A 56,122-nucleotide genomic window follows, 5' to 3' on the forward strand; every position below is an offset into this window, starting at 1 on the left:
ATGTCCTCGGGCAGGGAGGTGGTGGGGGCGGCGACGATGCCGCCGGTGGGGGCGTAGGTGAGGCCCTTGAGGGTGATCAGGGAGCGGATCACGGCTTCGCGGTAGGGGCCCTGGTAGGTGCACTGGTCGGCCCAGTCGTGCCAGAAGTCGGCGGTGGCGTCGAGCATGCCCTCGGCGTCCGGGGGTTTGGGCGCGTCGAGGTGGGAGGCCTGCCAGGTGAGGGCGAAGGCGATCCGCTCCCCGGCGGTGACGGTGAAGTCGGCGTAGGTGGTGAGGTCGCGGCCGTAGGTCTCGGCCTCGCCGTCCAGCCACACGGAGTCGGGGCCGGCCACGGCCACCGTGCGCGACTGCCCGCCCTCCTCGACGCGGCGGACCCAGGGCACCACCCGGCCGTAGGAGAAGCGCATCCGCAGTGCGGAGCGCATCCGCACGGTGCCGGAGACACCCTCGACGATCCGGATCAGCTGTGGGGCGGCGGTACCGCGCGGGGGCATGAAGTCCACCACCCGCACGGTGCCGCCGTCGGTGTCCCACTCCTGCTCCAGGATCAGCGAGTCACCCCGGTAGCGGCGGCGGTCGGCGGGCACGGCCGGGGCGGCGGTGTCGCCGCCCGGGCCGAGCCGCCAGAAGCCGTGCTCGTCGGTCCCCAGCAGGCCGGCGAAGACCGCCGGGGAGTCGAAGCGGGGCAGGCAGAGCCAGTCGACGGAGCCGTCCCGGCCGACCAGGGCGGCGGTCTGCATGTCGCCGATCAGCGCGTAGTCCTCGATGCGGGCGGGCACGGGCGTTCTCCAGAGTGGTGCGGAAGGGATGGGAGAGGGGAAGAAGCGGGGGCTAGCCCTTGGACGAGCCCGAGTTGGCGTCGCGCACGAAGTGCCGCTGGAAGCAGAAGAACAGCAGCGCCACCGGGAGGGTGGAGACGAGCGCGGCCGCCAGTTTGAGCGGGTACTGGGTGCCGGAGCCGAGGCCGCCGGCGACGAAGTGGGCGAGTCCGGTGGTCAGGGTGTCGTGGTCGCTGGACTGGGTGGAGACCAGGAAGTGGGTGAACTCGTTCCAGGAGCCCTGGAAGGAGAGCACGGTGAGGGTGATCAGGGAGGGCCGGGACATCGGCAGTACGACCGACCAGAAGATCCGGAAGGTCCCGGCGCCGTCGATCCGCGCCGCCTCCTCGATCTCGCGCGGCACCGACTCGAAGAACTGCTTCATGATGAAGATCCCGGCGGCGTCGACCAGCAGGGGCAGGACCATCCCGCTGTAGGTGTCGAACATGCCGAAGCTCTTCAGCACCAGGAACTTGGGGATCAGCAGCACCACGCCCGGCACCGCCATCACGGCGAGCACGAAGCCGAAGAGCAGCCGCCGGCCGGGGAACCTGATCCGGGCCAGCGCGTAGCCCGCCATCGAGTCGAACAGCACCCGGCCGGCCGTGACCAGGACGGTCACCACCACGCTGTTGCCCAGCCAGCGCAGGAACGGGACGTTCTCCACGCCGTCCGCCAGCCCGAGCAGCCGCCGGTAGGAGGCGAGGGTGCCGCCGTCCGGGAGCAGCGACATCGGGTGGGCGGCCGCGTCCGGGTCGGTCTTGAAGCTGTTCACCAGCTGCAGTAGGAACGGCAGCAGGTAGATCAACGCGAAGCCGGCCAGGGCCGCGTAGCCGAGGAGGCGCAGCGGTCGGGGGAAGCGGCCGAGGACCGGCCGGTCCTCGGCCCGCGGGGCGTCAGTGCGCGGCACGTCGGGCTCCCTTCCGCCCCGGCTTGCCGTCCCGTTCCCGCAGCACCCACCGCTGGACGGCGGTGAGCAGCAGGATCAGGCCGAGCAGGACGAAGGCGATGGCGGCGCCCTGCCCGTAGTCGGCGTTGTCGAAGCCGGAGGAGTAGGACAGGTAGGCGGGGGTGAGGGTGGTGTTGCCGGGGGCGCCCTTGCCCATCACGTAGACCTGGTCGAAGACCTGCCAGGTGGAGATCAGGCCGAGGGTCAGGACGAGGAACAGGACGGGCCGCAGCGCGGGCAGGGTGACGTGGCGCAGCAGTTGGCGGCGGTTGACGCCGTCCAGGGCGGCGGCCTCCTCCAGTTCGCGCGGGATGTCCTGGAGGGCGGCGAGGAAGATCAGCATGAACGTGCCGGAGGTGGTCCAGACCGCCATCAGGACCAGGGTGGACATCGCGACCGAGGGCCCGGCGAACCACTCGGACCAGGAGAGTCCGAGCGGCCCGCCGGCGGTCGGCGCGGGCTGGTCGACGCCGAACCAGCCGAGGACCAGCCAGACCAGTCCGCGCGGGTCGGCGAACCAGTTCGGCCCCTGGACGCCGAGCCAGCCGAGCATCCGGTTGACGGCGCCGCTGCCCTGGAAGAGGAAGAGGAAGACCGTCGAGACGGCGATCGAGCTGGTGACGGACGGGAAGTAGAACACCGTGCGCAGGGCGCCCCGGCCGCGCAGCATCCGCTGGTTGACGGCGATGGCGAGGAAGAGCGCCAGCCCCGTCTGGAGCGGCACGGTCAGCACCACGTAGTACAGGGTGTTGCGCAGCGAGGTGGCGAACAGGGTGCGGTCCAGGCCGTCCTGGGTGAACAGCCGCCGGTAGTTGTCCAGGCCGACGAAGTCCGCGCTGCCGCTGAAGGGGTTGGACTGGCCGTCCCAGTGCAGCAGGCTGACCCACAGGGCCATCGCGATGGGCAGGACCATGAAGAGCCCGAGGACGAGGACCATGGGGCCGGTGAACAGCCAGCCCCACGCTCCCTCGCGCAGGCCGCGCCCGGCCTTCGTCCCGGCGGTGCGGGCCGTACGGGCGGTGCGGTCGGTACGGGCGGCGCTCTTACTTGGCATTCTTGAGCGCCTGCTCGCCGTTGCGCTGGAGGCTGCCCAGGACGGCCGCCGGGTCTCCGGTCTTCAGCGACTGGAGGTCGGTGTTGAACTGGGTGAGCACCTGGTTGAACCCGGCGATGGTGACCGGCGCCTGGGAGGTGGCGACGCCGTCGACCCAGGCCTTGGACTCCGGGTACTGCTGGGCGTAGGTGGCCAGCGCGCTGGTGCGCGAGGGCATCACGCCGAAGGCCTTGGAGAACTCCAGCTGCTGGTCGGCGCTGGTCAGGTGCTTGACCAGGTCGACGCCGGCGGCCTGGTGGGTGCTCTTGGCGGCGATGCCCCAGCAGTTGCTGAAGGCGAGGGTGCCGGGGCCGGCCGGGCCGGCGGGCAGGGGGAGCACCTTGTACGGGACGTTCGGGAAGTCCTTGGCCATCGCCCCCTTCAGCCAGTTGCCCTCGATGGTCATCGCGGCCTTGCCCTTGCCGAGCGCCTCGCCGCCCCAGCCGGCGTCCACCTCGGCGACGTACTTGGCGGAGCCGGCCTTCATCATGGACTGGAGGTACTCCAGCGCCTGCTTGTTGGCCGGGCTGTCGGCGGTCATCGTCTTCTGCTCGGGGTCGGTGATCCAGCCGCCGGCCTCCTTCAGCAGGGCGCCGACCCGCTGGTAGTCGGGGGCGGTGACGAGGCCGGTGACGCCGTTCTTGGTGAGCTTGGCGGCGTCGTCGGACAGCTGCTGCCAGGTGGTGGGGTAGTCGGCCTCGGTCAGGCCGGCCTGCTTCCAGAGGTCGGTGTTGATCGCCAGGCCCAGGGTGGAGCTGTCCTTGGGCAGGCAGGTGAGCTTGCCGTCGTTGCTGAAGGCCTTGCGCAGCTGCTCGGAGAAGTCCGCGGCGTCGGGTATCTGGTCGCCGTAGGCGTAGAGCGAGCCGCCCTTGGCGTAGTTCGCGAACTGGTCGGAGTTGACGTAGAAGAGGTCCGGCGGGGTGCCGCCGGCGAGGGCCTGGCCGAGCTGCTGGTTGATGTTGCTGGCGATCTGCACCGTGACGCTGTTGCCGGTCTGCTGTGCCCAGGCGGCGGTGGCCGCCTTGACCGCGGCGGTCTCGGCCTCGCCGGAGGTGGCGATCAGCACCGTCAGGTCCTGCTTGCCGCCGGAGGACTGCTTGGCCGTCGAGTCGCCGAAGCCGCCGGAGGAGGAGCAGCCGGTGACGGCGCCGAGGGCGACGGCCGCGCAGACGGCGGCCGCGGCGAGGGTGCGGGAGGTGGCCATGCGTGATCTCCTTGCGAGGGTGGGGGGATGGGTCGGAGACGGCTCGGGGGAGCGGTGTCACACGCTTTCGCGGAGCACCAGTTCCGGTTCCAGCAGGACGTGTTCGGTCGGCCGTTGCCGGTCGCCGAGCCGGTCGAGCAGGAGTCGCATGCACTCGCGGCCGACCGCGTCGAGCGGCTGGGCGAGGCTGGACAGCGAGGGGAAGAGCAGGGGGGCGATCGGCGAGTCGTCGAAGCCGATGACGGCCGCCTCCGGGCCGGGGGTGCGGCCGTCGTGCCGCAGCGCCTGGTACCAGCCGAGGGCCAGGGTGTCGCTGGCGGCCACGACCGCGGTCGCGCCGGCCGCGAGCAGCCGCTCGGCGGCCTCGGTGGCGCGCTCCGGGTCGTCCGGGCTCTCGGCCCGGCGGCCCCGGGTGGGCAGGCCCAGTTCGCGCATCGTGCTCTGCCAGCCGCGGGCGCGGTCGTCGCCGACGCCGGAGCCCTTGGGCCAGCCGAGGAAGCCGATCCTGCGGTGGCCGAGCCCGGCCAGGTGCCGGACGGCGGCCGAGGTCCCGGCGGCGCCGTCCACGTCGACCCAGTCGCCGACGTCCCGGCCGCTCCAGGTGCGGCCGAAGGCGACGTACGGGACGCCCTGTTCGTGCAGCCAGCCCTGGCGGCGGTCGCCGCGGTCGGTGCCGCTGAGCACGAAGCCGTCCGCGCCGTGCTCGTCCAGCAGCTGCCGGTAGCTGGTGAGCTCGTCGTCCCCGGGGGCGACGGCGAACAGCACCACCCGGTAGCCGGCCCGGTCGGCGGCCTCGGAGAGCGAGTGCAGGAACCGGTCCAGGACGGGGGTCGCGACGCCGGTGCTGCTGGAGCGGATGCCGTAGCCGATCAGCCGGCTGGCCCTGGTCTTCAGGGCCTGCGCGGCCCGGTGCGGCCGGTAGCCGAGCTCGTCGATGGCGCGCCGGACCCGCTCCAGCGTCTGCGGGCGCAGCAGCTCGGGCGAGTTGATCGCGTTGGAGACCGTCTGGCGGCCCACGCCGGCCCGGGCGGCGACCATTTCGAGGGTCACGGCGGACCCTGTCCTGGGCCGGGGCGATGAGTGTGCATGCATGACGGCGATCCTAGGTTCTGTCTCCATCGACATGAATGTTGGAGCGTTCCAATCCGGGGTTCCATCATCCCCACCAGGGGGTTTAATGTCTTGGAACGCTCCAACGGCAGAAAGGTTGCGCCCGGGTGGAAGCAACTGTCAAGCCCCCAGCAGAGGATGAAGAGACCATGTCAGCGATGGAAGCGATTGACCTGCAGCCGTTCCTGCACGACGCCCGGCTCTCCGTGGCCGCCCCGAGCTTCTGCGCCTCCCGCCCCGACGGCCGGTTCGCCGGGGGAGCGGACGGCTTCTTCCACGGGGACCGCCGGATCCTCTCCCGCCTGGAGGCCAGCGTCCCCGGCGTCCCCAACGCACCCGTCGCCACCGCCGAGGGCCCGGACGGCAGCACCACCTTCGTCACCGTGCTGCGCGGCCTCGCCGAGCGGACCGCCGACCCCGCCACCACCCTGGAACGCCGCCGCGCACTCGCCCCCGGACGCCTCACCGAGCGCTACACCGTCCACAACGGCGGCGACCTCACCGCCCGGCTGCGCCTGGACCTGCGCGCCGAGAGCGACTTCGCCGCGATGGACACCGTCAAGGCCGGCCGCGCCGACACCCCGCTGACCCCCGGCGCCGACGGCGACGACGCACTGCGCTGGAGCCGGGGCCCGCTCACCGCCGTCCTCGCCCTCACCCCGGCCCCCGACCACCTCGACCCCGCCACCGGCACCGCCGGCTACGACATCGAACTCGCCCCCGGCCAGTCCTGGCACGCCGTCCTGGAGTGCACCGCCGAACACGCCGAGGGCGACCTCTTCCCCGCCCCGCCCGCCGACGCCGCCCCCTGGCGCGCCCCCGAGGTCACCGGCCGCGAACACGACCTCGGCCACTGGCTCGCCCGCTCCCACCAGGACCTGCGCGGCCTGCTGCTCACCGACCCGCTGAGCCCCGCCGACACCTTCCTCGGCGCCGGCGCGCCCTGGTTCCTCACCCTGTTCGGCCGCGACTCGCTCTGGGCGGCCCGGATGCTCCTCCCGCTCGGCACCGAACTCGCCGCCGGCACCCTGCGCACCCTGGCCCGGCGCCAGGGCCGCGCCGTCGACCCGGCCACCGAGGAGCAGCCCGGCAAGATCCTGCACGAGGTCCGCCGCGCCGAGCAGCACCTCGACACCGGCGCCCACCTGCCGCCCTGCTACTTCGGCACCGCCGACGCCACCCCGCTCTGGCTCGTCCTGCTGCACGACGCCTGGCGCTGGGGCCTGCCCGCCGACCAGGTCGAGGACCTCCTCCCGCACGCCGAGGCCGCCCTCGAGTGGCTGGAGCGGTACGCCGACGCGGACGGCGACGGCTTCCTGGAGTACGTGGACAGCACCGGCAGCGGCCTGTCCAACCAGGGCTGGAAGGACTCCTCCGACAGCATCCGCTTCCGCGACGGCCGGATCGCCGACGCCCCGATCGCGCTCAGCGAGGTCCAGGCCTACGCCCACGAGGCGGCGGTCAAGGCGGCCGACCTGCTGGAGGCCTTCGGCCGCCCCGGCGCCGAGCACTGGCGGCATTGGGCCGAGCGGCTGCGGGAACGCTTCCGCGACGCCTTCTGGACCGAGGACGGAAACGGCCGCTACCCGGTGGTCGCCCTCGACGGCGACAAGCGCCGGGTCGACTCGATCGCCTCCAACATGGGCCACCTGCTCGGCACCGGCCTGCTCGACGCCGAGGAGAGCGCCCTGGTCGCCGCCCGGCTCACCGCCCCGGGTATGGACAGCGGCTACGGGCTGCGCACCCTGGACGCCGCCGCGGCCGGCTTCAACCCGCTCGGCTACCACACCGGTTCGGTCTGGCCGCACGACAGCGCCATCGCCGTCCACGGCCTCGCCAAGGCCGGACTGCACGAGGCCGCCGAGCCGCTGGCCGCCGGACTGGTGCGCGCCGCCGCGGGCTTCGACCACCGGCTGCCCGAACTCTTCGGCGGCCACCCGCGCGAGCACTACGCCCGTCCCGTCCCGTACCCGGCGTCCTGCCGCCCGCAGGCCTGGGCCGCCGCCTCCGCCGTGACGGTCCTCCAGTCGCTGCTCGGCCTGGAGGCCGACGCACCGGGCCGCCGGCTGACGGTCCGGGCGCGGGTGCCCGCCGGGTACGAGTCGCTGCGGATCGACGGGCTGACGGTGGCCGGACTGCCGATCGAGGTGACCACCGACCACACCGGCGCGGTCCGGCTGCGGGCGCCCGAGGGCTTCACGGTCACCGTGGTCGACTGACCGGCGGCACCGCGGTGCGCCGACGGCGCTTCGGTCGCGCGGAACACAGGTCGGCTCCGGCTCCCGGGTGGGAACCGGAGCCGAACCGGGAGTTCCGGTGGTTACCGCAGGACGTCGACGAGGATGACGGCACCGAGGACGACGGAGGCCAGGAGCCCGACCTTCACCGGCGTCAGCCGGTCCCGCACCTGGGCGCCCGGCCGGACGCGCTCGCCCGGCTCGGTGCTGAGCTCCCACCAGTTGACGACCCGGCGGAAGTCCGTGTCGAAGTCGGCCGACGGGTAGAAGGTGCTGCTCTGGAGGGCCGGAAGCGAGCGGCGCCGGCCGTCGACGGTGTGGATCCGGGCCGCGCGCGTGCCCTCGCTCATGCCGAAGCCCTTGGTCTCCCGCACGTCGATCCAGGCGATCTGCTGCCAGGAGTAGGTGCGGCCACGGCCGAGCCCCCAGCAGAGGGTGATCCCGTCGGCACCGACCCGGCTCCAGCACCGCATGGTGGCGAAGCGGCTCGGGACGGCGATCACCAGGGTCCCGGCGACGATCAGGAGCGTCGGGACGAGGCCGAGCCTCTTGTAGCCGATGACGAGTTGGGCCGAGAGGATGACCGCGAGCAGGCCGAAATCGGACCAGGACGGGCGGAACTTGTCTTTCCCCCGGAAGATCAGTTCGTTCACAGGGCGCACCCTACGCCCCGGCCGCCGGGCCCCGACAGGGCGGGGTCCCCGTGACGGGGCCCGGCGGACGGGACGTCACGGCAGGTAGTACGTCAGCAGATCGGACGTCAGCGGCGGGAACAGCGCCCGGTGCAGCTCCTCGTCCCCACGCCCGTACACGTCCGGCCGGATGCGGCTCAACCCCTCCAGCCCGTACGGCCCGAAGAGCAGCGCCGCCAGCGCGTCCGGCGCCACGCCCACGCCGCCGCCCGGGCCCGTGCCCTGCATCGTGCCGCCGGTGACCACCTCGCCCGGATCCTGCTCGCCGAGCGGGATCCGGTAGTGCGCGCGGTAGGTGGAGAGCAGCAGTTCGCCGTCGGCGCGGTCCAGGCCGGCGGCGGCGAGGCGTTGGCGGAACAGGGGGCGCAGCCGGTCGAGCAGCACGGCCGGATCGGGGATGCGGACGTAGTACTGCTCCGCCTCGGGGCGCGGGGTGTCGTCCAGCAGCCCGTGCCAGACGGTGGCCGGCAGGGTGCCGGGCCGGTGCACCACCTGGAGCCGCGCCTCGGGCGCCAACGCCGCCACGCCGGCGAGCAGTTCGCGCGCCGCCCGCTCGTCCGCGGCGGCCGCCTCGACCAGGTGGAACTCGCCGTCGTCCACCGGGGTGGTGCGGCCCACCGCCACCACCTCGCCCGCGCGCTCGACCACCCGCAGGGTGCTCGCCTCGTGCGCCAGCAGCCAGCGCCAGCGGGCGGGGGCGTGGCCCATCGCGAGGTCGAAGCCGCGCTGCGCCTGCTCCTGGAGCGCGGCCAGCGCGGGCAGGTCCGCCGCACGGGCGGTGCGCAGTGCGGGGGCGTCCCCGGCGCCGATGCTGGGCGGGGCGGTGAGCAGCGGCCGCGAGACCGGGATGTCGATCGCGTACTCGTAGCCGAACAGCCGGTAGAAGTACGGGATTCCGATCATCACCTGGACCACGTGCCCGCGCGCGGCGGAGCGTGCGTGCGCCCACCGCAGCAGGGCCCGGACCAGGCCGCGGCCCTCGTACTCCCCGTCGGTGGCGACCATGTCGACCTGCCCGGCGGGCAGTCGGACACCGCCGAGGCGCAGCTCCTCGTCGAGCAGGGTGGCGGTGGAGACGACCCGGTCGCCGTCGACCACCACGGCGCTGGCCGACCGGCCGGCGTCCGGGTCCTCGACCACCAGGCGGTGGTCGAGCGCGTCCCCCGGGTCGCCCCGCTCCGTGAGCAGCGCGCCGATCCGCTCCTCGTCCTCCGGCCGGGACTCGCGCAGGAGCAGGCCGCCGGGCAGGGCCGTCGGCAGGGCAGAGGGTTCGTCAACGGTCATTCCCGGACCCTCGCACCGGTGGCCGCCCACGGCCAAGGGGTTTTTGCCGAACCGGCAAGGAAGAGCGGGAACACGCCCGATGTGGAGGGGAGTTGGCGAGATCGTACCCGTCTCGGGGGTGGCCGGGTTGACCGTGGCCACGACCGGAGGGTTGGCTTCCCCCTGGGGGGACGGGGGAGTGCGGGGGAATCCACGAGGAATCCAAGGGGAGGGGAGCCCATGAAGACGACGACGCTCCGGGTGGTCTGTGTCCTGGCGGCCGCGCTGCTGGCGGGCACCGCGGCACCGGCGGCCCACGCGGGGCCCGAGCCCGCGGCCACGCTCACGCTCACGTCCGGATCCGCGTCCGCGAGCGGTGACCCGGTCCGGGTGAACGTGAGCCCCGACGGCGCGCCCGCCGACGACTGGTCCGAGCCGCTCGGGCTGAGCGCCGACGGCCGGTACGCCCTGTTCGCCTCGCTGGCCTCGAACCTGGTGCCCGGGGATACCAACCGCCTCTACGACGTCTTCGTCCGCGACCTGTGGACGCGGCACACCGAGCGGGTCAGCCTCGCCGACGACGGCGCCCAGCTGGACGGCTCCACCAGCCAGGCGGCGATCAGTGCCGACGGCCGCTACGTCGCCTTCAGCAGCGACGCCGCCAACGCCGTCCCCGGGAACGGCAGCGGCCGCACCGACGTCTACGTCCGCGACCGCCTGACCGGCCGCACCGAGCTGGTCACCGCCGGCACCGGCGCCGGAAACTCCGTCAGCCCCGCGATCAGCGCCGACGGCCGCTTCGTCGCCTACTCCTCGGACCGCGCCGACCTCGCCCCCGGGGCAGGGGCCGGCACCGCCAACGTCTACCTGACGGACCGCCGGACCGGCGGCACCCGGCTGGTCAGCACCGGGCAGGGCGGCGCCCCCGCCGACGGCGGCTCGGTGGAGCCCTCGCTCAGCGCGGACGGCCGGACCGTCGCGTTCCGGTCGAAGGCGGCCAACCTGCTGCCGGCCGCCGCGACCGGCCCGACCTCCCGGCCCGCCCAGCCCGCCCTGAAGCCGCCGCCCGCCCGCCAGCTCTTCCCGCTCTACGTCTACGACACCCGCACCGGCCGGATCGAGGGCGCGAGCGTCGACGCGAGCGGCACCCTGCGCGACGCCGTGCGGCAGAGCCGGTTGAGCCCCGACGGCCGGTTCGCGCTGTTCCGGGTGTTCGAGCCCGGCCAGGGCGCCACCCGCGTCGCGCTCCTCGCCCGCGACCTGCGCACCGGGGCGGTCACCGAGGTGGCCCCCGCCGGCACCCAGCCGGGCGTCATGACGGCGGACGACCGCTGGGTCCACTTCGTCTCGGACGACGCCGGCCTGGTGCCCGGCGACACCAACGGCGCCCCGGACCTCTTCCGGCGGGACCTGTGGACCGGCCTGGTCGAGCGGGTCGCCGAGGGCGTCGGCCCGTCCTTCGCGCCCGCGGTGGACGCGTTCGGCACCACCCTGCTGTTCGGCGCCCTGAACGGCACCGGCTCCGACGTCCTGGTGCGCTACCTGCCGCCCCGCTGACCAGCCGCGGCGCCCGGATCCCGCAGGGTGCGGCGCGCCGCGACCAGGGTGAGCAGGCCCCACAGGACGGCCAGCGCCGCGGTGACGTAGACGCCGCCGCGGCGGAACGGGAGGTCCTCGTCCAGGGAGACCGGCGGGGCCCAGCCCGCCGGGTCGACCAGGACGTTCTCGGTGTCGCCGACGGCGTACGCCGAGCAGCCGAAGCCGCCGACCCGGGCGTGCGGCAGCGGCCGGCCGTCGGCGCGGCGGAGGTCGCAGGTCCAGCTGACGGTGCCGTTCTTGTCCTTGGCGCTGTGGGCCGCGGTGACCACCACGGCGGTCTCCACCCCGCGGTCGGTGAGGATCTGCGCCCGGATGCTCCCCGCCGGCAGCGCCAGCAGCAGCACGCCGAACAGGACGGCCGGCCAGATGACCAGGCCGCGGGGCCGGACGAAGCCGAGCCCGATGACGCCCGCCGAGAGCACCACGAACGCCAGGATGCCGCAGGGGAGTTCGTAGTCCGGGTTGCTGCCGAGCACGGCCAGGCCGACCATCAGCACCGGGGTGAGCACCCCGACCAGCCAGGCCGTCCGGCGGACCGCCTTCGGCGACAGCTGCGGCTCCGGGCGCCTGCGGACCCGCTTCGGCGGCCGGACCACCCCCTCCGCGAGCGGCCTCTTCTGCTTCTTCCTGCGGGCCATGCCTTCCCCCGTCCGTTCTTCCGTGGTGCTGGGGACAGTCTGACCGCCGCTCCCGGCACGCGGTACGGAGGGGCGGGGCGGTGACCGCCCGTCAGGCCCTCGACGCGGGTGTTACCGACGAGTTCATCACATGCTCGCCCGCTGTCTTGCGGGCCGTGCGGGGAGCCGAGTTGGATACACAACATCCCTTGACCCGACGGGTCCACGACAACACCCGCGATGCCCTCCTGGAGGCCCGATGCCCCTGTCGTCCGTCCGCCGCACCCTCGCCGCCGGTGCCGCCGCCACCGTCCTCGCCGTGCTCGGCGCCGCCCCGGCCTCGGCCGAGACCGCCCCGACGACCGCGCCCCCGCTCGACGTGCTGACCTACAACACCTTCCTGATGAGCACCTCGCTCTACCCCAACTGGGGCCAGCAGTACCGGGCGCAGGCCATCGCCTCGGCGGACTTCTTCCAGGGCCACGACGTGGTCGTGCTGGAGGAGGCCTTCGACAACGCGGCCTCCGACGCGCTCACCGCCAAGGCCTCGGCCGCCTACCCGTACCACACACCGGTGGTCGGCCGCTCCACCAGCGGCTGGGACGCCACCTCCGGCAGCTACAGCTCCACCACCCCCGAGGACGGCGGCGTCACCCTGCTCAGCAAGTGGCCGATCCTGCGCAAGGAGCAGTACGTCTTCAAGGACGCCTGCGGCTCGGACTGGTTCTCCAACAAGGGCTTCGCGTACGCGGTGCTGGACGTCAACGGCCGCCGCACCCACGTGGTCGGCACCCACCTCCAGTCCACCGACTCCGGCTGCGCGGGCGGCCAGGCCGCGGACATCCGGGCCAAGCAGCTCACCGCGATGCGCGCCTTCCTGGACGCCAAGCGGATCCCGGCCGACGAGCCGGTCCTGGTCGCGGGCGACCTCAACATCGACTCGCACGGCTCCGAGTACCAGGCGCTGCTGAGCAACGGCAACCTCGCCCCGGCCTCCGCCCGCACCGGCTGGCCGAACTCCTTCGACACCGTCGACAACTCCATCGCCGCCTACCGCTACCCGGGCGAGCCCAAGGAGGACCTCGACTACGTCCTCTACCGGGCCGACCACGCCCGCCCGCAGCAGTACGTCAACGAGGTGGTCCGGGTGCACAGCGCGCCCTGGACGGTCAGCAGTTGGGGCAAGAGCTACACCTACACCGACCTCTCCGACCACTACCCGCTCGCCGCGCACTGACCGGCCGGATCCCCCGGGGGTGTGGGATGCGTCACCCGTGACGCCGCGCGGGCGGTTCGGCCCCTTACGATCCTGAACGCCGAGGTCGGGCGCCGTCGTACCCCGGCGGCGCCCGCCCGGCAGCCAGCGATCCGGCCCGAGGAGAAGCGCACGTGACCACCCCCAACGCCGCGCCCGACAGCTACTACCAGCGCACCGGCGACCACACCTACAAGCCCACCGTGCAGGCGCAGGGCGCCTGGCACCCCGACGAGCAGCACTTCAGCCCGCTCGGCGGCCTGATCGTGCACGCCATCGACCGGTACCGGGCCGACCAGCGAAGGGCCGACCAGCAGGGGACCGGCCGCCCCGCCGACGGCCTGGCGCTGGCCCGGATCAGCTACGACATACTCGGCCTGATCGCCCTCGACGAGTGCGAGATCACGGTGGAGACCGTCCGCCCCGGCCGCACCATCGAGCTGGTCGAGGCCACCGTGACGATCGGCGGGCGCGCCGTGGTCCGGGCCCGCGCCTGGTTCCTCGCCGAGCTGGACACCACCGCCGTCGCCGGCACCCACGACGAGCCGCTGCCCGCGCCCGAGGAGTTCGAGCCCTGGACGATGCGCGGGGTCTGGGGCGGCGGCTACATCGCCTCGATCGACGTCCGCCGCCGGGAGAGCGCCCCGGGCCGCGCCGCCGCCTGGCTCTCCACCCCGGTCGAGCTGGTCGCCGGGGAGCCCAGCGGCCCGCACGCCTCCTTCGTCATGCTGGTGGACACCGCCAACGGCATCGCCGTGCGGCAGAGCCCCACCGAGTGGATGTTCCCCAACACCGACCTGACGATCCACTTCCACCGCCGCCCCGAGGGCGGCTGGACCGGCCTGGACACCAGCGTCAGCTTCGGCCCGGCCGGGCACGGCGTCACCAGCACCGTGCTGCACGACGTCCGCGGGCCGCTGGGCCGGGCCGAGCAGATCCTCACCGTCCGCCCGCAGCACGCGGGCTGACGGCGGCCGGTGGTGCGGGCGTCGCGGCCCGCACCACCGGGGCGGGTCCTCAGCCGGTCAGCGAGTCCATGAAGGAGCTCACCGAGAACACGGCCTTGCCGGGGCCCGCCGGGCCGTACCCGGGCGGCGAGGAGAGGCCGAACTCCTCCAGGGTGCCCCGGTAGGTCTGCAGCAGTCGGATGTGGTACTCCAGCGGCGCGCCCTGCGGGTTGGCCTTGCCGAGCGGGGTGGTGGGCTCGGGGCACCAGGTGGTGAAGCGCGGCACCACGCCGCGGGACATGAAGAAGCGCAGGCCCTCCTCGGTGGAGGCGATCGCCTCGTCCACCGTGGTGAAGCCGAAGGGCTCGGCCATCTCCACGCCCGCGACGAAGTTGGGGATCACGTTCTCCGGGCCGAACACCTCGGTGGAGTCGAGGATCCGGCGGTGCCACTCGTCCCGGCCGACGTAGCGCTCCTTGCCCGGGCAGTAGAGCTCGAACAGCCGCTTGTCCCACACCTCGAAGTTGGGGTGATAGATCCGCACGCCGTAGTCGTGGAAGCGCTGGACGTCCTCGCGCGGCAGTGCCTGGGCCACCACCTTGCCGATCCAGCGGCCGGGGAAGCGCTCCTCGATGGCCTTGGCGTACTGCCCGTAGAAGTCGGCCTCGTCCCGGCCGCCGACGTGCGAGGTGATCGCGCCGCCGGTGAGGGTGTACGCCTGGGAAGCCCGGGCGGTGTCGTGCCGGTCGATGATCGCCAGCGCCTCCAGCACCTCCTCGACCGGCTTGACCCCGGTGTACGGGCGGCCGGCCGCCTTGTGCTGGCGCCAGTTGTGGTTGATGTCGCAGTACTGGCACTCCTCCTTGGCGCCGAAGTACTGGCAGACCCGGAACACCGTGAGGTAGATCAGGTAGCCCCACTGGATGGTCGGGGCGACCTCCATCACCGACTTCCCGTTGGCCAGCGTGTGCCGGTAGTAGTCCGGCATCGGCGGCAGGCCGACGTCGGCGATCCGCGCACCGTCCAGGTAGAGGCCGAGCGTGCCGTCGTCCCCGGCGCCGACCCGGTACGGCGAGTCCGGGTTCACCCGCACCGACACCACCGTGCGGCGCAGCCCGTACGGCCCGCCGGTCAGCACGACCTCCTCCGGTGGCCGGTTGAGCGCGGCCGCGCCCAGCTCGGGCAGCGTGCGGTGGTCGAAGGAGAAGATGAAGTACGACTTCGGCTTGACCTCGCCGCCCCCGTCGGCGCCCGCGCTGCCGCTCAGCGCGGACTCGTCGAAGGCCATGCCGCCGCGCAGCAGGTCCTCCTTGATCACCGCCTCCCGGGGCACGTCGGGATAGCGCTCCATGAGCTGCTCCACGAGTGCGGTGCGGCTGCGGGCCTGGCTCTCCATGCGCTGGTCTTCCTTCCTGGCCCCGCCTCCTCGACGGCGCCGTGCCCATTCTGTCCCGCCTTACGCGCCCGGCCGCGCACCGGGCCCGGCCCGGGACGATCGACCGGCCCCCGGCGGGCGGCCGTGGGTGATTTCGTTTCGCGTTCGAACAGCCCGCGCCACGAGCGGGACGACGCGGCCGGCGGGAGCGGGACACGCGCGAGTGGCGGCAAGTTGACGCGCGGACGGGCGGCTCGGCGGGCGGGTTCGCGGCGGGAGTGCGCAGGTGCGGGGCGGGGTGATGCACGACGGGGGCGTGCCCAAACACCCGCATGGGGAACGTTCACCCTATCGGGTGATGAAGATCGTCTGGTGCGATGCGGAACGCGCCTTCGCGCCTACGGTGGTGAACCGAGCGAGACGGGGCCGGAGACCGGAGATCCCGTTCGAGGCGGGTGGGATGACGACCCGTCATATTGTGCGACCCCCTTCAGAGGAGGCTCCATGCCCCTGTGCGCCAGGCCGGACACACCATCCGGGCCCGTCACCGCCCCGGCGGTGGGCCCATGAGCTCCCCCGCGATCGAACGGATCCTGCGCGGGCCCAGCGGACTGGGCACCTCCGGGCTGCAGTTCAGGCCGCAGGCCCCGGCGGACGAGGTCTCGGCGCCCCAGGCTCCGACGCCCGAGGTCCCGGTCGAGGTGGTCCCGGCGCCCGAGGCGACCGCGACCGAGGCCACGACGGTGAGCGAGACCGCGGCGGCGACGCCCGGGTTCCGGGTGCCGTCCGCCCACGTCCTGCCCGTCCCGACCGCCGCGACCCCGACCCCGGCCGCCGCCGGGTCGGCCGCCGGGGCGCCGAGCGGCGGCAAGCCCCGGAGCGGCGACCCGATCCCCGGCCTCTACCACCACCCGATCGCCGAGCCCGACCCGGTGCGGGTGGAGGCGCTGAGCGCGAAGCTCAAGGCCTGGGCGATGGAGGAGATCGAGCTCTACCCGCCGGAGTGGGAGAAGGACTTCAACGGCTTCTCCACCGGGCGCTACATGGTGGCCTGCCACCCGGACGCGCCGAGCGTCGACCACCTGATGCTCGCGGCCCGCCTGATGGTGGCCGAGAACGCGGTGGACGACTGCTACTGCGAGGACCTCGGCGGTTCGCCGATCGGCCTGGGCAGCCGCCTGCTGCTCGCGCACACCGCGCTGGACCCGCTGCACACCACGACGGAGTACCACCCGGGCTGGGAGGCCTCGCTGAGCTCGGACGCGCCCCGGCGCGCCTACCACTCGGCGATGGAGTACTTCACCCGGGCCGCCACGCCCTCCCAGTCGGACCGGTTCCGGCACGACATGGCGCGGCTGCACCTGGGGTACCTGGCCGAGGCCTCCTGGGACCAGGCGGACCACGTCCCGGAGGTGTGGGAGTACCTGGCCATGCGCCAGTTCAACAACTTCCGCCCCTGCCCGACGATCACGGACACCGTCGGCGGCTACGAGCTGCCCGCCGAGCTGCACGCGCTGCCCGCCATGCAGCGGGTGATCGCACTGGCCGGCAACGCCACCACCATCGTCAACGACCTGTACTCGTACATGAAGGAGCTGGCCAGCCCCGGACTGCACCTGAACCTGCCGGTGGTGATCTCCGAGCGCGAGGGCGTCTCCCGCAAGGAGGGCTACCTGAAGGCGGTCGAGGTCCACAACGAGCTGATGCTGGCCTTCGAGGCCGAGGCGGCCGCCCTGGCCGTGTCCTGCCCGGTGCCGACACTCGTACGGTTCCTGCGCGGTGTGTCCGCGTGGGTCGACGGCAACCACTACTGGCACCAGACCAACACCTACCGCTACACCCTGCCCGACTTCTGGTGACACCGGCCCCTCCGGGGGCACCACCTCCCGCCGGCAGCGCATTTCCCTTGATGACCGACCCCTTGACCATCCGCTAGGAGCTGACCCATGTCCGTGACCGACGACATCACCACCCCCGGCAACACCATCCCCGGCCCGGCGACTCCGTACCAGGGCGACATCGCGCGCTACTGGGACCACGAGGCCCGTCCGGTCAACCTCCGCCTGGGTGACGTCGACGGCCTCTACCACCACCACTACGGCATCGGCGCGATCGACCAGGCCGCGATCGGGGACCCGGCCGACGCCGAGCGCGAGAAGAAGGTGATCGCCGAGCTGCACCGGCTGGAGTCCGCCCAGGCCGACGTGCTGCTCGGCCACCTCGGCGACATCCGCGCCGACCACACCCTGGTCGACGCCGGCTGCGGCCGCGGCGGTTCGATGGTGATGGCCCACCAGCGCTTCGGCTGCCGGGTCGAGGGCCTGACCCTCTCCACCCAGCAGGCCGACTTCGGCAACAAGCGCGCCGCCGAGCTGGGCATCGGCGGGTTCGTCCGCTCCCAGGTCGCCAACATGCTGAACATGCCCATCGAGACCGGCTCGGTCGCGGGCTCCTGGAACAACGAGTCCAGCATGTACGTCGACCTGCACGACCTGTTCGCCGAGCACTCCCGGGTGCTGAGCGTCGGCGGCCGGTACGTGACCATCACCGGCTGCTGGAACCCGCGCTACGGCCAGCCCTCGAAGTGGGTCTCGCAGATCAACGCCCACTTCGAGTGCAACATCCACTCCCGCCGCGAGTACCTGCGGGCGATGGCCGACAACCGCCTGGTGCCGCAGGCCGTCATCGACCTGACGCCGGACACCCTGCCCTACTGGGAGCTGCGGAACACCACCTCGCTGGTGACCGGCATCGAGGAGGCGTTCATCGAGTCCTACAAGGACGGCTCCTTCCAGTACGTGCTGATCGCGGCCGACCGGGTCTGATCCGGTAGCACCGCACGACGGCGGCCTCCCCGTACCCGCGGGGAGGCCGCCGTCGATCGCACGAGGGCCGGCTACGGCCGGGTGAAGGTGAGGTGGGTGACGCCGCTCGGGCTGCTCACCGCCTCGGTGCGGAAGCGCTGCTCCAGCCCTTCGAGCCCGTCCCAGAGCCGCTCGCCCCGGCCGAGCAGCACCGGCACCACGACCACGTGCAGGTGGTCGACCAGATCGGCGGCCAGGAAGGCGCGGACGCTGCTCGGGCCGCCGCCGATCCGCACGTCCAGGCCGCCGGCCGCCTCCCTGGCCCGGCGCAGCGCCTCCTCGGGGGAGGCGTCCAGGAAGTGGAAGACCGTCCCGCCGTCCATCTCCACCGAGGGGCGCGGATGGTGGGTGAGCACGAAGACCGGGGTGTGGAACGGCGGGTTCGGCCCCCACCAGCCCCGCCAGTCCTCGTCCTGCCAGGGGCCGCGCTGCGGGCCGAACTTGTTGCGGCCCATGATCTCCGCGCCGATGCCGTCGGCCCAGGTGCGGGCGATCGCGTCGTCCACGCCGGTGCTGCCGCCCTCCTCGCCCTGCATCCGCCGGAACGTCCGGGTGCCGAAGAACCAGCTGTGCAGCCGGCCGCCGGCGTGGCCGAACGGCGCGTCGAGGCTCTGGCCCTCGCCCGTGCCGTAGCCGTCCAGGGAGATCGAGAAGTTGTGGACCCGGACCAGGGACATCGCAGCCTCCGCCGCTCGGCGCCTCGGCGCGCACCGGTCGGCCGCGCCCCGTTTCGCGGGCCACGCTAACCCGCGGCTCCGAGGCCATGACGTTCCGTCACCGTCCCGGGCGTGGCGGGTGGGACGGGTGCGGAGCGCGTGGAGGAAGGGGAGGGGAGCGGGGGAGAAGCGGTGCAGCCGTCACGCTATTGTCGTGCCTTCTTCATCCTGAGCACGCCCGGGCGGGCGATGCTTCGTCAGGCTGCCCGGGAGCAGGGCGGCCGGCATCCCACGACTTGGGGGACCGTTCCGATGACCGTACGCCGCACCCTGACCGGACTCCTGGCCGCCGGCCTGATCGCCGCCGCGGCCGCGCTGATCCCGACCGCCCCGGCGGACGCCACCACGGCCGGGCCGGGCGACCTGCCGTTCGGCTCCGCGACCACCGTCGGCCTCCACAACACCTACGACCCGGCGGCCTTCCCGTACCTCGCCCAGGGCCTGGACACCGGCACCGGGATGATCGAGCTGGACCTCTGGCCGAACATCTTCACCAAGCGGTGGCAGGTCAGCCACTCCAACCCGTTCGGCAACTCCAACAACTGCACCGCCGCGAGCACCCCCGCCCAGCTGTACGGCGGCAGCACCGACCAGTACCTGGAGAACTGCCTGGACGACGTCCGGGTCTGGCTCGCCGCGCACCCGGGCGCCGGGCCGCTGGTGATCAAGCTGGAGCTCAAGCCGGGCTACTCGGCCGACCTCGGGATGGGCCCGGACCAGCTGGACGCGCTGATCGCCGACCACCTGGGCTCCGCGGTGCTGCGCCCGGCCGACCTGCTGGCCAAGCCCGGCGGCGGTTCGTACGCGAGCGTCGACGAGGCGGTGCGGGCGGGCAACTGGCCGCGCCGCTCGGCGCTGGCCGGGAAGGTGCTGCTGTACGCGATCCCGGGCACCGTCGAGCTGGGCAACCCCTTCGACACCCTGCACACCGACGTGGAGCAGGGCCGGCACCTGCGCGACCTGGCGGCGGCGGGCCGGATCGGCCAGGCGCAGGTCTTCCCGTCCGTGCTCGGCGCCGCCACCGGCGACCCGCGGAGCCAGTACACCGGCGCGGACGCCTCGATCCGGCCCTGGTTCGTGGTCTTCGACGGCGACGCCTCCACCTTCGTCAGGACCATCGACACCGCCTGGTACGACAACGCCCACTACCTGCTGGTGATGACGGACTCCCACCTGGTCGCCCCGGAGATCAGTGCCACCGACCCGACGGCCGACCAGGCGAGGGCCCGCACCGAGCAGCTGGCGAAGGCGCACGCGAGCATCGTCTCCAGTGACTGGCGCCGGCTGGCGTCGGTCCAGTCGCTGGTGCTGTCGCGCGGCTGACCTGGTCAAGTCCTGGGAGGGACGGCGAAGTTGACCGGAGGTGAAGAGTTGGAACGGGGCTTCCGGAGGGCCCGGAGGATCGCCATCCTGGTTGTCATGACCCGAACTCTACGCGCGTGGAAGACCCGCGTCGCCGCCACCGCCACCGTCGCCCTGGTCACCCTCGCGCCGATCGCCGTCGCCACCGAGGCGCACGCCGCGGTGAGCGGCTCGGTGTGCCTGTCGGCCCTGCCCTCCCAGGCCCACACCACCCTCAACCTGATCGCCTCCGGCGGTCCCTTCCCGTACAGCCAGGACGGCGTCGTCTTCCAGAACAAGGAGCGCGTGCTGCCCGCGCAGGCGACCGGCTACTACCACGAGTACACCGTGGTCACCCCGGGCTCGCCGACCCGCGGCACCCGTCGCATCGTCACCGGCAAGCAGTACCACGAGGACTACTACACCGCCGACCACTACGTGACCTTCCGCAAGGTCGACTTCGGCTGCTGACCCGGCCACCGCTCCACCGGACAGCCCCGGGCCCCGGCGCCGCACCCCGCGCCGGGGCCCGGGGTTTGCGCTCGGGGCCCGTCCGGTAGCGTCGGTGGCGTCCCGGCAACGACTCCCGGAGGTTCCCGTGCCGCAGATCCTGGTCGACCACTCGGCCGAACTCGACTTCGACCGGACGGCGCTGGCCGCCGAGGTCCACCAGGCGATCACCGAGGTGATCGACACCACGGTGGCGGACTGCAAGACGCTCTTCCGCCCCGCCGGCGGCCACCGGGTCGGCGACGGGACGAGCGGCGAGGCCGTGGTGCTGGTCGAGGTGAAGATCCTGGCCGGCCGCAGCGCCGAGCAGCGCGCCGAACTGACCGCCCGGGTGCTCGCCGCCCTGCGCGCCCGGATCGCCGGGCCCGCCGCCATCGGCGTCCAGGTCACCGAACTCGACCGGGACACCTACCGGTTCGTCCACCACCCGGGGCACTGACCCGGAAAGCGGCGACGGCGCCGGGCCCGCGGGCCCGGCGCCGTCATCGTGCGGGACGGATCAGTCCGTCGGGCAGCGGATGCCCGCGGCCGGGACGGTCCCGTCGAGCAGGAAGGCGTCCACCGAGGCGCGGACGCACTTGCTGGCGCCGTACCCGGTGTGGCCCTCGCCCTCGCGGGTGACCAGGACGGCGTTGCCGAGCTCGGCGGTCAGCTTCTCGGCCCAGGCGTACGGGGTGGCCGGGTCGCCGGTGGTGCCGACCACCACGATCGGGGCGGCGGCCGTGTTCTTGACCGCGTGCGGCCTCTCCGTCGAGGCGGCCGGCCAGATCCGGCAGTCCGGGTCGAACAGCGCGGCCATCGGGTCGTGCTTGCTGACCAGCGGGGCCTTGGCGGCGAGGTCGGTCAGCGCGGCCTGCAACTGCTCGCCGGCCGGGGCGTCGGTGGCGCCGTCGGCGCAGTGGATGGCCGTGTAGGCGTCCGCCGAGGGGCGGTACTTGCCGTCCTTGTCGCGGCCGTTGTAGCCGTCGGCGAGGTCCAGCAGGTAGTCGCCCTTGCCGCGCACCATCGCCCAGCCGATGGAGTTGCGCAGCCCGGTCCAGGCCTTCTCGCCGCCGTAGAGCCGGCTGAGCACGCCCGTCCAGGCCGCGCTGGACGTCAGGGTGCGGCCCTTCTCCGTCTTGAGCGGCTTGTCCTTGAGCCCGTCGAGGAACGCGGCGAGCTTCTGCGCCGCCTGCTCGGGGTCCTTGCCGAGCGAGCAGGCGTCCTTGGTGACGCAGTCCGCGGCGAAGGCCTTCAGGGCCCGCTCGAAGCCGCCCTGCTGCTCGATGTTGTGCTGGACCAGCGAGGTGGAGGCCGAGGTGGCGCCGTCCAGGACGAGCCGGCCGACCTTGTCCGGGAACTCCTCGGCGTACAGCGAGCCGAGGTAGGTGCCGTAGGACAGGCCGAGGTAGCTGAGCTTCTGGTCGCCGAGGGCGCCGCGCAGCACGTCCATGTCCCGGGCGCTGTTGCGGGTGCTGACGAAGGGCAGGAGCTGGGCGTACTTGGCCTGGCAGGCGTCGGCCAGCTGCTTGCCGTGGTCGGCCGCGGGCTGGTCGGTGGTCAGCCAGTCGTCCCGGGTGCGGTCGTCCAGGCAGTTGAGCGGGCTGGTGCCGGCGGTGCCGCGCGGGTCGAAGCCGACGATGTCGTAGCGGTCGTGCACCGGGCCGTCGAAGCCCTTGGGGTCGTAGGTGACCATCCCGACGCCGGAGCCGCCCGGACCGCCGGGGTTGATCAGCAGCGAGCCGATCCGCTGGTCGGGCTTGGTCGCCGGGTTGCGGACCACGGCGACGTCCAGGGTGCCGACCTCCGGTGCGGCGTAGTTCAGCGGCACCTTGAGGGTGGCGCACTGGAGCGCGGAGATGTCCTCCTCGTTCTGCGGGTCCTTCTGGCAGGGGCCCCAGGCGAGTTGCTGGCCGTAGAAGGCCTTGAGGGCGGGGTCGGCGGCGCCGGTGGGCTTGGGCGTCGGGGTCGGGGCGGCGCTCGGCGTCGCGACGGCGGCGGCGTCCGGGGAGGCCGAGGGCGCGGCGGCGGTGCCGCCTCCGCTGGTGCAGCCGGCCAGCAGGGCGGCGGTGGCGAGGGCTGCGACGGCGGCGGGCAGGGCGCGCCGCGGGGTCCGGGTGATCATGGAATGCACGGCACAGGAATATCACCTGCCTGTCACATCAGTCACATGGGATTCTCAGAGTGCTCTGCGTCAACGGACCGGAGCACGCCGCCCACCGGCCGCGAGAAGTGATTCCGCGGCGGTCCGAACGGTGCCATGCTGAGGCCATGACAGAAAGCAGTGCGGTGGCACCGCTCCGTCACCAGGCGGAAACCGGCGGGCGGCGGCGGGAGTTGGCCGCGGCGACGGTCGGATCGGTGGTCGAGTCCTTCGACTGGAACATCTACGCCGTCCTCGCGCCCTACTTCGCGGCGGACCTCTTCGGGCACGGCAAACACGGCGTCAGCGGCGTTCTCGGCGCGTACGTCACCTTCGCGGTGGGCTTCGTCGCCCGGCCGGTCGGCTCGTACCTGATCGGGCGGCTCAGCGACACCCGGGGACGGCGCTTCGCGCTCAGCCTCGGCATGGCGGTGATCGCCGTCGCCAGCCTGGGCATCGCCGCCGTCCCGGGCCAGCGGAGCATCGGGGTCTGGGCGGCCGTGCTGGCGGTGCTCGCCCGGGTGGTGCAGGGGCTCGCCTTCGGCGGGGAGGCGCCGAGCGTGGCCGCGTACGTGACCGAGACCGCCCCGCGGCGGCACCGCTTCGCGTTCAGCTCGGTCTCCTACGGCGGGATCATCCTCGGCTCGCTGCTCTCCTTCGGCGTGCTCACCCTGCTGATCCACACCCTCGGCAAGTCCGGCCTGGAGAACGGCGGTTGGCGCTGGGGCTTCGTGGTCGCCGCGCTGCTCGGGCTGGCCGCCGTCTGGGTGCGGCGGTGGGCGCCGGAGAGCGCCGAGTTCCACCGCGCCCGGGAGCGGGCGGGCCGCACCGCCCGCCCGCCGTTCCTCCGGACGCTGCGCGAGCACCGCTGGGCGGTGCTCACCGTCTTCCTCAACACCCTGGGCGGGACGGTCGGTTACTACTTCGCGCTGGTGTACCTGCCGCAGTACGCCGCCGCCTACCACGTGATCGGCAAGGAGGAGGCGGCCTCCTTCATGACCGTGGTGCTCGGCGTGGTGCTGGCCACCATGCTGCTCACCGGCGCCGCCGCCGACCGCTTCGGCCTGCTGCCGGTCGCCCGGATCGGCTTCGGCCTGCCGATCCCGCTGGTCGGGGTGCTGCTCGCCGGGCTGCGCCAGGGCTGGCTGCCGTTCCAGGTCGTCGCCGTGCTGCTGGGGATGCTGGTGGCCACGGTGCTCGGCACGCTCAACGTCTTCACCGGGCTGCTGTTCCCGACCGAGGTACGGGCGGTCGGCCTCGGCGTGGTCAACGCGGCCACCATCGCGGCGTTCGGCGGCACCTTCCCGCTGCTCGCCGAGTGGCTGAGCGGCCGGCACTGGCTGGGCGTGATCCCCGCGTACGTCACCGTCTGCACGGCCGGCCCGGCCCTCGCGCTGCTGACGGCGATGAAGGTGCCCTCCTTCGCCGAGGCCGTCCGCGAGACGGAAGGAGCGGTTCAGCGGACACCCGGAACCGCCTGACGGACAGTCATCGGCTGTGGTTGAGTGGTCCGGACCACTGCTGAACGGGGAGGGCTGGCGTGGGTATCGACGCACCGGGTACCGACATACCGGACACCAACACACAGGACGGCGGCCTGCCGGAGGACTGCGGGCTCGACGGCTGCGGCTCGGACGACTGCGCGCCGGGGGGCCGCGTGTCGGAGAGCTGGCTGACCGAGGCCGGGTTCGAGGAGCCGCCGCCGGTGGACCTGCGCACCGACCGGGCGCACTCCGCCCGGGTCTACGACTACCTGCTCGGCGGCAAGACCAACTTCCCCGCCGACCGCGAGGTCGGCGACCGCGTCCTCGCCGAACTGCCCGGCGTGCGCGAGGACGCCACCGCCGCCCGCGCCGTGATGCGGCGGATGGTCCGCCGGCTCGCCGGGGTGCACGGCGTCCGCCAGTTCCTGGACGTGGGCACCGGCATCCCCACCACGCCCAACCTGCACGAGATCGTCCAGGCCGTCGACCCGGCCTGCCGCGTGGTCTACGTCGACAACGACCCGATCGTGCTCGCCCACTCGCGGGCCCTGCTCACCAGCACCCCCGAGGGCCGTACCGCCTACGTCCAGGGGGACCTGCGCGAGCCGGAGCAGTTCCTCGCCGACCCGGGGGTGGCCGCCACCCTGGACCTCCGCGAGCCGGTCGCCCTGACGCTCATCAACATCGTCCACTTCCTCTCCGACGAGGTCGCGCACCCGCCCGTCCGCAAGCTCCTGGACGCCCTGCCGGCCGGCAGCTTCCTCGCCCTCTCGGCCGGGACCGCCGACATCGCGCCGGAGCGCGCCGGGATCGCCACCCGCCGCTACGCGGAGGCCGGGATCGACCTCCACCTCCGCTCGCGCGAGCGCGTCGAACGCTTCTTCAGCGGGCTGGAACTGGACGACCCGGGCGTCGTCCTGGTCGACCGCTGGCACCCGGAGCCCGCCGGGGACCCGGTGCCGGGCGAGGGGAAGGTCGGGGTGTACGGGGGAGTCGGCCGCAAGGCGTAGGCGCCCGGCCCTGTGGACGGGCCCTGTGGACGGGCCCTGCGAACGAAGCCTGTGAACGAGGCCTGAGAACGAAGCGTGCGAACGGAAGCTGCGAAAACGATCGTCTTTACGTGCACATGTCATTAAAGTGACTGCCTGTCGAACCCCCACTCGGCAGGCGGAGTCCTCATGACCATTGCACGCAGGTCCATCCTCAAGGGCACCTCGGCGGCCGGAGCCGCCCTGGTGGCCGCGGCCTCGACGGCGGGCGCGCAACCCGCGGCCGCCCAACCGGCCGACGACGCGCCCACCAGCCCGCTCCTGCAGACCACCCCGCACCGCTCCGGAACGGCCGCGGTGTCCGGGCTGCACCTCCAGTTCGGCACCGACGCCGGCACGGAGATGACCGTCTCCTGGCTCACCCCGCAGTCCGTGCGCCGCCCGCAGGTGCGGTACGGCTCACCGGACGGCGGCCTCGGCCGGGTCGTCCAGGCCGAGACCCGCACCTACCGGGACTCGATCGACAAGGTCGAGGTGTACGTCCACCACGCGCGGCTCACCGGCCTGCGCCCGGGCACCACCTACCTCTACAGCGCCGGCCACGACGGGGCCACCCCCGAGACCGGCACCTTCACCACCGCCCCGCGCGGCCGGGCCCCGTTCACCTTCACGAGCTTCGGCGACCAGGCCGCGCCCAACCTCCGCCGCCGGATCACCTTCCCCGACGGCATGCCCTCCCCGCTCGGCAAGTACCCGGTGTTCATGAGCAGCCAGGTCGGCACCGCGGCCTCCGCCGACATCGTCGCCGCGGTCGAGCGCGTCGGCCCGCTGTTCAACCTCATCAACGGCGACCTCTGCTACTCCTCCTACGCCGGCCGCCACGGCCAGAGCCGCACCGCGACCTGGGCCGACTGGTTCATCAGCAACAGCCGCTCCACCCGGCTGCGGCCCTGGATGCCCTGCGTCGGCAACCACGAGAACGAGGGCGGCAACGGCCCGATCGGCGCGCTCGGCTACCAGGCGTACTTCTCCCTCCCCGACTCCTCGGCCTCCTCCGACGAGGAGACCCGGGGCATGTGGTACGCCTTCACCGTCGGCTCGGTGCGCTTCATCAGCCTCGCCAACGACGACGAGGCCATCCAGAACTCCGGCGACGTCTACCTGCGCGGCTTCTCCGGCGGAGCCCAACGGCGCTGGCTGGAGCGGGAGTTGCGGACGACGCGGAACAACCGGGCGATCGACTGGATCGTGGTCTGCATGCACCACCCGATGATCTCCAGCTCGAAGCACGGCTCCGGCAGCGACCTCGGCCTGCGCGAGACCTGGGGCCCGCTGTTCGACGCCTACGGGGTCGACCTGGTGGTGTGCGGCCACGAGCACTACTACGAGCGCTCCCACCCCGTCCGCGGCACCCTGCCCAACGACGCCCGCACCCCGGTGCCGACCAGCACCCGCACCGACATGGTCGACACCGGGCGGGGCACCGTCCACATGGTCATCGGCGCCGGCGGCAACGCCGCCACCACCCAGGACGACCTCTTCGAGCAGCCCAAGGGCCGGGTGGTCATCGGGCTGGAGGACCCGAAGCCGGGCGCGCCCTACCGGGAGTCGGTCTGGCTCACCGAGGACGCGCCCTGGGCCGCCGTCCAGGACCGCGAACACGCCCACGGCTTCGCGGCCTTCGAGGTCGACCCGGGCGACCGGCGCGGCGGCACCACCACCATGAAGGTCACCTACTACACCTTCGACGGACCGCACGGGGACCTCACCCCGGTGGACACCTTCACCCTGTACCGGCGCCGGACGGACGGGCGCGACGGCTGACCGCCACCGGCACCGCCACTGACCGACACCGGCGCCGGTGTCGGTCAGTGGCGGTGCCGGTCAGCGCCGGAACAGGCCGGTGAGCACGTCCCACCAGCCGCGGCGCTGCGCCGGGATCGTCGGGGCCGCCGGGACGCCCCGCTCCGGCGCCGCCTTCGCCTGTTCGGCCCCTGTCTCCAGCCCTGTCTCCACCCCTGCCTCCGCCTCCGCCTTCGCGTCGGCCTCCGCCAGTTCCGCCTCCGCCACCGAGAGCGGGTCCGGCTCGATGTCGCGGGCGGTGAACTCCACCGGCAGCGCCGTCAGGTGCCGGGAGATCCAGGCCGAGCTCCAGACCAGCTCCTCCTCGGGCACCGCGAGCCGGACGTCCGGCAGCAGGGTGAGCAGGATGTCGATCCCGGCCTCGGCGACGTGCCGCCCGATGTCCTGGCCGGGGCACTCGTGCGGCCCGGCGCCGAAGGACAGGTGGGAGCGGTTGCCGTACAGCGGGGCCGCCAGGTCGGGGCGGACCACCGGGTCGACGTTGGCCGCCGCGAGCCCGAGCAGCAACAGGTCCCCGGCCCGGATCTGCTGACCGCCCAGCTCGGTGTCGGCGGTCGCCCAGCGGCCGGCCACCAGGGACATCGGCGGGGAGTCCCAGAGCACCTGGTCCAGCGCCTCGCCCAGGGTCATCTGGCCGCCGGAGAGGTGGGCGCGGAAGCGCGGGTCGGTGAGCACCATCTTCAGCGAGTCGGCGATCAGGTTGACGGTGGTCTCGTTCGCGGCGAGCAGCACCACCCGCAGGTGCTCCATCACCTCGTCCTCGGTCAGCCCGGCCGGGTGCGCCAGCAGACGGCTGGTCAGGTCGTCGCCGGGGTGCTCGCGCTTGAGGGCGATGGTCCGGCGCAGACCGGCGACCACGTACTCGTTGCTGGCGATCGCCGTCTCGGTGCCCTTCATCAGGTCCCGGGCGGCGGTCACCAGCTGCGGTCCGTACTCGTCCGGCATGCCGAGCAGCTTGGTCATCACCAGCATCGGCAGGTGCTCGGCGAACTGGGAGATCAGCTCGGCGTGGCCGGTCGGCCCGACCACCTGGACCAGGTCGGTGGTGAAGCGGCGGACGTGGCGGCGGATGCCGCGCCGGTCGAAGCCGTTCAGGCCGTCCAGCAGGGCCCCGCGCAGCCGGCGGTGCTCGTCGCCGTCGGCGAACACGCAGATCGGCTGCCAGGCGACCACCGGCAGCAGCGGGGAGTCGGGCGGGACCTCGTTGTTGCGGAAGGCGTTCCACAGGCGCGAGTCCCGGGAGAACAGCGTGGGGGTGCGCATCACGGTGATGTTGGTGCCGTGTCCGAGCACCAGCCAGGCCGGGTGGTCGCCGTGCAGCAGCACCGGGGCGACCTCGCCGTGCTCGGCGCGCAGCTTGTCGTACAGGACCGTCGGGTCGGCCTCGGCCTCCGGGCCGTACAGGCGGCGCAGGCCGCCGGGGCCGGTCGGGGCGATGCCGCCGCCCGCGTGGGCCGGGCAGCCGGGCGGCGGGGCGGTGGCCGGCGCGGAGCCGACGGATTCGGGGCCGACGGGTTCGGGGATCGGGGTGGTCACGGGGTCTCCGGTCGCGGGTGGGGTTCGATGACGAGCGGACGGGCTCGGGCGGACGGTGGGTGGCCGGCGAGGGGCGCGGGCGCCGGCTCAGCCGGTGGCCGGGACGGCCAGCTCGTACAGGTAGTGCATCAGGGTCATCAGGGTGTCCCGGCTGGACTCCCGGCTGCGCGCGTCGCAGCTGACGATCGGTACCTCGGACGGCAGGTCCAGCGCGCTCCGCAGCTCGTCGAGCGGAACGGCCGGGGCCTCCGGGAAGCTGTTGACGGCCACCACGAAGGGCACACCGCGCTCCTCCAGCCGCCCGATCACCTCGAAGCTGACCTCCAGCCGCCGGGTGTCCACCAGGACCACCGCGCCCAGGGCGCCCTCGAACAGGCCGTTCCAGAGGAACCAGAACCGCTCCTGGCCGGGGGTGCCGAAGACGTACAGCACGAGCCGGTCGCTGATGCTGATCCGGCCGAAGTCCATGGCGACGGTGGTGGAGGTCTTCTGCTCGACGCCGGTCGGGTCGTCCACCCCGACCCCGGCCTGGGTCATGGTCTCCTCGGTGGTCAGCGGGCGGATCTCGCTGACCGCGCTGACCAGCGTCGTCTTGCCGACGCCGAAGCCGCCGACCACCACCACCTTGACCGCCGTGGTGACGGAGTCCGGCAGCAGGTCCGCCCCGGCCGGCCCGACCACCGTGTCAGAGCCGCTGAAGTCCATGGATCACCGCCTCCAACAGGGCACGGTCGGGGAGTTCCGCCGCGGGCACGGCGGCGCTGCGGGCCTCGATCAGCCCGTCGTCGAGCAGGTCCGCCAGCAGCACGGTGACCACGCTGACGGGGAGCTCCAGGTAGGCGGAGACCTCCGCGACCGAGAGCGGGGAGCGGCACAGCCGCAGGATCGCGGCGTGCTCCGGCTGGTGGGCGGGGGTCGGCTCCGCGCGGGAGACGATCAGGGTGACCAGGTCGAAGACCCCCGGCCCCGACGGGCCGCTGCGACCCCGGGTGATGACGTACAGCCGGTCGGGCTCGGGGCCGTCCCAGCCGCCCTGCGCGGCCGTCATGCCACCGCCTCACTGTGCTCGTTCATGTGCCCGTCCCGCCGCCGGAGCTCGGCGCGGCAGGGCGGGACGGGTGGCGGTTCACGCGACCGCCTCGGGGTTGCGCGGCGGCGTGGACAGGTGCTCGCCGATCCGGGCGACCAGGTCGCGCATCTGGTGGCTCACCAGCCCGGCGTCCACGCCCTCGTCGGCGAGCACCGCGAGGTAGGCGCGGTCACCGGCGGCCATCAGGTAGAAGTAGCCGCCGTCCACCTCGATCACCACCAGGCGCATCGAGCCGTCGCCGTGCGGGAACTCGTGGCCGATCGCGCCGGCCAGGCTCTGCAGCCCGGCACAGGCGGCGGCGAGGCGGTCGGCGGTGTCCGGGTCGGTGCCGTACTGGGCGATCCGCAGGCCGTCGGCGGACAGCACGATGACGTGGCGTACGCACGGGACGCTGTGCGCGAGGTCGTTGAGGATCCAGTCCATGTTGCTGCGGTGCGGAATCACTGCTCGCCTTTCCCTGCCGTCTCTTCACTGGTGTGTGCGGCGCTGGTGCGTCCGGCACCCGACTGCCCGGCACCCGACTGCCCGGCACCCGACTGCCCGGCACCCGACTGCCCGGCGTCCGTCTGCCCGGCGTCCGTCTGCCCGGCGTCCGTTCGTCCGGCACCGGTCTGTTCGGCGTCCGTGGCGCGCCCGGCGCCCGCCGGACCGGACGGGCTCGGCCCGGTCCCCTTGATGCCGTCCATGAACGCCTCCAGCCACAGGCCCGGTTGCTTCGGCTCCTTGGCGGGGCGCGACGCCTGGGCCGGCGGGCCGGCCAGCGGACCGGGCGGCTGCGCCGTCGGTCCGCCGGGCTGCGCGGTGCCGCGCTGGGCGGGGCGCGCGGCCCCGCCGAAGCCGCCCCGGGGCATCATCGGACGGCTCCGCCGGCGCTGCGGCAGGCCGTTGGGCGTCCACTCGGTCACGATCACCTCGTCGTCCCCGGCGCCCGGGCCGGAGGGCCCCCACGGGTTGGTCGAGCCGTAGGACGGCCCGACACCGGCCGAGGTCGTCCGGGTGCCCCAGGGGCGGCCCGCGGCCGCGTGCCGGGGCGGGTTCGCGGGCAGCGGGCGGGGGCCGGAGAAGGCGCCGATGCCGTGCGCGCGCCCGGTCGGCGGCGCGGTGGTGAGCAGCTCCTGCGGCACGACCAGCACCGCCCGCACGCCGCCGTACGCGGAGCGGCGCAGCGAGATCTGGAAGCCGTACGCCTGGCAGAGCCGGCCGACGATGGCGAAGCCCAGCCGGGGGGACTCGGTGAGGTCGTCGAAGTCCTTGGAGACCATCGCCTCGCGGATCGAGCGCTCGGCGCGGAACCGGGCCTCGTCGGTGAGGCCGAGGCCGCCGTCCTCGATCTCGATCGCCATCCCGCTCTGCACCTCGGAGGCGCTCAGGTGCACGTGGGTGTGCGGCGGGGAGTAGCGGGTGGCGTTGTCGAGCAGCTCGGCGACGGCGTGGATCAGCGGCTCGACGGCCGGCCCGGTGACGGAGATCTGGGCCACCGGGTGCAGGTCCACCCGCTGGTACTCCAGGATCCGGGACATGCCGCCGCGCAGCACGCTGTAGAGCGCGATCGGACGGGTCCACTGGCGGCCGGGGCGGGCGCCGGACAGGACGGCGATACTGTCGGCCAGGCGGCCGCTCAGCGCGTTGCCGTGGTCCAGGCGCAGCAGGTCGTCGAAGACCGCCGGGTCGTTGCCGTGCCGGTCCTCCATCTCCCGCAGGTCCTTGGCCTGCCGGTGGATGATGGCCTGGACCCGGCGGGCGATGTTGACGAAGGCCCGCTCGGCCGAGTCGCGCCGGCTGACCTCGTCGTCGACGGCCTTGGCGACGGCCTCGGTGACGGCCACCAGGGAGCGGCGGAACCGTGGCGAGACGGGCGCCTCGCTCTCCTCGAACGGGCGGGTCAGGACGTCGAAGGAGTACCCGTACCGGGCCCCGGCGACCACCCTGCGCATCTCCACCCGGGCGAGCCGGTCCAGCTCGTCCTCCTGCCCGGCCAACCTGCGTTGCCACTCCTCGACCTGCCGGGCGTGCAGGTCACGGGACTCGCTCAGGGCCCGCCCCCGGCGGGCCGACTCGGCGGCCACCACGGCCACCAGCACGGTGCCCGTCGCCCCGCACCACAGCACCCCGGCCCGGGCCCCGGCGGACACCGCCACCGCGGCGACCGCCACGGCCGCCGCCATCACGGCCGTCGGCAACAACCAGCCGAGCAGGGGCGCTCGGCGCCGTCTGGCGGGTGACGATCCAGCTCGAAGCATTCAGCATCCTCAAACGATCGGAACAGTACGGACAAAAGCGGGGGGAGCGGCTCCGGAGGCGTGGTGGTGCAGCATAGCCAAGTTCAGGACATCCTGACCGAAAGTCAAAAATACCGTCCTGCAACCGACTTGTGGCAATCTGCCAGACAGTCCCGACATTTCGCACGCCAGTCGCAACCGGAGTGGCCACCGCCCTCCCACCAGGCTTCTCGTCGCGCCGCCCGCGCGCCGCCGACCCGCGCCGGATTCGCTCATGCGAAGGGTTTCCGCGCCAAGTCCCCGCGTCTCGCGCCGAGTTCGTGCTAAGCGCGGTTACCCCGGTCAACCGGAGGCGCGGCAATCACCCGGAAGGGGAACCGCGGCCGGGCCCGATTCGGCTGCGTGCGGTGCGCTGCCCCTCCTAGGGTCGTCGCATGAACGATCACGACAGCCGCACACCGGCCGCGCTGGGCCGAACCCTGCGCCACCTCATGGGCGACGCGGTGTGGGCGGGCATGCTGGAGGAGGCCTTCGAACGCCGGCACCCGATCGGCGCCACCCTGCTGCGCCAGGGCGAACCGGGCACCCACGTCCTCGCCCTGCGGACCGGAGTGGCCAAGGTCAGCCGACGGGAACGCAACGGGGACGTCCGGCTGCTGGCCTTCCGCGGCCCGGGCGAACTCCTCGGCGAGGTGGCCGTCCTGGACGACGGCGTCCGCTCCGCGAGCGTCCAGGCGATCTCGGACTGCACGGTCGCGGTCCTCACCAAGGAGGCCTTCCTGCGCTTCGTCGCCGAGCGGGGGCTGTTCCCCGTGATGGTCCGCTACGCCATGGGCCGGCTGCGGGAATCCGACCTGGCCCGGATCGGCGGCGACGTCGTCCCCCGGCTGGCGGCCGCCCTGGTCGCCCTGGCCGACCTCTCCACGGGCCCCGCGCCGACAGCCGGCCGCCGGATCGAACTCGCCCTGACCCGGGACGAACTGGCCCAGCACCTCGGCGTCTCCCGGAACACCGTGACCGCCGGCCTCACCGCCCTGGCCGCCCACCGCGTCGAAGCCGGCCGCAAGTCCATCGCCCTCGACGACCTCCCCGCACTCCGCCGCGCGGCTGACGTTCCACGCGACTGACGCTCCGTCCCGGCACTCCTTTGACCCGCGCGGCCTCGGATGTGACATCCGTCACTCGCGTACCGCACCGAGCGAGCACACCGCGCGACGCCGGATCGCGAAGCTTGGTGGCGCAAGGTCAGCACGGGAACGACAAGGAGCAGAGAATGACGGAGTTCGACCAGCCGATGCCCGAGGCCAGCGCCCTGCCGTACAGCCGCAGCCGGCACCTCCCGCCGTACCGGGGCATCGTCGCCGTCGACGCCAAGGACTTCACCGGGTACCCGGCGATCGAGCACGGCACCATCAGCGCGAACGTGCCGCAGCTGCTCCGGCTCTCCTTCGAGCGGGCCGGACTGGGCGAGGTCTGGAAGGACCGGCGGTTCCCCAACTCGACCGGTGACGGGTACGTGTTCGGCTTCGACCCGGCCTGGATGCCCTTCCTGATCCACCCCTGGCTGAACACCCTCCAGGAGGTGCTCACCGAGTTCAACGTGCACTCGGTCGGGACGGTGCGCATCCGGCTGCGGGTCAGCCTCAACATCGGCCCGCTCCCGGACGACGGCGGCGAGTTCGACGGAAACGGCACCCCGCGCAACGACACCCACCGGCTGCTCGACTCCCGCCCGGTGAAGGCCATGCTGGCCGCCTCCAACGCGAGCATCACCCAGGTCGCCGCCATCCTGTCCGACCGCTGCTACCAGGACGCGGTGGCCGGCGGCTTCACCGGGCGCCACCCCGACCACTTCATCGAGGTGCCGGCCACCGTCGAGGGCAAGCGCTTCGACCAGCGGGCGTGGCTGTACGTGCCCACGCCGTCCGGGAACCTGTACGACCGCAGGATCCTCGGCGACGCGGTGGTGGAGGAGCAGGAAGGACGGGAGGAGAAGGAGGGACGGGCGAAGCGGGCGGCGGACGGAAGCGGGGAGCAGCGCCGCGCGCCGCGCACGGCGGTGAACCAGCGGGGCAACGGCAGCAACCTGAACGCCGGCACGGTGCACGGCAGCCAGACCGTCACCAACGTGCGCGGTGACTCCTACGGCGGCGACCGCGTGGAGGGGCACAAGGTGGGGACGGTCAACGGCAACCTGGGCGACATCGTCCACGGCGACAAGAACGAGCACCGCCGGTGAACCCCGACGATCGCCCGGCCATCGAGGGGCCGTCCGGCGCACCGGGCTCCCGTGACCGGGACTACGACCGAGACCTCGACCCCGACCTCGACCCCGACGACCTCGAAGGCGATTTCACGGACCGGTTCGCCGCGTGGGGATCGGACCGTCCGTTCATCTACGCGCCGGGTGGCAACATCAACACCGGCTCCGTGCACGGGGACCAGCGCGTCGAGAACGGCGCTGCCGGGGCCGCCCCCGGTGGCGGCGAGCGGGTGGAGGCGCAGGACGGCCCCATCTCCGGGATGGAGGTCCTCGCCGCCCGGACGGGATTCGCGAGGCCGGACTGCTTCCCCGAGGCGCTGCGCACGCTCGGCACCCGCCTGCTCTTCCTCGCCGGTGAACCCGGCACCGGGCGCCGTACCACCGCCCTCAACCTGCTGGTCGAGAGCAGCGGGAACAGCCTGGCCCTGCGCGCGCTCGACAGCGACTCGGACCTGTCGTCCTGGCGGCCGACGCACGCCGAGGCACGCGGCTACCTGGTACACGGCCTCTCGCCCACGGTCCGGCTCGGACCGGCCTCGATCGCCAAGCTGCGCCAGCGGCTGGAGGACGCCGACGCCTTCATGGTGGTCATGCTGCCGGACGACGCCGACCGGCTGCGCGGCGTGGCCCGCGATCTGGACCTGAGCCCGGTGCGCTACAAGCCTCCGTCGCCGCGTGCGGTCTTCGACGCGCGCCTGGAGGCCGTGGTGCCCCACGAGGGACGACGCCGGGCGCTGCTCCATCGGCTGGAAGCGGACCTGGACGAACTGCTGGCGCCCGAGCTGATGCCGGCCCAGGTCGCCGAACTCGTGGGTGAGGTGAGCCGGTCCGGAGACGACGGCCCCGACCCTGCCGACCTCGGCCAGCGGCTCAGCTTCCTCGCGGAGACGGAGGTCCCCGACCTCCTGAAGGAGATCCGCGAGGACCCGGACGCGCTGGCGTTGCTGCTGGTGACGAGTGTCCTGGAGGGCCTCGACCGCCGTATCGTCCGGCAGGAGACCGACCGATTGCTGGGACTTGCCGACGGCCGCCTCGACGCGGTGCTGAGGCACGGCATGGACGCGGACGGTGAGCAGGGGCGGTACGAACGAGGCGAGGCTTCTCGGTCGAACCCTCGGTTCGTTTTCCGACGCTCGTTGGATGAACTGCTGGTGACCATCCGTGCCGAGTGCCTGCCCAGTGAGCTGAGGGAATCCCCGACCTTCTCCTACATGGTGGAACCGGTCCGCTTCAAACGGCATCGGCAGGCGGAGATGGTGCTGCGACATGTGTGGCGGCAGTACGGCGACGTGTCGGAAATGTTGACCGAGTGGATGGACAAGGCGCCCAGCAAAGAGCCCGAACTGGCCGGCCCCGTGGGCCGCGTGATGGGATTGGCTGCCGGCTGGAGCGGGGGCCGTCATGCGCTGGCGCACATCGAGGGTTTGGCCGAGTCGGACCGTGCCCAGAGCCGTAGTGCGGCCGCCCGTGCGCTGGGCATCGCGGCACAGGATCCGGTGCTGGCCAGCCAGGTGAAGTACCGGCTGGGCCAATGGAGCCTGCGCAACAGTGCGTGGCTCCGATCCACCGTGGCGGAGGCCTGTGGCGGGGACTTCGGGGCGGCTCGACCAGAACGCGCGATCACCTTGCTGCGACGGTGCTTCAGAGGAGGCGAGGGAGAGGAGAGAACGGTCACCGTGGCCGTTCGGAGGGCGCTGCGGCAGCTGTTCGTAGTCGGACACCAGCAGGTCGTATTCCGGCAACTCGTGGAGTGGACCAACCGGCCGGGGCAGGACGCCCAGCTCGCTTTCAGGGTCTTCCTCGAGTTGATGCGTGTCCCGTCCTGGTTCCATCAACAGCTCATCACTGAGGGTGAGTTCGCGGGGCACGTGATCACCTTCGTGCGGCGATGCCTCAACAGCAACATGCGCGAGGCCATGACCACTATGTTGCTCGGCTGGTGCCGTCAAGGGGTCTGGGACGAACCTGGCCGAGCCGCTGTGGAGACGTTGCTCATCGCTCTCGTACAAGACGTGCGTCCCGGCGAACTGGGCCTCTTGGTCGAGATCGACAGCAGTGACAACCCCGACCTCGTCGGCCGCGACATCGCCCACCGCGCCCTGGAGGCCTGGCGGCGCGGCGAGCCGCAGCCGTTCCGCTCCGCCCCTGCCTTCGGAGGCCCCCGATGACCGTCGACACCGACCCGCCCGTCTACACCCAGGCCACCCGTGCCCCCTGGCGGGAGATCCTCCGGCACCGCTGGTCCGGTCGGCGCGACTGCGCCCTGGTGCTGGGGGACCGCCACGGGCTCTACCAGCAGCTGGGGAAGGGCCGCCCGCGACCGTCGGGCATGGGGGCGGAGGACGGGGTCGCCGCGCGGCTGGGGCTGCGCGGTTTCGACCAGGCGTACCTGGTGGACCTCAACGAGCGGCCGGGCGTGCGAACGGTCCGTCTCCGCACCTCGTACGGCACGGAACCGCTGGAGGTCCACTTCCTGTGGTGGGTCCACGATGCTGCGCGGGTCGTGCAGACCCGGACCAACCGGGGCGGGCTGCCGGTCCGCAAGGACCTCGACGTCCGACTGCGCCAGCTCAGAGAGCAGTTCGCCGCTTCGGGCACCAGGTTGGGCCCCGAGGAACTGGTGCAGTACCTCGCGGCTCCGTACGTGCTGCCCCACTACGGCCTCGGCTACCGCGTCACGGACGTCTCCGCCTCCGAGCATGGCAATGAACTGCGTCTCGGGGAACCGGACGTGACGGACGTGCCCTTCGACTGGACGGTCAAGAGCGAGGAGGAGTACGCGTTCTGCCGGCGCCAGGTGCAGGAGGGACCGGTCGCCCTCGCGGCCCTCTGGCTGGCCAGGAAGCCCGACGAGGTGCGCGACGTCCTGGACTGGGTGGTCAAGAACGGCGACCTGCTCCGGGGCGAGACCACCTGGGAGGACCAGATGGCGCTCATGCTCGGCAAGTTGACGGGGCAGGAGCAGCAGGAGCTGTCCAAGATGCTGCGCGACCGCCTGGTCGCCCTCGGACGGCAGGTCCCCGGGCCCGCCTCGTACCCCTCGCAACCCCCGCAGCCCCCGGGGCCGGGGCCGGACTTCGTCAAGCTCCACTCGAACGTCAACGGCTGGTCCGGCGGTGTGCCGAACGGGAGTCCGCGGTGACCGGGGCGGCGCGTGCGCGGATACGTGTGCGCCGGCAGCCGTCGCGGCGGCGCACGGTCGCCGGGCCGCGCGGGCGCTCCAGGGGCAGGAGCCGCCGGCCGACCGCGCCGACGGCGGCGTCCAGCCCGCCCTCGGTGTCGGCGATGGAGCGCCTGATGGCGGCCAACAGTGCGGAACTCGTCCGGGCCGACACCAAGGCCGCCGTGTTCCTGGCGTTCACCGGTGCGGTGCTCGCCACCTTCATCCCCTTGGACGGCGGCGCCGGCGCCGGCTCCCTGGCCTGGCTGGTCCCGCTCCTGCGGTGGAGCGCCACGGCCAGCGCCCTGCTGGCCGTCGGCTGCTTCGCCTCCGCGCTGGTGCCGCGCCACCGCAAGGGGCGGCGGGGTGGTGCGGACGGTCCGGGGTACTTCGAGCACATCGCGCCGGGGGCGGGCCCCGAGCGGCTGCGCCGTGCCTTCGAGCGGGCCGGGCACGACCCGGCGGGTCCGCTGTTGTCGGCGCTGGCCGGTACCAGTGCGATCATCCGCGCGAAGTACCGCTGGATCGAGGCCGGCACCGCCCTGCTCCTGCTGACGCTTCCGCAGTTCGCGCTCACCCTCCGGCCGCTGTGACGGCGGGCAGCTGACGGGCCCCGGCCGCACCACGGCCGGGGCCGGTGGCGCGACCGGAGGCAACAGGTGTTGCGCCACCAGGCAATAGCTGTTGACGACCTCCGCCGAAGCTCCGTACAGTGCCGGGCCATGGAGACAGGTGATCTTGGTCGGCGGGTGGCGGAGGACGTGGCCGGTGGCGGCGTGGAGGGGCTGCGGCGGTTGTCGGGGGTGATCGAGGCGCTGGAGGGGCGGCGGACGGAGCTGGTGGAGGAGCTGCGGCGCGGGCGGGAGGCGACCTGGGAGGAGATCGGGCGGGCCTGCGGGATGACGCGGCAGGGGGCGACCAGGCGGTGGGCCGGCAGGCTGCGGGCGCGGTCGTTCGGCGTGGCGGCGGACGCGTACCAGCACGGTCGGCCGGGCTACCCCCGGGCGCTGGTCGGCTCGGTGGTGCCCCGGGAGGCCCGCCGGGTGCTCGACCTGGGCGCCGGGACGGGCAAGTTGACCGGGCTGCTGGTCGAGGCGGGCCTGGACGTGGTGGCGGTCGAGCCCGACGAGGGGATGCGGGCCCGGCTGGCCGCGGCCGTGCCGAAGGCGGCCGTCCGGGCGGGCTCGGCCGAGCGCATCCCGCTGCCGGACGGCAGCGTGGACGCCGTGGTGGTGGCCCAGGCCTGGCACTGGTTCGACCAGACGGCCGCCGTGCCGGAGATCGCCCGGGTGCTCGCCCCCGGCGGGACGCTCGCGCTGGTGTGGAACGTCCGGGACGAGTCCGAGCCGTGGGCGGCAGCCCTGGGCGTGCTGATGCACCGTTCGACGCCGCAGCGGATCGACACCCGGCCGGCCCTCCCGGCGCCGTTCGGAGCGCCCGAGCGGCTGGAGATCCGCTGGGAGCACGTCACGACCCGGGCCGGGATCGTCGACATGGTCGCCTCGCGCAGCTATGTGATCGCGCTGCCCGAGGACGAGCGGGTCCGCCTGCTGGCCGACGTCGAGCAGCTGCTCGCCACCCACCCGGACCTGGCCGGCCGCGAGGAGATCGCCCTCCCGTACGTGACGAGGTGCACCCGTGTCCGCCTCGGCTGACCTGATCACCCTCCGCCCGCTGGGTGTCGCCGACGCCGAACCGTACCGGCGCTTCCGGCTGGCCGCGCTGCGCGAGACACCGAGCGCCTTCACCTCCAGCCACGCCGAGGAGGCCGGCAAGCCCCTGGCCGCGACGCTGCGCCGCCTGGCCGAGGCCCAGGACGGGCCGGGCGCCCTGATCGGCGCCTTCGACAACGCCGCTGCCGCACGCGGCAGAGGCGCATTGGTCGGCACCGCCGGCCTGAAGGTGCCCCGCCGCGGTCAGGAACGGCACAAGGTTACCCTCTACGGCATGGCGGTGGCCCGCGACGCCGTCGCCTGGGCCGTCGGCCGGACCGGGGAGGGCGGGGCGGTGCGGGCCCAACTGCTCGACCTGGCCGGTGACCACGAGGCCGCAGTCACGCACTGTCGCGCCGCCGCGGAGCAGACCACCAGCCGCTCTGAGCGGGAACACCTCCTTCGACAGGCCCACCGAACCTCCTGAGCCGGCACGCTGAACGATGCTCGGCCGCAGCCGCGGGCTCCAGGGCAGTCGCCGCGGCATGGCCGGCTTCATGCCGCTGACCTGGACGTGACGGCTACGGCACCTCACCACGAGCGGAAATAAGATCGCCACGAGCGGAGTTCGGTGAGGGAAGTCTGCCGTTTCAGGAGGGGTCATGCGAGCGATTCAGATGTCCGAAGTGGGCGGTCCCGAGGTGCTGCGACTGGTCGATATCGATCAACCGACGCCGGGCCCGGGCCAAGCGGTCGTGGAGGTCGCCGCAGCCGGGGTCAACTTCCTCGACGTATACCACCGCGAAGGCCGGTACAGCGTCCCGCTGCCCTTCACCCCGGGCGCCGAGGGCGCCGGAACGGTCGTCGAAGTCGGACCCGGCGTCGCTGACGTCGCAGTCGGGGACCGGGTCGGTTGGGTGGAGATTCCCGGCGCGTACGCCGAGCGGGCCGTCGTGGACTCCTCCCGGCTGGTGCCGCTGCCCGACGACATCGGCTTCGAGACAGCCGCCGCGGTGCTCCTCCAAGGCATGACCGCGCACTATCTCGTCAAGGACGCCTACCCGGTTCAGGGGGGCGACACGGTGCTCGTGCATGCGGCTGCCGGTGGCATGGGGCTGCTTCTGACCCAGCTCATCACCCATCTCGGCGGCAGGGTGATCGGCACGACGTCGACCACGGCGAAGGCCGAGTTGGCGAAGCGTGCCGGGGCCGCCGAGGTGATCCTCTCCTCCGCGGTCGACGATCTCGCAGCCGAGGTGAGGCGGCTCAACGGCGGTCAGGGACTGCCGGTTGTCTTCGACGGCGTCGGCGCGCACACCTTCGATGCGAGCCTCGCCAGCCTGCGGACCCGCGGCCATCTCGTGCTCTTCGGCGCGGCAAGTGGTGCCGTGCCGCCGTTCGATCCGATTCGGCTCGCCCACGGCGGTTCGCTGACCCTGATCCGGCCCAGCCTCGGGCACTACATCGCCGATCGGTCCGAACTGCTCCGACGGGCCGCCGATGTGTTCGAGTGGGTGCGCTCCAAGGCGCTTGAGGTCACCGTGACGGGCCGTTACGCACTGTCCGAGGCCGCCCAGGCCCACAGCGATCTGGAGGCTCGGCGTACCACCGGCAAGCTGCTCGTCGTGCCCGGTGCGGCCGCTGTCGGACGCCGCGAGGAGACGCAGAGCTGATCGAGGGCGACGAGGTCGGGGATCTTGGAGGCTGCGCCCTCCTGGCCGACCCGGGCTGACCACACGGGCCCCGCCCGTGACCGGGGCCGATTGTCAGTGCCCGGTCGTAGCTTGTGGGGTGTCGGCGGGCGGGTCCCGCCGGCTCCCGCTTCCCTTGCCCGAAATCTCCGTCGCCCGAAAGGGGACCGCGCCGTGTCCGTCGCCGTGGAAGAGCAGGTCACGTACCTCGAACTGTCCGAGGACGAGGGGAGTGCGCACAAGTTCTACGAGGTGCGGCTCGCCGGCCAGGTGGTGACGGTACGGTACGGGCGGATCGGCGAGCCCGGGCAGAGCAAGGCGACGACGTACCCGAGCCCGGAGAAGGCGGCCTCGGCGGCGGCGAAGAAGATCGGCGAGAAGGTCCGCAAGGGCTACGCCCCGGCCGTCCGGGGCGTGCGCCAGCGCCGGGAGGTGACCAGGCGGCAGATCGTCAGCAGCCGCTCGACCGCCCGCCAGGCGCCGCTGCTGTGGCGCTTCCGCTCCGGTTCGCCCGCCTTCGGGATCTTCGTCGGCGAGGAGCACGCCTGGGTCGGCAACGAGCGCGGCGACGTCTACACCCTCACCCACGACGGCGAGGTGACGGCCCGCTACGGCCTGCCGGACGGCGTGAAGTGCATCGTCGCGGACGACTGGTGGATCTACGCCGGCTGCGACGACGGCAAGGTGTACGACCTGGGCGGCAAGATCCCGCGGGTGGCGTACGAGATAGCCCAGGACGTGGACATCTTCTGGCTCGACATCCACGACGGCGTGCTGGGCGTCGCCGACGAGCGCGGCGGGCTGACCACGGTGGACCACGAGGACGAGTTCCAGTGGCGCCGTCAGGCCGACGGCCGGTCCGGCTGGATGGTGCGCTGCGACGCCGACGGCGTCTACCACGGCCACTCGCGCGGGGTCGCCCGCTACGACAACCGCAGCGGCGACCAGCGCTGGTACACCCCCACCCGGGGTGGGGTGCTGTTCGGCTGGCAGGAGGCCGACGCGGTGTTCGCCGGCACCGGGCAGGGCTGGGTGCACCGGCTGCGCAAGTCGGACGGCGCCGAGGTGGCCGCCTACCGCTGCGACGCCGGCGTGTTCTCCTGCGCGGCCTCCCCGGACGGCGAGTACGTCTTCGCGGGGGACAACCACTCCTCGGTGTACTGCTTCGCCGCCGACGGGACGCGGCTGTGGAAGCTCGCCACCGGCTGCGGCTCGGCGTACAGCATGCAGTACCGGGAGGGGCGGCTCTACCTGGTGACGACGGACGGCTCGCTGGCCTGCCTGGACGCCGGCGAGCAGGCGGTGCGGGCGGCCGAGGACGGCACGCTGCCGAAGACCGCCGAGGTCAAGGGCGCGGGCTGGGAGCCGGTGCGGGCCGGCGCCGGGCTGGAGACGGTCGCGATGGCCACCGCCCGGACCGGCGGCGAGGTCGAGGTCGAGTGCGTCCAGGACGGCACCCGGCTGCGCGTGCGGGTGCTCTCGCAGGGCTACGACCCGTCCTGGCGCGTGCAGTTCCCCAAGGACATCCGCATCCCCGGCGCCCGCTACCTGGTCGCCGAGGTCCGGGAGTCCGCCTCGGGCGGCTTCTACCGGGCACGCGGCGAGATCAAGCGCCTGCTCTGACCGGCGACTTGATGCCTGGTGACGGTGATCCGGCTCGGGGCGGCGGCTTCCCGAGGTTGTCCGGTTCTGGCGGGTAGGTCTGGTGGCGCGTGCATATGCGGCGGTGTTACCCCGGTAGTCTTTCCGCCGGGCAGCCCCTGAGCGTTGAGACCAGCGCCGGACAGGAGAGCACTACGTGAGCACAGCGCACATCGGCCCGGGCGACTACAGCCACGTGCCGAACCCGGAGCAAGCCCTCAAGTATGCGATTCAGCACATCGCGGGTGAACGCGTTGAGATCGTTGAGGGAGTCATCACTCCCGTGTCGCCGTCCTGGGAGCATGAGAACACCGTCGATCTGATCCGCTTGCAGATCGGACTCCGCCAGCGCGAACTCGGATTGCGTTCAGGCTCGGGCGACCTCGACCTGCCCGGTACCGAGAACTACTACATCCCGGACCTGGCCCTTGTGCCGGTGAAACTGGCGGTGAACAACCCCGGTGCGTTGCTTCCCGATCAGACCGTCCTCGTGGTCGAGGTCACGTCCCCGTCGAACGCCGACACCGACCGGACGGTGAAGCGCCGCCGCTACGCCCAGTTCGGTGCGCCGCTCTACCTCCTGGTGGACCGGCAGGAGCGGGCGTGCACGCTGTTCTCCCAGCCGGGTGCGCTCGGTTACACCAGGGTGGAGGGGCCGCACCCGTTCGGGGTGCCGGTGCGGCTGCCCGAGCCGTTCGAACTGGACGTGGACACCAGCGAGTTCTGAGCCGTCGGCGGTTCACGAGCTGGCCGTAGCCGCCGGCCGTGTCGAGGGTGTCGACGTCCATGGTGCTCCCCCGGGAGTCGTGCGGTCGGTCAGTCCTGGCCGGGGGTCCAGCCGAGGGCGGGGCCGAGGCGGGTGGCCAGGTCGGTGAGGATCTGCGTGTAGTCCTCGTGCTCGAAGGTGAACGGCAGGGCGAAGGCGACCTCGTCGACCTCGCGGTAGCCGGCGTGGGCGTGCAGCCGCTCGACGAGTTCCTCGGTCGTGCCGACCAGGTCGGGGGCGAACAGCAGCCGGGCCGGGCCCTGCGGGGCGAGGGTGCGCGGGGCGCGGGCGAGGGCGTAGGCCTGGTACTTGGCGCGCTGCTCGGGGGTGGCGCTGTCGGTGGGGATGACCACCAGGCCCTGGGAGACCCGGGCGCGGTCGCCGTCGGGGTGGCGCTCGCGGAAGGCGCGGATCTGGGCGGCCTGGATGGCGGCGAAGTCGAGCGGCTCCGCGTCGTCGCCCTCCGCCTTCACGACGCTGCTGGTGAGCAGGTTGAGCCCCTGCTCGCCGGCCCAGCGGGCCGAGCGCAGGCTGCCGGCGCCGTACCAGAGCCGGGAGGCCAGCCCGGGGGAGTGCGGCTGGACACGGCGGGAGTACACCTCGATGCCCTCGGTGCCGGCGAAGTCGGAGGCGTCCTCGCCGCGGACCAGGGCGAGCAGCCGCTCGGCGCGCCGGGGGCTGAAGTCCTCCTGGTCGCCGGTGTCGGGGTAGAGCGCGTCGCGCAGGTGCGCGTAGTGGGTGGGCGGGCCGACGCTGAAGCCGGGGTTGAGCCGCCCGCCGGAGAGCACGTCCACGGTGGCCAGGTCCTCGGCGAGCCGCAGCGGGTTCTCCCAGCCGAGCGGGGTGACGGCGGTGCCGAGCTGGATGCGGCTGGTGCGCTGGGTGGCGGCGGCGAGCACGGCGACCGGGGAGGAGATGCCGTACTGGAGGTGGCGGTGGCGCAGCCAGGCGCTGTCGAAGCCGAGCCGCTCGCCGAGGGTGATGAGGTCGAGGGTGGACTCGTGGCCGCGGCGCGGGTCCGTCTCGTCGAAGAGCCCGATGGTGAGGAAGCCGAGTTTCCGCAGCGGTCGGGGGTTCGGCGACATGGTGGGCTCCGCGGGGTGAGGGGCGGCCCGGGGGCGGGCCGGTCGGGTGGTGCGTTTCGAACGTACGCAGCCGCCGCGCCGCCCGACAAGATCGACGCGCGATCCGGACACCGGCCCGCAACGGCCCGCAACGGTGCGCAACACGGCGACACGTACGGCGGCGGCTCCCACCCCGTCGGGCCGGGTGGGAGCCGCCGCACCGGGGCGCCGTCAGCAGCTGCGCAGCTCCGGGCTCTGGTTGCGGATCTGGTTGTGCAGCGAGGTGAACTCGCGGTACGCCGCGCCGTCCTCGGTGCCGGGGCGGAAGGCGCCGACCCGGTGGCAGTTGACGAAGGCGAGCTTCACCCCGAAGTGGTTCTCCAGGCTGCCGCGGATCGCGTTGCTGGCGAGGGCGCGCAGCAGCTGGGCGCGCTGCTCGTCGCTGGGAGTGGTGTTGTCGGTGGTGAACTCCGCTTCGCCGGCCGCGAGTTCGGTGCTGAGCCCGGCGACGACCTGGTAGGCGTACGGGAGCGAGGCGCGCACGGTGTCGAGGAACTCGGCCTCGTCGACGCGGCCCTGCTGGGCCTGGGCGAGGAGGGCGGGGGAGACGTCGAGCGACATGGGTGTCCTCTTTCGGGGGGTGCGTCGGGGTTTCGGGAACGGGTCGGGCTTCGACCCGTGGCGGGCAGGGGTCACCCGCAACAGTTATCGAAGATGAAAACCATTACGGGGAAGACTCTCCCGGTCACCCTGACGCCCTGTCAAGCACCTCCCCCCGAAGGGCTGACGGCGGGCGGCACCGGCACCCGGCTGACCTTGATGACGAACACCGCGATCGCCACCGCCAGCGCGGCGAACACCAGGCCCAGCTGGAAGGCGCTGGCGATCCCGTGCACCAGCACCTGCGAGGAGTAGGGCTCCGGGAGCCGGCCGGTGGCCCGGAACTGGGCGGCCTGCTGCGGGGTGGCCAGCCGGAGGAAGGCCCCGGCCTGCTGCCGGGCCTCGGCGCGGCTGGCCGTGCCGTACACCGTGACCAGGATCGACAGGCCGAGCGAGCCGCCGACCTGCTGGGTGGTGTTGAGCATGCCGGTGGCGGCGCCGGTCTCGTGCGGGGCGACGTGGGAGACGACGGTGAGGGTGGCGGGGACGAAGATCGAGCCCATGCCGAAGCCGAACATCATGGTCGGTCCGAGGATGCCGCCGACGTAGCTGCTGTCGATGTCGATCTGCGTCGCCCAGGCGACCCCGCCCAGCACCAGGAGCGAGCCGGCGACGAGGAAGGGCTTGGGGCCGAAGCGCAGCTGATTGCGGGCGGCGAACTGGGCGGCGCCGACGATGGCCACGCTGATCGGCAGGAACGCGAAGCCGGCCCGCAGCGGGCTGAAGCCGAGGATCTCCTGGACGAACAGGGTGATGAAGAAGAAGATGCTGAACATCGTCGCGGCCACGCAGAGCAGCAGTCCGTACGCGCCCGAGCGGTTGCGGTCCCGTAGGAGGCGCAGGGGCATGATCGGCTGGCGTGCGCGCCGCTCGTTCGCCACGAACGCCGCGACCAGGACCACGGCGAGGCCGAAGGCGGTGAGCGTCACCGGGTCCGTCCAGCCGTGGTCGGAGGCGCGGATGAAGCCGTAGACCAGGGAGACCATGCCCGCGGTGGCGGTGAGGGCGCCGGGCAGGTCGAAGCGGCCGGGGTGGCGCTCGGACTCGTTGATGTAGAGCGGCGCCAGTAGCGCGATCGCGATGCCGATCGGCACATTGACGAAGAGCACCCAGCGCCAGGACAGCCAGGAGGTGAGCATGCCGCCGAGCAGCAGGCCGATCGCGCCACCGGCCCCGGCGACGGCGGAGTAGACCCCGAAGGCCCGGTTGCGTTCCTGGCCCTCCTTGAAGTTGGTGGCGATCAGCGCCAGCGCCGTCGGCGAGGCGATGGCCCCGCCCACGCCCTGCAGGGCCCGCGCCGCCAGCAGCCAGGCGGAGGACTGCGCGACGCCGCCGAGCAGCGAGGCCAGGCTGAACACCAGCACGCCGACGACGAACACCCGCCGCCGCCCGAGGATGTCGCCCGCCCGTCCGCCGAGCAGCAGCAGCCCGCCGAAGGTCAGGGTGTAGGCGTTGATGACCCAGGACAGGTCGGTGGTGCTGAACTTCAGCGCCTGCTGGATGTGCGGCAGCGCGATGTTCACGATCGTGATGTCCAGGACGACCATCAGCTGTGTCGCCGCGATGACGGTGAGTGCAATCCCCGGGTGCTGGCCCCGACGTGCGGTCGCGGGCGAAGCCTCGGCCAGGGCGCGCGAGGTGGCCATGGCGGTCCCCCAAAGGGTTCGGGGGTGAACGACGGGAAGGGGACGGATTCGTTCACCACTACCGACGGTATCCCCGGGGCATAGGGAACACAATCGTTCATTACGGACAGGCACCCGCTTCCCGGTCACTCCGTGCACCGGTGCGAGGCCGGGCCGCGGTGGAGGCCGGGGTGGAGCGGCGCGGGGGTCAGGGCGTGTCGTGGGGCCATCCGTCGCCCGCGTGCCGGGTGGCGGCGACGGCGTAGCCGGTGAGCAGGGCGGTCAGGATGTCGGTGAGGCGGGGCTCGACGTCGACGACGGAGTGGGAGAGCTCGGGGTCGGTCTCGTAGAAGGCGCGCAGGCGGGTGCCGGGGGCGGCCATCTGCCACAGGGCGCCGGCCATCGAGGTGGCGGTGGTGACGACGCTGCGGGCCTGGTCGGCGCCGAGCGGGGCGATGGGGCCGAGGGCCGCGCCGATCGCCTCCACCTCGGCGATGGCGCGGACCTTGAAGGCGCGGACCGTGTCGAGGGAGACGTTGCGCTCCAGATTCAACGGGGTGTGCGCGAGCAGGTCGCAGAAGAGCGGGCGGGCCACCAGCGACTGCGCCAGGACGCCCGCGATCGCGAGGGCTCCGTGGGCCCGTTCGGGGTCCGAGGCGGTCTCGCACGGGGTGAGGGCGGCGAGGCGGTCGCGGACCTCGGCCGACCAGTCCTGCCAGGCCTCGGCGGCGAGCCGCAGGAAGATGTCCTCCCGCGTCTCGAAGTAGCGCAGCATCGCGGACTTGTGCATGCCGACCTCGTCGGCGATGGCGGTCACGGTCACCTCGCGGACGCCGTTGTCGGTGGCCAGGCGGGCGGCGGCGGCGAGGATCGCGTCCTCGCGGGCGCGCTTGGCCTCGGGGGTGCGGGCGCGCTGGAAGTCGGAGTCGGTCACGCCGTCGAGTCTAGCGAAACGTGGTTGCGGTAATAACGATCTGGCGTTGCGTTATTAGCGCAACGGTGTTTCACTAAATCCATGAGTACCCACACCGACACCCGCACCTGGTTCATCACCGGCTCCTCGCGCGGCTTCGGCCGCTCCCTGGCCTCGGCCGCCCTGGCGGCCGGTGACCGGGTCGTCGCCACCGCCCGCAAGCCCGAGCAGCTCGACGACCTGGTCGCCCGCCACGGCGACCGCGTCCTGCCCGTCGCCCTGGACGTCACCGACCCGGCCGCGGTCCAGGCCGCCTTCGCCGCCGCCCGTACGGCCTTCGGCTCCGTCGACGTCGTGGTCAACAACGCCGGGTACGCCAACCTCGCCCCGGTCGAGACCGCCGACGAGGAGGACTTCCGCCGCCAGTTCGACACCAACTTCTGGGGCGTCTACCACGTCTCCAAGGCCGCGATCCCGCTGCTGAAGGAACAGGGCGGCGGCATCGTGATCCAGTTCTCCTCCGTCGGCGGGCGCGTCGGCGCCACCCCGGGGCTCGGCTCCTATCAGGCGGCGAAGTTCGCCGTGGACGGCTTCACCCGCGTCCTGGCGGCCGAGACCGCGCCGCTGGGCATCCGCTACCTCGTCGTCGAGCCCGGCGGCTTCGCCACCGACTGGGCCGGGGCCTCGATGGAGGTCGACGACGTACCCGCCGACTACCGCGCCACCGTCGGCGCCCTGGCCGACCTCCTGCGCGGCGGCGGGGCGGCCGTGGGCGACCCCGACCGCGCGGCGCAGATCCTCATCCGGATCGTCCACGCCGACCGGCTGCCCACCCACCTGCTCCTGGGCGCCGGCGCCGCGGACATGGCGCTGGACTACTCCCGCGGCCAGCTCGCCGAGGCCACCGCCTGGCAGGCCGTCTCGGCGTCCGCCGACACCGGCGCCGCCTACCCCGTCGACCTGCCGGCCAACGGCTGAGACGCCGGCCGCGAAGTCCCGAAGTCCCGAAGTCCCAAGGTCCCGAAGGGAGAACCCGGACATGCGACCGTTCCACGGCAAGGCCGCACTGGTCACCGGCGCCGGCTCGGGCATGGGCCGCGCCACCGCGATCCTGCTGGCGCGGCGCGGCGCCGCCGTCACCGTCGTCGGCCGCCGCGAGCACCGGCTCGCCGAGGTGGTCGCCGAGATCACCGCCGCGGGCGGGCGGGCCCTCGCCGTCCCCGGCGACGTCAGCCGCCCCGAGGACAACGAGCGGGCGGTCGCCCGTACGGTCGAGGCGTTCGGCGCGCTGCACTACGCCGTCAACAACGCCGGGGTCTCCGGTGACTTCACCCCGCTGCCCGACATGACCCCCGAGCAGTGGCGGCGCACCGTCGACATCGACCTCAACAGCCTCTTCTACGGCATCAAGTACGAGATCCCGGCGATCCTCGCCTCGGGCGGCGGCGCGATCGTCAACGTCTCCAGCGTGTTCGCCGACCGCGGCGGCCCCACCGCCGAGTACTCCAGCGCCAAGCACGGCATCCGCGGCCTGACCCGCACCGCCGCGATCCAGTTCGGCGGCCAGGGGGTGCGCGTCAACGAACTCCAGCCCGGCGTCATCGACACCGAGATGACCCGGGCCAACCCCGAGGGCACGAGGCGGGTCGCCGGGACCGGCATCCCCATGGGCCGGGTCGGCACCGGGCGCGAGATCGCCACCGCCATCGCGTTCCTGCTGTCGGACGACGCCGCCTACGTCAACGGCAGCCACCTCGCCGTCGACGGCGGATTCCTCGCCTGACCAAACCAGACCCGCCGCGCCCCGGCCTGCCTGCTTCAGGGGGTGCTGGGGCGGGTCTCGGTCCAGTCGACCATCAGCCGTCGTTCGGCGAAGAACCACTTCCCGTCGCGCTTGACGAACCGGTCCAGGTAGCGGATCGAGGCGATCATGATCGACCGCTCGGCCTCCGTGCCGTAGGAGAGGTGGTGGGCCAGGCAGTAGCTCTCGCCGCTCGCCCGGTCGCCGTCCAGGACGACGGTGCTCTGCCCGTTGAAGTGGGTGGTGGCCCGGTAGGTGTTCAGGTTGTCGAAGACCGGGGCCAGGGCGTCGCGGCCGCGCAGTTCCTGGGTCGGCTCGGCTGCGGTGGCGTCCATGAAGACCAGGAAGCGGGTGTCCTCGGTGAACAGGGCCATCTGCCCCTCGGCGTCACGGCGGTCGGCGCAGTGCGCGTAGGCGTCGACGAGCTCCCGGATGGCCAGCCGGTCCGCGGCCTCCTGGGGCGGGATCGGATCGTGGGACGACACGGTGACTCCCTCCGGACGAGTGCGACACCTGAATCAGAGCACTGGAGGCCGGGCTCCTCAACCGCGCCCCGTCCGCCACGAGGACACCGACCAGGAGGCGTGGGTCGACGGCGCGGTCGCCGCCGGTATCCCCGCCGACTACGCTCTGGTGCTGCGCCGGCTCACCGGCGACACCGAGAAGGTCACCGGCCGGCCACGACCGTCCGCGAGTTCGCCGAGCGCCACGCCCGCACCTGGCCCCTGGAGGAGAAGTGAGCAGGACCGTCGACGACGACACCCCCCTGGTCGGGGCGAACAGCCCGTTCTTCCGCATCGTCAAGGAGGGGCTGGACGGCCTGGTCGACGGGGAGGACTACTACGACCTGCTGGCCGAGGACGTGGTCTTCGAGTTCGTGATCACCGTGCCGGGATACCCCAGGCGCGTCGAGGGACGCCAGGCGATCGTCGACCTGTACAGCGACTACGGCGACTACGTGACGCTGCACGGCGCGGACAACCTCCGCGTCCACCGCGACCCCGAGACCTCGGTGGCCGTCCTGGAGTACGAGGTCCACGGCACCTCGGTCCACACCGGGCGGCCCTACGACAACCGCTTCGTCTCCGTCGTGACCGTCAAGGACCGCAAGGTGGCGCACTGGCGCGACTACCTCGACCCCACCGCCGTGTTCGACGCCCAGGGCTGGCCGCAGGGCGGCCGCGCGTAGGAGCCACCGGACCCGCGTCCTCGCCGGGAACCCCACCACCCTCGACCGGGTGGCGTCTCAGGCATTCGGGCTACTGCCCGACAACCTCGGGGGCATCCGAGGAACACCTGACCCCTACATTCGCGGAGAGGAAGGCTGAGGAACATGACCACCGCAATCGTGGGCGTGGGCAGCATCGGCGGCGCGGTCGCCCGGCACCTGGTCGCCGGAGGAGAGCACGTCGTCCTGACGGGGAAGAGCGCGTCGCGGGCCCAGGAGCTGGCGGACGAGCTCGGACCGCTCGCGCACACCGCCACCGTCCGGGACGCCGTCGCCGAGGCCGACACCGTCGTGTTCGCGGTCTGGCTCGACACCATCAAGGAGCTGATCCCGCAGGTTTCGCCGCTGCTTGTGGGCAAGGTCGTGGTCGACCCGTCGAACCCGATCGCCTTCGACGACCAGGGCCGGATGGTGCGGTCCCTGCCCGACGGGCAGTCGGCCGGGTCCGTCGTCGCCGCGCTCCTGCCCGGGGGCGCCCACTACGTCAAGGCGTTCGGCACCCTCGCCGCCGAGGCGCTCGCCGCGAGCGCGAACCGCACCCCGCAGCGGGCCGCGCTGCTCTACGCCACCGACGACGAGCACGCCGCGGCGGCCGCCGAGCGGCTGATCCGCACGGCCGGATTCGACCCGGTCAGGGCCGGCGGCCTGGCCGACGCCGGACGCATCGAGGCCCCCGGCGGGGACCTGCACCAGTCCGGCCTCGACGGCGAGGTGGTCGGCGCGGACCAGGCCCGAGCGGCGATCACGGCGGACCGTTGAACGACCGGCCGTGACAGACTGTCCCGCCAGGGGCGGCGACATCGTCGGCCTGTCCGTCACCCTGGCTCCGGCCCGGGGGCGTGTGGAAGTTCTTGGCCGACCACGCCCGTGCGGGCCTGCTGCTGTTCTGACGGCCGGCGATCGAGAGTAACGGGGGCTTAGGGGTATGGGCGAGGATCCACTCATCGCGGCGGTGCGGAGAGGGGACGAGAACGCGGTCAGGATGCTCCTGGAGGACGGGGCGGATCCCAATGCCGTCGACGAGCAGGGAACCCCTGCACTCTGCCTGGCCATCGCCGCGTTCGACTCGTTGGCCGCCGACTGTCTGGTGGAGGGCGGCGCGGATGTGGACCGTCGGTTGCCCGACGGGACCACCCCGCGGCTGCGGGCCGTCGACAGCGGCTCCGTCGGTCTTGCCCATGGCCTGCTCGGCGAGGCGGCGCTGCTCGGTGAGGACACTCGCGCGGAACTGTTGGCACGTGCCCGGCAGTGGCACGAGACGGGCGCGGTCGGCATGCTGCGGGAACGGACCGGCTCCTCGGGTCCGGTCGAGTGGGTCCGGGTCCGGGACAGGGAATGGTCCACCGACTACCACGAGATCCGACTCGGCGAAACGACCGTCCGCGACGGCCACACAGGAATCCTCACTCTCCTCGAGAAGCATCTCGGACTCCGCCCGGGAGTCGACGAGTTGGCCGTCCGCGCGTGCGCCCTCGCGTACCCCGACCGGGAGCACGCCGTCTGGGGGGAGATCATCAGCACGCTCGCCGAGAGGCAGGACGACGAGACGTGGGAGGCCGCGGTGGCACTGCGGTCCCACCCCGATCCCCTGCGCCGCCGCTTCGGTGCGGAGCTCCTGACATCCCTCTTCCTCGGTGACCCCATGTCCGCCGACCCGAGCCCGTTCGACCAGCGCACGCTGGAGTTCCTCCTCGACTGGGCGGCGGAGGGGGACCACGCGGACGTCCTGGCCGAGGTCTTGGTCGGCCTGAGCCACCACGAGGACCCGAGGATCGAGCCCCTCGGCCTGTCCTTCCTCGCGCACCCCGCCTCGAAGGTGCGCGCCCGAGTGCCCGCGACCCTGGAGCACACGGTCCCGGACCGTTCGGGGCGGTGGACCTACGCGTCCGAGGGGCTGGATGCCATGCGCGTACTGGCTCGGGACAACGACGCCGCTGTTCGCCGACTTGTCGCCCATCGGCTCGCGGAGAGCGGGGAACCGGCGAGCGCGGTCGGCGAGGTCCTCGCCGAACTGCTCGACGACGAGGACCAGGTGACCCGCATCTGGGCCGTCTTCGGACTCGCCGAACGGGACGATCCGCGCTGCGTCGACGGCGCCGCCCGGGTCGGGACCGTCGACGAGTACGAGGCCTGGTCCTGGATACTCGGCGCGCCCTCGCGGTACGAGCAGCGCCGGAAAGAGTTGGAGGCGCCGGCCACCGCTGGGTAGGGAACGCCCGCGCGGGACCTGCTGGATCGCCGCCGCTTCGTACCCTTGTGTCCGGGCGGGCCGGGTCAGCCGAGGTCGAAGGTGTTCGGCAGGCCGAGGCGGTAGCGGGCCTCGTCGACCAGCTTGAGGGGCTCCAGCTCCGGGGGACGGAAGAGCAGCTGGATCCGGCAGCGTTCGGCGGGCGAACCGTCGGCGTCCAGGAGGGCGTTGACGGCGCGGCGCGCGGACTCGTTGGCGCCCTCCATGGTGGCCAGGTCGACGTCGGTGCGGACGTAGTCGCCGGCCAGGAAGAAGTTGCCGACGGCGGTGGCGGCGGAGGGCCGGTGGTAGAGCGTGCCGGCGGGGTGGACCAGGAGTTGCTCGCGGTTGGCCGGGGCCGGCCCGCCCAGGCCGGTGACGGCCGGGTCGAGGAACCACGAGTGCACGTCCGCGTCCGCCGGCCAACCGGCGCCCGGCCGGTCGAGGGCCCGCCGGCACTGCGCCCAGACCTCGCGGGCCACCTCCTCGCGGGTGCACTCCTTGGCCGTCCTGCCGTAGAGGACGCCGGGACGGTCCCACTCCGAGACGCAGACCGAGAGGCAGTCGCGCACCGTGCCGTCGCCGTAGGCGGCCGCGAAGTCGCGGTCCCAGAACTGCGCCTGGTTGACCGTGGTGAGCGACCAGGGGGAGTCCAGGCAGATGGCGTGGCCGTGCACCAGCCGCAGCGGGCGGCGCAGGTAGAACTGGATGCCCGTCATCCAGTCCGTGCCGATCGCGTCGCAGCGCGCCAGTTGGGGATCGGCGGCGCGCAGGCGCGGACCCCAGGTGGTGCGGGCGTGCTCGACCGGCAGCGCGCTGAGGTAGTAGTCGGCCCGCACCGTCTCGGGGGCGCCGCCGCCGGCCGGTGCCACCAGGACCCCGGTGATCCGGCCCTCGCCGTACAGCACCTCCCGGACCTCGGTGCCGGTCCGGAACTCGACGCCCAGTGCGGAGAGGTGGGCCGCCCACGGGTCGATCCAGGCCTCACTGGTGGGGCCGTTGAGCACCCGGTCGAGCTGTCCGTCGACGCCGCGCCCGAGCAGCCCGTTCAGCAGGAAGGCCTCGATGATGGTGCGGGCCACCGTACGGGTGCTGGCCTGCTCGGCCCGGGTCGCCACCAGGTCCCGGGACACGCCGACCCCGAGGAGGCGCTGGTAGTCGTGGGACATCCGCCCGGCCCTGATGAAGTCCCACCACGGCACCCGTTCCCACTGCTGCTCCCGGCGCACGTCGCAGCTGGTCAGGTGGACCAGGACCCGGTCCACGAAGTAGGCCAGCTCGTCGGCGGGCAGGTGCAGCACCTCGTCCAGCGCGCCGGTCAGGGTCCGCCGCAGGGCGTCCGGGGCGAGGTCGCCCAGGTCGAGCGGGCGGCGGGTGAGGGTCCGGAACGGGAGCAGCAGGCCCGGGCGCGGGGCGTCGAAGGCCAGCAGCGCCTGGGTGGCGTCGCGCAGGTTGTCGTGGACGCCGCCGGGGTTGCCCGGGTAGGGGATGCGGCGCAGGGTGTCCGGCAGGTTGCGGTAGAAGCCGGGGAAGAACCGGAAGCCGTGCTCGCCCGGCAGCGCTCGGCGTCCACCGCGCGCGCCGCCCGGCACGTCCATGCTCCGGGCCTTGCCGCCGAGCGCGGCGTAGTACTCGTACACCGTCACCCGGTAGCCGCGCTCGGCCAGTTCGTGCGCCGCGCTCAGCCCGGACACCCCGCCGCCGAGGACCGCCACCGTCCGCCCGGAGCCGCCGCGGGCGGCGGTGCCCGCGCCACGCGGGAGCGCGGCGGCGCCGGCGGCGGGACCGACCGCCAGCGCCCCGCCCAACGCGGCGGCGCGGGTGAGGAACTGGCGTCGGGTCCGCCCGCTCACCGCGTCCTCGTGCGAACCGTCCTGTGAACCCTCGGCCAACCCCATGCTGCGCGCACCTCCGGCTCCTTGGTCACCCCGAGCGGTTGGGATGACCCCCCGGTGTGCAACGAGCGGGACGGGTGCCGGTCACCCGTCCCGGACCAGGGTGGTGGAGGGGTGTTCGACGGGGGTGGGCCGCCCTACGCCCCGTCGTCCTCGAAGCGCGGGAGCGGGGTGCCGCGCCGGGCCATCTCGGCCTCGAAGAGGCGCTGGAACTCCCGCGCGGACTCGTCGAGGACGATCGGCTCGTCATCGTCCTCGTCGGGGACGATGCCCTGCGCTCGCAGCTTCTGGTCCATCACCAGGATCGGGTCCTCGGGGTCGTGGTCGGAGGGGCGGGGCCCCTCGGGTCCGTCCGGGCCGAAGCGGACGGCGCGTTCCACCCGGATGATCCGCAGGAGCCGGTCCTCGACGGTGAGCTCGAAGCCCTGCTCGGCTTCGAGTCGGTCCGCCGCCTCGGCGTAGCGGGCCCGTTGCCGGTCGCTCAGCCGGCGTTCGACCGGCTCGGTCACGCGCAGCCGCATCGACAGGATGTCCCGGGCGCGGAAGGGGGTGGGGGCGTCCATGACGCCGACCGGACGCCACCGGCCGTCGACCCGTTCCGCGACGCCGAAGGCGGCCGGCAGCAGCACCACACCCGGGTGGGTGGTGCTGGAGCGCAGCGCGTCCCGGCGGACCTCGGGCGGGAAGTCGCGTGCGGTGGGCACCAGTTGGATGAGGTCGGTCTTGAGGATGCCGGTGGAGAGCCCGGTCGGCAGGGCGGGGTCCATGACGAAGCCGGCGGCCGGGTCCAGGGCTTCGGCGAGCGGGCGCTTGCGGTGGTCGTCGGGGTCGGTGGAGCGCGGCGGCTCCGGGCCGTCCGGACCGCTGCGGATGTACCGTTCGGCCCGCACCACGCGGTAGCGGACGTCCAGTTCGACCTCGTCGAGCTTCTCCCACTCCAGCCGCCCGGCCGCGGCCAGGTACCGCTGCTGCGCCGCGGTGTCGCCGGCCTGCTCCGCCCGGCCGGCCTGCTCGCGGCAGACCATGCCCAGGTCGTCGCGGGCCGACTGCGGGTAGACCTCGGCCATCGAGGTGCGCAGGGCCCAGCCGCCCGTGGGCAGTTCACGGGCGACGCCGAAGGCCCTGCTCCCGGCCGACAGGATCTGCGGATAGCTGTCGCGGGCCGTCCACGCCTCGACGTCCGCCATCCCCGCCACCGGCTCGGTGGGGGCGGCCATCCTGATGGAGAGGTAACCGGGGACATCGTCAGGGAAGTTCACCATGCGCACATGATGCAACCGGTCGGCCACCGAGCGCAGTCAAACGGCCCCTCCTGTCACTCCGAAGGGGCGGTCACCGCCGTGCCGGGCCATCCCGGCCGGCGCACTACTCGGGTACGAGCACCGCGACGCCCGTCACCCGGTCCGCGGCGAGGTCGGCGAGCGCCGCGTCCGCCCGGCTCAGGGGGTAGCGGCTGAGGTGGACCACCGGTCGGGCGCGGGCCGCCTCCGCCAGGAAGGCCAGGCCGTCGGCCCGGGTGTTGGCGGTGACGCTGCGCAGCGTGCGCTCCTGGAAGAGGTGCCGCTGGTAGTCCAGCGACGGGATGTCGGTGAGGTGGATGCCGGCCACGGCGAGCGTGCCGCCGCGGTCCAGCGCGGTGAGGG

51 protein-coding genes (1 of these 51 cut by a window edge) are annotated in these 56,122 nt (G+C 73.0%); 27 read left to right on the forward strand and 24 right to left on the reverse strand.

Annotated elements, in window-relative coordinates; genetic code table 11:
• The 5 genes from ACFVXH_RS29915 to ACFVXH_RS29935 all read right to left on the reverse strand — a co-directional run.
• Positions 1–779 (reverse strand): glycoside hydrolase family 15 protein (locus ACFVXH_RS29915; RefSeq protein ID WP_387828851.1); only part of this gene is annotated, 779 nt, incomplete at its 3' end.
• 52 nt (positions 780–831) lie between these two features.
• Positions 832–1,728, reverse strand: a complete 897-nt coding sequence (locus ACFVXH_RS29920; protein WP_079272266.1) for a carbohydrate ABC transporter permease — start codon at positions 1,726–1,728, stop codon at positions 832–834.
• Positions 1,715–2,821, reverse strand: coding sequence for a carbohydrate ABC transporter permease (locus tag ACFVXH_RS29925; protein ID WP_387828854.1), 1,107 nt, complete (start codon positions 2,819–2,821; stop codon positions 1,715–1,717). The genes ACFVXH_RS29920 and ACFVXH_RS29925 overlap by 14 nt, the downstream gene beginning before the upstream one ends.
• Positions 2,811–4,064: an extracellular solute-binding protein gene (locus ACFVXH_RS29930; RefSeq protein ID WP_387828856.1), complete on the reverse strand. Its 1,254-nt coding sequence runs from the start codon at positions 4,062–4,064 to the stop codon at positions 2,811–2,813. The genes ACFVXH_RS29925 and ACFVXH_RS29930 overlap by 11 nt, the downstream gene beginning before the upstream one ends.
• 57 nt (positions 4,065–4,121) lie before the next feature.
• Positions 4,122–5,114, reverse strand: coding sequence for a LacI family DNA-binding transcriptional regulator (locus tag ACFVXH_RS29935; RefSeq protein WP_310593080.1), 993 nt, complete (start codon positions 5,112–5,114; stop codon positions 4,122–4,124).
• 218 nt (positions 5,115–5,332) lie between these two features.
• Here ACFVXH_RS29935 and ACFVXH_RS29940 point away from each other — a divergent pair, with 218 nt between their 5' ends.
• Positions 5,333–7,393 carry a glycogen debranching N-terminal domain-containing protein gene (locus ACFVXH_RS29940; protein WP_387828858.1) on the forward strand — a complete coding sequence of 687 codons (2,061 nt, stop codon included), beginning with the start codon at positions 5,333–5,335 and terminating at the stop codon, positions 7,391–7,393.
• A gap of 101 nt (positions 7,394–7,494) precedes the next feature.
• Here the strand turns inward: ACFVXH_RS29940 and ACFVXH_RS29945 are convergent, their stop codons facing one another.
• Positions 7,495–8,064, reverse strand: coding sequence for a PH domain-containing protein (locus ACFVXH_RS29945; RefSeq protein ID WP_387828860.1), 570 nt, complete (start codon positions 8,062–8,064; stop codon positions 7,495–7,497).
• Between the two features lie 75 nt (positions 8,065–8,139).
• A complete protein-coding gene (locus tag ACFVXH_RS29950; RefSeq protein WP_387828861.1) occupies positions 8,140–9,387 on the reverse strand; it encodes a GNAT family N-acetyltransferase in 1,248 nt (415 codons plus the stop codon).
• Positions 9,388–9,606: 219 nt separating this feature from the next.
• On the opposite strand from ACFVXH_RS29950, the gene ACFVXH_RS29955 reads away from it, so the two are divergent.
• A complete protein-coding gene (locus ACFVXH_RS29955) occupies positions 9,607–10,923 on the forward strand; it encodes a hypothetical protein (protein ID WP_387828863.1) in 1,317 nt (438 codons plus the stop codon).
• Here ACFVXH_RS29955 and ACFVXH_RS29960 read toward each other — a convergent pair.
• Positions 10,905–11,603, reverse strand: a complete 699-nt coding sequence (locus ACFVXH_RS29960) for a hypothetical protein (protein ID WP_387828865.1) — start codon at positions 11,601–11,603, stop codon at positions 10,905–10,907. The two genes, ACFVXH_RS29955 and ACFVXH_RS29960, sit on opposite strands and share 19 nt — an antisense overlap.
• Before the next feature lie 238 nt (positions 11,604–11,841).
• Between ACFVXH_RS29960 and sph the strand changes: the two genes are divergently transcribed.
• Positions 11,842–12,819 (forward strand): sphingomyelin phosphodiesterase, encoded by a 978-nt coding sequence (gene sph, locus ACFVXH_RS29965; protein ID WP_387828867.1) that lies wholly within the window; start codon positions 11,842–11,844, stop codon positions 12,817–12,819.
• 152 nt (positions 12,820–12,971) lie between these two features.
• On the forward strand, positions 12,972–13,805 hold the full coding sequence (locus ACFVXH_RS29970) for a thioesterase family protein (RefSeq protein ID WP_049651570.1): 834 nt from the start codon (positions 12,972–12,974) through the stop codon (positions 13,803–13,805).
• Between the two features lie 49 nt (positions 13,806–13,854).
• Here the strand turns inward: ACFVXH_RS29970 and ACFVXH_RS29975 are convergent, their stop codons facing one another.
• The gene (locus tag ACFVXH_RS29975) at positions 13,855–15,180 is read right to left on the reverse strand and encodes a radical SAM protein (RefSeq protein ID WP_049651571.1); all 1,326 of its coding nucleotides are present in this window, start codon (positions 15,178–15,180) and stop codon (positions 13,855–13,857) included.
• 545 nt (positions 15,181–15,725) lie between these two features.
• On the opposite strand from ACFVXH_RS29975, the gene ACFVXH_RS29980 reads away from it, so the two are divergent.
• Positions 15,726–17,018 carry a family 2 encapsulin nanocompartment cargo protein terpene cyclase gene (locus tag ACFVXH_RS29980; protein ID WP_387828870.1) on the forward strand — a complete coding sequence of 431 codons (1,293 nt, stop codon included), beginning with the start codon at positions 15,726–15,728 and terminating at the stop codon, positions 17,016–17,018.
• Positions 17,019–17,105: 87 nt separating this feature from the next.
• Complete coding sequence (locus ACFVXH_RS29985; protein ID WP_074003176.1) at positions 17,106–17,984, forward strand: geranyl diphosphate 2-C-methyltransferase; 879 nt, start codon at positions 17,106–17,108, stop codon at positions 17,982–17,984.
• A 71-nt stretch (positions 17,985–18,055) separates the two neighbouring features.
• On the opposite strand, the gene ACFVXH_RS29990 is transcribed toward ACFVXH_RS29985, so the two are convergent.
• Positions 18,056–18,700, reverse strand: coding sequence for a dihydrofolate reductase family protein (locus ACFVXH_RS29990; RefSeq protein ID WP_074003175.1), 645 nt, complete (start codon positions 18,698–18,700; stop codon positions 18,056–18,058).
• A 291-nt stretch (positions 18,701–18,991) separates the two neighbouring features.
• On the opposite strand from ACFVXH_RS29990, the gene ACFVXH_RS29995 reads away from it, so the two are divergent.
• The 3 genes from ACFVXH_RS29995 to ACFVXH_RS30005 all read left to right on the forward strand — a co-directional run bounded on the left by ACFVXH_RS29995 (position 18,992) and on the right by ACFVXH_RS30005 (position 21,029).
• On the forward strand, positions 18,992–20,062 hold the full coding sequence (locus ACFVXH_RS29995) for a phosphatidylinositol-specific phospholipase C domain-containing protein (RefSeq protein WP_387828872.1): 1,071 nt from the start codon (positions 18,992–18,994) through the stop codon (positions 20,060–20,062).
• Between the two features lie 96 nt (positions 20,063–20,158).
• Positions 20,159–20,551 (forward strand): ribonuclease domain-containing protein, encoded by a 393-nt coding sequence (locus ACFVXH_RS30000; protein WP_074003174.1) that lies wholly within the window; start codon positions 20,159–20,161, stop codon positions 20,549–20,551.
• A 127-nt stretch (positions 20,552–20,678) separates the two neighbouring features.
• Entirely contained in the window at positions 20,679–21,029 is a 351-nt protein-coding gene (locus ACFVXH_RS30005; protein WP_375877678.1) for a 5-carboxymethyl-2-hydroxymuconate Delta-isomerase, read from the forward strand.
• A gap of 60 nt (positions 21,030–21,089) precedes the next feature.
• Here ACFVXH_RS30005 and ACFVXH_RS30010 read toward each other — a convergent pair whose 3' ends face one another.
• Positions 21,090–22,694: an alpha/beta hydrolase gene (locus ACFVXH_RS30010; RefSeq protein WP_074003172.1), complete on the reverse strand. Its 1,605-nt coding sequence runs from the start codon at positions 22,692–22,694 to the stop codon at positions 21,090–21,092.
• A gap of 146 nt (positions 22,695–22,840) precedes the next feature.
• Here ACFVXH_RS30010 and ACFVXH_RS30015 point away from each other — a divergent pair, with 146 nt between their 5' ends.
• The 3 genes from ACFVXH_RS30015 to ACFVXH_RS30025 all read left to right on the forward strand — a co-directional run bounded on the left by ACFVXH_RS30015 (position 22,841) and on the right by ACFVXH_RS30025 (position 27,009).
• Positions 22,841–24,193: an MFS transporter gene (locus tag ACFVXH_RS30015; RefSeq protein ID WP_079272265.1), complete on the forward strand. Its 1,353-nt coding sequence runs from the start codon at positions 22,841–22,843 to the stop codon at positions 24,191–24,193.
• Positions 24,194–24,384: 191 nt separating this feature from the next.
• Positions 24,385–25,206 (forward strand): SAM-dependent methyltransferase, encoded by an 822-nt coding sequence (locus tag ACFVXH_RS30020; protein ID WP_380745443.1) that lies wholly within the window; start codon positions 24,385–24,387, stop codon positions 25,204–25,206.
• 168 nt (positions 25,207–25,374) lie between these two features.
• Complete coding sequence (locus tag ACFVXH_RS30025; RefSeq protein WP_387828875.1) at positions 25,375–27,009, forward strand: purple acid phosphatase family protein; 1,635 nt, start codon at positions 25,375–25,377, stop codon at positions 27,007–27,009.
• 60 nt (positions 27,010–27,069) lie between these two features.
• On the opposite strand, the gene ACFVXH_RS30030 is transcribed toward ACFVXH_RS30025, so the two are convergent.
• From ACFVXH_RS30030 to ACFVXH_RS30050, 5 genes are all read right to left on the reverse strand, one after another.
• Positions 27,070–28,584, reverse strand: a complete 1,515-nt coding sequence (locus tag ACFVXH_RS30030) for a cytochrome P450 (protein WP_387828877.1) — start codon at positions 28,582–28,584, stop codon at positions 27,070–27,072.
• 87 nt (positions 28,585–28,671) lie between these two features.
• Complete coding sequence (locus ACFVXH_RS30035; protein WP_375877289.1) at positions 28,672–29,289, reverse strand: ATP/GTP-binding protein; 618 nt, start codon at positions 29,287–29,289, stop codon at positions 28,672–28,674.
• The gene (locus ACFVXH_RS30040) at positions 29,270–29,632 is read right to left on the reverse strand and encodes a DUF742 domain-containing protein (protein WP_049660856.1); all 363 of its coding nucleotides are present in this window, start codon (positions 29,630–29,632) and stop codon (positions 29,270–29,272) included. Before ACFVXH_RS30040 ends, ACFVXH_RS30035 begins: the two co-directional genes overlap by 20 nt.
• 78 nt (positions 29,633–29,710) lie before the next feature.
• Entirely contained in the window at positions 29,711–30,097 is a 387-nt protein-coding gene (locus tag ACFVXH_RS30045; RefSeq protein WP_181970384.1) for a roadblock/LC7 domain-containing protein, read from the reverse strand.
• A gap of 17 nt (positions 30,098–30,114) precedes the next feature.
• A complete protein-coding gene (locus tag ACFVXH_RS30050; RefSeq protein WP_387828880.1) occupies positions 30,115–31,857 on the reverse strand; it encodes an ATP-binding protein in 1,743 nt (580 codons plus the stop codon).
• A 470-nt stretch (positions 31,858–32,327) separates the two neighbouring features.
• On the opposite strand from ACFVXH_RS30050, the gene ACFVXH_RS30055 reads away from it, so the two are divergent.
• From ACFVXH_RS30055 to ACFVXH_RS30100, 10 genes are all read left to right on the forward strand, one after another.
• Positions 32,328–33,020, forward strand: a complete 693-nt coding sequence (locus tag ACFVXH_RS30055; RefSeq protein WP_375877291.1) for a Crp/Fnr family transcriptional regulator — start codon at positions 32,328–32,330, stop codon at positions 33,018–33,020.
• Positions 33,021–33,166: 146 nt separating this feature from the next.
• Positions 33,167–34,132, forward strand: a complete 966-nt coding sequence (locus ACFVXH_RS30060; protein WP_074003166.1) for a hypothetical protein — start codon at positions 33,167–33,169, stop codon at positions 34,130–34,132.
• A complete protein-coding gene (locus ACFVXH_RS30065) occupies positions 34,129–36,324 on the forward strand; it encodes a hypothetical protein (protein ID WP_387828882.1) in 2,196 nt (731 codons plus the stop codon). Before ACFVXH_RS30060 ends, ACFVXH_RS30065 begins: the two co-directional genes overlap by 4 nt.
• Positions 36,321–37,298 carry a hypothetical protein gene (locus ACFVXH_RS30070; RefSeq protein ID WP_387828884.1) on the forward strand — a complete coding sequence of 326 codons (978 nt, stop codon included), beginning with the start codon at positions 36,321–36,323 and terminating at the stop codon, positions 37,296–37,298. The genes ACFVXH_RS30065 and ACFVXH_RS30070 overlap by 4 nt, the downstream gene beginning before the upstream one ends.
• Before the next feature lie 155 nt (positions 37,299–37,453).
• Positions 37,454–37,909, forward strand: a complete 456-nt coding sequence (locus tag ACFVXH_RS30075) for a Pycsar system effector family protein (protein ID WP_387828886.1) — start codon at positions 37,454–37,456, stop codon at positions 37,907–37,909.
• 129 nt (positions 37,910–38,038) lie between these two features.
• A complete protein-coding gene (locus ACFVXH_RS30080) occupies positions 38,039–38,971 on the forward strand; it encodes a class I SAM-dependent methyltransferase (protein ID WP_387828888.1) in 933 nt (310 codons plus the stop codon).
• Positions 38,955–39,455: a hypothetical protein gene (locus ACFVXH_RS30085; protein WP_387828890.1), complete on the forward strand. Its 501-nt coding sequence runs from the start codon at positions 38,955–38,957 to the stop codon at positions 39,453–39,455. Before ACFVXH_RS30080 ends, ACFVXH_RS30085 begins: the two co-directional genes overlap by 17 nt.
• Positions 39,456–39,630: 175 nt before the next feature.
• Positions 39,631–40,641, forward strand: a complete 1,011-nt coding sequence (locus ACFVXH_RS30090; protein WP_387828892.1) for a quinone oxidoreductase family protein — start codon at positions 39,631–39,633, stop codon at positions 40,639–40,641.
• 192 nt (positions 40,642–40,833) lie between these two features.
• On the forward strand, positions 40,834–42,282 hold the full coding sequence (locus tag ACFVXH_RS30095; protein WP_387828894.1) for a WGR domain-containing protein: 1,449 nt from the start codon (positions 40,834–40,836) through the stop codon (positions 42,280–42,282).
• Positions 42,283–42,457: 175 nt separating this feature from the next.
• On the forward strand, positions 42,458–43,027 hold the full coding sequence (locus tag ACFVXH_RS30100; RefSeq protein WP_387828896.1) for a Uma2 family endonuclease: 570 nt from the start codon (positions 42,458–42,460) through the stop codon (positions 43,025–43,027).
• Positions 43,028–43,116: 89 nt separating this feature from the next.
• Here the strand turns inward: ACFVXH_RS30100 and ACFVXH_RS30105 are convergent, their stop codons facing one another.
• The 4 genes from ACFVXH_RS30105 to ACFVXH_RS30120 form a co-directional block, all read right to left on the reverse strand.
• Positions 43,117–44,151: an LLM class flavin-dependent oxidoreductase gene (locus ACFVXH_RS30105; protein WP_049650244.1), complete on the reverse strand. Its 1,035-nt coding sequence runs from the start codon at positions 44,149–44,151 to the stop codon at positions 43,117–43,119.
• Between the two features lie 210 nt (positions 44,152–44,361).
• Positions 44,362–44,751 carry an SCO5389 family protein gene (locus tag ACFVXH_RS30110; protein WP_074003160.1) on the reverse strand — a complete coding sequence of 130 codons (390 nt, stop codon included), beginning with the start codon at positions 44,749–44,751 and terminating at the stop codon, positions 44,362–44,364.
• A gap of 140 nt (positions 44,752–44,891) precedes the next feature.
• Positions 44,892–46,436, reverse strand: coding sequence for an MFS transporter (locus tag ACFVXH_RS30115; protein ID WP_387828898.1), 1,545 nt, complete (start codon positions 46,434–46,436; stop codon positions 44,892–44,894).
• A 187-nt stretch (positions 46,437–46,623) separates the two neighbouring features.
• The gene (locus ACFVXH_RS30120; RefSeq protein ID WP_387828900.1) at positions 46,624–47,349 is read right to left on the reverse strand and encodes a TetR family transcriptional regulator; all 726 of its coding nucleotides are present in this window, start codon (positions 47,347–47,349) and stop codon (positions 46,624–46,626) included.
• 81 nt (positions 47,350–47,430) lie between these two features.
• On the opposite strand from ACFVXH_RS30120, the gene ACFVXH_RS30125 reads away from it, so the two are divergent.
• Both ACFVXH_RS30125 and ACFVXH_RS30130 read left to right on the forward strand, forming a co-directional pair.
• Entirely contained in the window at positions 47,431–48,306 is an 876-nt protein-coding gene (locus ACFVXH_RS30125; protein WP_387828902.1) for an SDR family NAD(P)-dependent oxidoreductase, read from the forward strand.
• 61 nt (positions 48,307–48,367) lie between these two features.
• A complete protein-coding gene (locus ACFVXH_RS30130) occupies positions 48,368–49,111 on the forward strand; it encodes an SDR family NAD(P)-dependent oxidoreductase (protein ID WP_387828904.1) in 744 nt (247 codons plus the stop codon).
• Between the two features lie 35 nt (positions 49,112–49,146).
• Here the strand turns inward: ACFVXH_RS30130 and ACFVXH_RS30135 are convergent, their stop codons facing one another.
• On the reverse strand, positions 49,147–49,614 hold the full coding sequence (locus ACFVXH_RS30135) for a nuclear transport factor 2 family protein (RefSeq protein WP_387828906.1): 468 nt from the start codon (positions 49,612–49,614) through the stop codon (positions 49,147–49,149).
• A 251-nt stretch (positions 49,615–49,865) separates the two neighbouring features.
• Here ACFVXH_RS30135 and ACFVXH_RS30140 point away from each other — a divergent pair, with 251 nt between their 5' ends.
• From ACFVXH_RS30140 to ACFVXH_RS30150, 3 genes are all read left to right on the forward strand, one after another.
• Positions 49,866–50,318, forward strand: a complete 453-nt coding sequence (locus ACFVXH_RS30140) for a nuclear transport factor 2 family protein (protein ID WP_387828908.1) — start codon at positions 49,866–49,868, stop codon at positions 50,316–50,318.
• A gap of 135 nt (positions 50,319–50,453) precedes the next feature.
• Entirely contained in the window at positions 50,454–51,116 is a 663-nt protein-coding gene (locus tag ACFVXH_RS30145; RefSeq protein ID WP_387829010.1) for an NADPH-dependent F420 reductase, read from the forward strand.
• A 166-nt stretch (positions 51,117–51,282) separates the two neighbouring features.
• Positions 51,283–52,566 (forward strand): HEAT repeat domain-containing protein, encoded by a 1,284-nt coding sequence (locus ACFVXH_RS30150; protein ID WP_387828910.1) that lies wholly within the window; start codon positions 51,283–51,285, stop codon positions 52,564–52,566.
• A 65-nt stretch (positions 52,567–52,631) separates the two neighbouring features.
• On the opposite strand, the gene ACFVXH_RS30155 is transcribed toward ACFVXH_RS30150, so the two are convergent.
• From ACFVXH_RS30155 to ACFVXH_RS30165, 3 genes are all read right to left on the reverse strand, one after another.
• Complete coding sequence (locus ACFVXH_RS30155; RefSeq protein WP_387828912.1) at positions 52,632–54,482, reverse strand: FAD-dependent oxidoreductase; 1,851 nt, start codon at positions 54,480–54,482, stop codon at positions 52,632–52,634.
• A gap of 134 nt (positions 54,483–54,616) precedes the next feature.
• A complete protein-coding gene (locus ACFVXH_RS30160) occupies positions 54,617–55,741 on the reverse strand; it encodes a DUF5954 family protein (RefSeq protein WP_049650251.1) in 1,125 nt (374 codons plus the stop codon).
• A gap of 103 nt (positions 55,742–55,844) precedes the next feature.
• Positions 55,845–56,122 carry the 3' portion of a zinc-binding alcohol dehydrogenase family protein gene (locus ACFVXH_RS30165; protein ID WP_387828914.1) on the reverse strand. 763 nt of this gene lie beyond the right edge of the window, so only the last 278 of its 1,041 coding nucleotides appear in the window; the start codon falls outside the window, past its right edge; the stop codon is at positions 55,845–55,847.

This window comes from Kitasatospora sp. NPDC058184 (assembly GCF_042883725.1).
GTDB lineage: Bacteria > Actinomycetota > Actinomycetes > Streptomycetales > Streptomycetaceae > Kitasatospora.

Excerpts from the sequence above, each read along its gene's own strand:
- ACFVXH_RS29925 (WP_387828854.1), bottom strand. The coding sequence starts at position 2,821 with ATGCCAAGTAAGAGCGCCGCCCGTACCGACCGCACCGCCCGTACGGCC.
- ACFVXH_RS29930 (WP_387828856.1), bottom strand. The coding sequence starts at position 4,064 with ATGGCCACCTCCCGCACCCTCGCCGCGGCCGCCGTCTGCGCGGCCGTC.
- ACFVXH_RS29940 (WP_387828858.1), top strand. The coding sequence starts at position 5,333 with ATGGAAGCGATTGACCTGCAGCCGTTCCTGCACGACGCCCGGCTCTCC.
- ACFVXH_RS29950 (WP_387828861.1), bottom strand. The coding sequence starts at position 9,387 with ATGACCGTTGACGAACCCTCTGCCCTGCCGACGGCCCTGCCCGGCGGC.
- ACFVXH_RS29955 (WP_387828863.1), top strand. The coding sequence starts at position 9,607 with ATGAAGACGACGACGCTCCGGGTGGTCTGTGTCCTGGCGGCCGCGCTG.
- ACFVXH_RS29960 (WP_387828865.1), bottom strand. The coding sequence starts at position 11,603 with ATGGCCCGCAGGAAGAAGCAGAAGAGGCCGCTCGCGGAGGGGGTGGTC.
- sph (WP_387828867.1), top strand. The coding sequence starts at position 11,842 with ATGCCCCTGTCGTCCGTCCGCCGCACCCTCGCCGCCGGTGCCGCCGCC.
- ACFVXH_RS29975 (WP_049651571.1), bottom strand. The coding sequence starts at position 15,180 with ATGGAGAGCCAGGCCCGCAGCCGCACCGCACTCGTGGAGCAGCTCATG.
- ACFVXH_RS29980 (WP_387828870.1), top strand. The coding sequence starts at position 15,726 with ATGAGCTCCCCCGCGATCGAACGGATCCTGCGCGGGCCCAGCGGACTG.
- ACFVXH_RS29985 (WP_074003176.1), top strand. The coding sequence starts at position 17,106 with ATGTCCGTGACCGACGACATCACCACCCCCGGCAACACCATCCCCGGC.
- ACFVXH_RS29990 (WP_074003175.1), bottom strand. The coding sequence starts at position 18,700 with ATGTCCCTGGTCCGGGTCCACAACTTCTCGATCTCCCTGGACGGCTAC.
- ACFVXH_RS29995 (WP_387828872.1), top strand. The coding sequence starts at position 18,992 with ATGACCGTACGCCGCACCCTGACCGGACTCCTGGCCGCCGGCCTGATC.
- ACFVXH_RS30000 (WP_074003174.1), top strand. The coding sequence starts at position 20,159 with ATGACCCGAACTCTACGCGCGTGGAAGACCCGCGTCGCCGCCACCGCC.
- ACFVXH_RS30010 (WP_074003172.1), bottom strand. The coding sequence starts at position 22,694 with ATGATCACCCGGACCCCGCGGCGCGCCCTGCCCGCCGCCGTCGCAGCC.
- ACFVXH_RS30015 (WP_079272265.1), top strand. The coding sequence starts at position 22,841 with ATGACAGAAAGCAGTGCGGTGGCACCGCTCCGTCACCAGGCGGAAACC.
- ACFVXH_RS30025 (WP_387828875.1), top strand. The coding sequence starts at position 25,375 with ATGACCATTGCACGCAGGTCCATCCTCAAGGGCACCTCGGCGGCCGGA.
- ACFVXH_RS30035 (WP_375877289.1), bottom strand. The coding sequence starts at position 29,289 with ATGGACTTCAGCGGCTCTGACACGGTGGTCGGGCCGGCCGGGGCGGAC.
- ACFVXH_RS30040 (WP_049660856.1), bottom strand. The coding sequence starts at position 29,632 with ATGACGGCCGCGCAGGGCGGCTGGGACGGCCCCGAGCCCGACCGGCTG.
- ACFVXH_RS30045 (WP_181970384.1), bottom strand. The coding sequence starts at position 30,097 with ATGGACTGGATCCTCAACGACCTCGCGCACAGCGTCCCGTGCGTACGC.
- ACFVXH_RS30055 (WP_375877291.1), top strand. The coding sequence starts at position 32,328 with ATGAACGATCACGACAGCCGCACACCGGCCGCGCTGGGCCGAACCCTG.
- ACFVXH_RS30060 (WP_074003166.1), top strand. The coding sequence starts at position 33,167 with ATGACGGAGTTCGACCAGCCGATGCCCGAGGCCAGCGCCCTGCCGTAC.
- ACFVXH_RS30070 (WP_387828884.1), top strand. The coding sequence starts at position 36,321 with ATGACCGTCGACACCGACCCGCCCGTCTACACCCAGGCCACCCGTGCC.
- ACFVXH_RS30075 (WP_387828886.1), top strand. The coding sequence starts at position 37,454 with ATGGCGGCCAACAGTGCGGAACTCGTCCGGGCCGACACCAAGGCCGCC.
- ACFVXH_RS30080 (WP_387828888.1), top strand. The coding sequence starts at position 38,039 with ATGGAGACAGGTGATCTTGGTCGGCGGGTGGCGGAGGACGTGGCCGGT.
- ACFVXH_RS30090 (WP_387828892.1), top strand. The coding sequence starts at position 39,631 with ATGCGAGCGATTCAGATGTCCGAAGTGGGCGGTCCCGAGGTGCTGCGA.
- ACFVXH_RS30105 (WP_049650244.1), bottom strand. The coding sequence starts at position 44,151 with ATGTCGCCGAACCCCCGACCGCTGCGGAAACTCGGCTTCCTCACCATC.
- ACFVXH_RS30110 (WP_074003160.1), bottom strand. The coding sequence starts at position 44,751 with ATGTCGCTCGACGTCTCCCCCGCCCTCCTCGCCCAGGCCCAGCAGGGC.
- ACFVXH_RS30115 (WP_387828898.1), bottom strand. The coding sequence starts at position 46,436 with ATGGCCACCTCGCGCGCCCTGGCCGAGGCTTCGCCCGCGACCGCACGT.
- ACFVXH_RS30125 (WP_387828902.1), top strand. The coding sequence starts at position 47,431 with ATGAGTACCCACACCGACACCCGCACCTGGTTCATCACCGGCTCCTCG.
- ACFVXH_RS30130 (WP_387828904.1), top strand. The coding sequence starts at position 48,368 with ATGCGACCGTTCCACGGCAAGGCCGCACTGGTCACCGGCGCCGGCTCG.
- ACFVXH_RS30150 (WP_387828910.1), top strand. The coding sequence starts at position 51,283 with ATGGGCGAGGATCCACTCATCGCGGCGGTGCGGAGAGGGGACGAGAAC.
- ACFVXH_RS30155 (WP_387828912.1), bottom strand. The coding sequence starts at position 54,482 with ATGGGGTTGGCCGAGGGTTCACAGGACGGTTCGCACGAGGACGCGGTG.
- ACFVXH_RS30160 (WP_049650251.1), bottom strand. The coding sequence starts at position 55,741 with ATGGTGAACTTCCCTGACGATGTCCCCGGTTACCTCTCCATCAGGATG.